Origin of the sequence: Halococcus sp. PRR34 (assembly GCF_028617175.1) — an archaeon.
Taxonomy (GTDB): domain Archaea; phylum Halobacteriota; class Halobacteria; order Halobacteriales; family Halococcaceae; genus Halococcus; species Halococcus salifodinae.
Genome location: NZ_JAQJDA010000001.1, coordinates 112698 through 167465, shown reverse-complemented (window position 1 = coordinate 167465; position 54768 = coordinate 112698). Strand labels below are relative to the sequence as shown.

Annotated in this window: 59 protein-coding genes and 1 riboswitch (2 of these 60 running past the window's edge); of the genes, 23 read left to right on the top strand and 36 right to left on the bottom strand. The window is 66.4% G+C overall.

What is annotated here, in order from left to right:
- Positions 1–1451 carry the 5' portion of a glycoside hydrolase family 15 protein gene (locus tag PHA81_RS00855; RefSeq protein ID WP_005043421.1) on the bottom strand. The gene continues 415 nt to the left of window position 1, outside the view, so the window shows 1451 of its 1866 coding nt (coding positions 1–1451); it begins with the start codon at positions 1449–1451; its stop codon lies off the left edge, out of view.
- Positions 1452–1586: 135 nt separating this feature from the next.
- Here PHA81_RS00855 and PHA81_RS00850 point away from each other — a divergent pair, with 135 nt between their 5' ends.
- The gene (locus PHA81_RS00850; RefSeq protein ID WP_005043419.1) at positions 1587–1883 is read left to right on the top strand and encodes a DUF6684 family protein; all 297 of its coding nucleotides are present in this window, start codon (positions 1587–1589) and stop codon (positions 1881–1883) included.
- A gap of 24 nt (positions 1884–1907) precedes the next feature.
- On the opposite strand, the gene PHA81_RS00845 is transcribed toward PHA81_RS00850, so the two are convergent.
- Positions 1908–2138, bottom strand: coding sequence for a hypothetical protein (locus tag PHA81_RS00845; RefSeq protein ID WP_005043418.1), 231 nt, complete (start codon positions 2136–2138; stop codon positions 1908–1910).
- 146 nt (positions 2139–2284) lie between these two features.
- On the opposite strand from PHA81_RS00845, the gene PHA81_RS00840 reads away from it, so the two are divergent.
- Complete coding sequence (locus PHA81_RS00840; protein WP_005043417.1) at positions 2285–3151, top strand: heme-copper oxidase subunit III; 867 nt, start codon at positions 2285–2287, stop codon at positions 3149–3151.
- Here the strand turns inward: PHA81_RS00840 and PHA81_RS00835 are convergent.
- Together PHA81_RS00835 and PHA81_RS00830 are read right to left on the bottom strand one after the other, a co-directional pair.
- Entirely contained in the window at positions 3135–3308 is a 174-nt protein-coding gene (locus PHA81_RS00835) for a hypothetical protein (RefSeq protein ID WP_161606953.1), read from the bottom strand. The two genes, PHA81_RS00840 and PHA81_RS00835, sit on opposite strands and share 17 nt — an antisense overlap.
- Before the next feature lies 1 nt (position 3309).
- Positions 3310–4020, bottom strand: a complete 711-nt coding sequence (locus tag PHA81_RS00830; RefSeq protein WP_049910078.1) for a helix-turn-helix domain-containing protein — start codon at positions 4018–4020, stop codon at positions 3310–3312.
- Positions 4021–4172: 152 nt separating this feature from the next.
- Here PHA81_RS00830 and PHA81_RS00825 point away from each other — a divergent pair, with 152 nt between their 5' ends.
- The 6 genes from PHA81_RS00825 to arsN2 all read left to right on the top strand — a co-directional run bounded on the left by PHA81_RS00825 (position 4173) and on the right by arsN2 (position 10974).
- A complete protein-coding gene (locus PHA81_RS00825; RefSeq protein WP_005043415.1) occupies positions 4173–5891 on the top strand; it encodes an ABC transporter substrate-binding protein in 1719 nt (572 codons plus the stop codon).
- A 1-nt stretch (position 5892) separates the two neighbouring features.
- Complete coding sequence (locus tag PHA81_RS00820) at positions 5893–6852, top strand: ABC transporter permease (RefSeq protein ID WP_273834692.1); 960 nt, start codon at positions 5893–5895, stop codon at positions 6850–6852.
- Positions 6849–7850, top strand: a complete 1002-nt coding sequence (locus tag PHA81_RS00815; RefSeq protein WP_005043414.1) for an ABC transporter permease — start codon at positions 6849–6851, stop codon at positions 7848–7850. Before PHA81_RS00820 ends, PHA81_RS00815 begins: the two co-directional genes overlap by 4 nt.
- Entirely contained in the window at positions 7847–8917 is a 1071-nt protein-coding gene (locus PHA81_RS00810) for an ABC transporter ATP-binding protein (RefSeq protein ID WP_005043413.1), read from the top strand. Before PHA81_RS00815 ends, PHA81_RS00810 begins: the two co-directional genes overlap by 4 nt.
- Positions 8914–10218, top strand: a complete 1305-nt coding sequence (locus PHA81_RS00805; RefSeq protein ID WP_005043412.1) for an oligopeptide/dipeptide ABC transporter ATP-binding protein — start codon at positions 8914–8916, stop codon at positions 10216–10218. The genes PHA81_RS00810 and PHA81_RS00805 overlap by 4 nt, the downstream gene beginning before the upstream one ends.
- A gap of 144 nt (positions 10219–10362) precedes the next feature.
- The gene (arsN2, locus tag PHA81_RS00800) at positions 10363–10974 is read left to right on the top strand and encodes an arsenic resistance N-acetyltransferase ArsN2 (protein ID WP_005043411.1); all 612 of its coding nucleotides are present in this window, start codon (positions 10363–10365) and stop codon (positions 10972–10974) included.
- Here the strand turns inward: arsN2 and PHA81_RS00795 are convergent.
- A complete protein-coding gene (locus tag PHA81_RS00795; RefSeq protein ID WP_005043410.1) occupies positions 10940–11596 on the bottom strand; it encodes a DUF1028 domain-containing protein in 657 nt (218 codons plus the stop codon). The two genes, arsN2 and PHA81_RS00795, sit on opposite strands and share 35 nt — an antisense overlap.
- Positions 11597–11683: 87 nt before the next feature.
- Between PHA81_RS00795 and PHA81_RS00790 the strand changes: the two genes are divergently transcribed.
- A complete protein-coding gene (locus PHA81_RS00790) occupies positions 11684–13363 on the top strand; it encodes a gamma-glutamyltransferase family protein (RefSeq protein ID WP_005043409.1) in 1680 nt (559 codons plus the stop codon).
- Positions 13364–13448: 85 nt separating this feature from the next.
- Here the strand turns inward: PHA81_RS00790 and coxB are convergent, their stop codons facing one another.
- Positions 13449–14270 carry a cytochrome c oxidase subunit II gene (gene coxB / locus PHA81_RS00785; protein ID WP_049910076.1) on the bottom strand — a complete coding sequence of 274 codons (822 nt, stop codon included), beginning with the start codon at positions 14268–14270 and terminating at the stop codon, positions 13449–13451.
- 113 nt (positions 14271–14383) lie between these two features.
- Here coxB and PHA81_RS00780 point away from each other — a divergent pair, with 113 nt between their 5' ends.
- Entirely contained in the window at positions 14384–14923 is a 540-nt protein-coding gene (locus tag PHA81_RS00780; RefSeq protein WP_005043407.1) for a DUF6789 family protein, read from the top strand.
- Positions 14924–14947: 24 nt separating this feature from the next.
- Here PHA81_RS00780 and PHA81_RS00775 read toward each other — a convergent pair whose 3' ends face one another.
- Genes PHA81_RS00775 through PHA81_RS00765 form a run of 3 tightly spaced genes read right to left on the bottom strand, consistent with a single transcriptional unit; the run spans position 14948 to position 17875 of the window.
- Positions 14948–15472, bottom strand: a complete 525-nt coding sequence (locus PHA81_RS00775; RefSeq protein ID WP_005043406.1) for a hypothetical protein — start codon at positions 15470–15472, stop codon at positions 14948–14950.
- A complete protein-coding gene (locus PHA81_RS00770) occupies positions 15465–16058 on the bottom strand; it encodes a FecR/PupR family sigma factor regulator (RefSeq protein WP_005043405.1) in 594 nt (197 codons plus the stop codon). Before PHA81_RS00770 ends, PHA81_RS00775 begins: the two co-directional genes overlap by 8 nt.
- Positions 16055–17875, bottom strand: coding sequence for a cbb3-type cytochrome c oxidase subunit I (locus tag PHA81_RS00765; protein ID WP_005043403.1), 1821 nt, complete (start codon positions 17873–17875; stop codon positions 16055–16057). The genes PHA81_RS00770 and PHA81_RS00765 overlap by 4 nt, the downstream gene beginning before the upstream one ends.
- A gap of 220 nt (positions 17876–18095) precedes the next feature.
- Here PHA81_RS00765 and srp19 point away from each other — a divergent pair, with 220 nt between their 5' ends.
- Together srp19 and PHA81_RS00755 are read left to right on the top strand one after the other, a co-directional pair.
- Positions 18096–18374: a signal recognition particle subunit SRP19 gene (gene srp19 / locus PHA81_RS00760; protein ID WP_005043402.1), complete on the top strand. Its 279-nt coding sequence runs from the start codon at positions 18096–18098 to the stop codon at positions 18372–18374.
- Entirely contained in the window at positions 18371–18592 is a 222-nt protein-coding gene (locus PHA81_RS00755) for a Gar1/Naf1 family protein (protein WP_005043401.1), read from the top strand. Before srp19 ends, PHA81_RS00755 begins: the two co-directional genes overlap by 4 nt.
- Before the next feature lie 59 nt (positions 18593–18651).
- Here PHA81_RS00755 and PHA81_RS00750 read toward each other — a convergent pair whose 3' ends face one another.
- Positions 18652–19518 carry a YihY/virulence factor BrkB family protein gene (locus PHA81_RS00750; protein WP_005043400.1) on the bottom strand — a complete coding sequence of 289 codons (867 nt, stop codon included), beginning with the start codon at positions 19516–19518 and terminating at the stop codon, positions 18652–18654.
- Positions 19519–19645: 127 nt separating this feature from the next.
- Here PHA81_RS00750 and PHA81_RS00745 point away from each other — a divergent pair, with 127 nt between their 5' ends.
- On the top strand, positions 19646–20695 hold the full coding sequence (locus PHA81_RS00745; RefSeq protein ID WP_005043399.1) for a presenilin family intramembrane aspartyl protease PSH: 1050 nt from the start codon (positions 19646–19648) through the stop codon (positions 20693–20695).
- Positions 20696–20722: 27 nt separating this feature from the next.
- On the opposite strand, the gene PHA81_RS00740 is transcribed toward PHA81_RS00745, so the two are convergent.
- Positions 20723–21739, bottom strand: a complete 1017-nt coding sequence (locus tag PHA81_RS00740; protein WP_005043398.1) for an ornithine cyclodeaminase family protein — start codon at positions 21737–21739, stop codon at positions 20723–20725.
- 89 nt (positions 21740–21828) lie between these two features.
- Positions 21829–22056, bottom strand: a complete 228-nt coding sequence (locus tag PHA81_RS00735) for a hypothetical protein (RefSeq protein WP_005043397.1) — start codon at positions 22054–22056, stop codon at positions 21829–21831.
- Positions 22057–22279: 223 nt separating this feature from the next.
- Between PHA81_RS00735 and PHA81_RS00730 the strand changes: the two genes are divergently transcribed.
- Complete coding sequence (locus PHA81_RS00730; RefSeq protein WP_005043396.1) at positions 22280–23692, top strand: MFS transporter; 1413 nt, start codon at positions 22280–22282, stop codon at positions 23690–23692.
- A 6-nt stretch (positions 23693–23698) separates the two neighbouring features.
- Here the strand turns inward: PHA81_RS00730 and PHA81_RS00725 are convergent, their stop codons facing one another.
- The 6 genes from PHA81_RS00725 to rpl7ae all read right to left on the bottom strand — a co-directional run bounded on the left by PHA81_RS00725 (position 23699) and on the right by rpl7ae (position 28315).
- Positions 23699–24037, bottom strand: coding sequence for a hypothetical protein (locus tag PHA81_RS00725; protein ID WP_005043394.1), 339 nt, complete (start codon positions 24035–24037; stop codon positions 23699–23701).
- Positions 24034–26415: a penicillin acylase family protein gene (locus PHA81_RS00720; RefSeq protein WP_273834678.1), complete on the bottom strand. Its 2382-nt coding sequence runs from the start codon at positions 26413–26415 to the stop codon at positions 24034–24036. Before PHA81_RS00720 ends, PHA81_RS00725 begins: the two co-directional genes overlap by 4 nt.
- Positions 26416–26720: 305 nt before the next feature.
- Positions 26721–27203: a nucleoside-diphosphate kinase gene (gene ndk, locus PHA81_RS00715; protein WP_273834677.1), complete on the bottom strand. Its 483-nt coding sequence runs from the start codon at positions 27201–27203 to the stop codon at positions 26721–26723.
- The gene (locus PHA81_RS00710; protein ID WP_005043390.1) at positions 27200–27727 is read right to left on the bottom strand and encodes a 50S ribosomal protein L24e; all 528 of its coding nucleotides are present in this window, start codon (positions 27725–27727) and stop codon (positions 27200–27202) included. The genes ndk and PHA81_RS00710 overlap by 4 nt, the downstream gene beginning before the upstream one ends.
- Positions 27727–27948, bottom strand: a complete 222-nt coding sequence (locus tag PHA81_RS00705; protein WP_005043389.1) for a 30S ribosomal protein S28e — start codon at positions 27946–27948, stop codon at positions 27727–27729. Before PHA81_RS00705 ends, PHA81_RS00710 begins: the two co-directional genes overlap by 1 nt.
- Before the next feature lie 4 nt (positions 27949–27952).
- The gene (rpl7ae, locus tag PHA81_RS00700; RefSeq protein ID WP_005043386.1) at positions 27953–28315 is read right to left on the bottom strand and encodes a 50S ribosomal protein L7Ae; all 363 of its coding nucleotides are present in this window, start codon (positions 28313–28315) and stop codon (positions 27953–27955) included.
- Positions 28316–28565: 250 nt separating this feature from the next.
- Here rpl7ae and PHA81_RS00695 point away from each other — a divergent pair, with 250 nt between their 5' ends.
- From PHA81_RS00695 to PHA81_RS00685, 3 genes are all read left to right on the top strand, one after another.
- Entirely contained in the window at positions 28566–29039 is a 474-nt protein-coding gene (locus tag PHA81_RS00695; RefSeq protein WP_005043384.1) for a hypothetical protein, read from the top strand.
- Between the two features lie 173 nt (positions 29040–29212).
- On the top strand, positions 29213–29491 hold the full coding sequence (locus PHA81_RS00690; protein WP_273834672.1) for a hypothetical protein: 279 nt from the start codon (positions 29213–29215) through the stop codon (positions 29489–29491).
- Positions 29492–29638: 147 nt separating this feature from the next.
- Complete coding sequence (locus tag PHA81_RS00685) at positions 29639–30394, top strand: CPBP family intramembrane glutamic endopeptidase (RefSeq protein WP_080510294.1); 756 nt, start codon at positions 29639–29641, stop codon at positions 30392–30394.
- 254 nt (positions 30395–30648) lie between these two features.
- Here the strand turns inward: PHA81_RS00685 and PHA81_RS00680 are convergent, their stop codons facing one another.
- Positions 30649–31005, bottom strand: a complete 357-nt coding sequence (locus PHA81_RS00680) for a hypothetical protein (protein ID WP_005043379.1) — start codon at positions 31003–31005, stop codon at positions 30649–30651.
- Between the two features lie 89 nt (positions 31006–31094).
- Here PHA81_RS00680 and tmcA point away from each other — a divergent pair, with 89 nt between their 5' ends.
- Positions 31095–33359 (top strand): tRNA(Met) cytidine acetyltransferase TmcA, encoded by a 2265-nt coding sequence (gene tmcA, locus PHA81_RS00675; RefSeq protein ID WP_005043377.1) that lies wholly within the window; start codon positions 31095–31097, stop codon positions 33357–33359.
- Between the two features lie 32 nt (positions 33360–33391).
- On the opposite strand, the gene crcB is transcribed toward tmcA, so the two are convergent.
- Together crcB and PHA81_RS00665 are read right to left on the bottom strand one after the other, a co-directional pair.
- Complete coding sequence (crcB, locus tag PHA81_RS00670; protein ID WP_005043376.1) at positions 33392–33757, bottom strand: fluoride efflux transporter CrcB; 366 nt, start codon at positions 33755–33757, stop codon at positions 33392–33394.
- Positions 33754–34146 (bottom strand): CrcB family protein, encoded by a 393-nt coding sequence (locus tag PHA81_RS00665; protein ID WP_273834660.1) that lies wholly within the window; start codon positions 34144–34146, stop codon positions 33754–33756. The genes crcB and PHA81_RS00665 overlap by 4 nt, the downstream gene beginning before the upstream one ends.
- A gap of 6 nt (positions 34147–34152) precedes the next feature.
- Positions 34153–34220: riboswitch (Fluoride riboswitch) on the bottom strand.
- A gap of 104 nt (positions 34221–34324) precedes the next feature.
- Between PHA81_RS00665 and PHA81_RS00660 the strand changes: the two genes are divergently transcribed.
- Together PHA81_RS00660 and PHA81_RS00655 are read left to right on the top strand one after the other, a co-directional pair.
- On the top strand, positions 34325–34807 hold the full coding sequence (locus PHA81_RS00660) for a DUF456 domain-containing protein (protein ID WP_005043373.1): 483 nt from the start codon (positions 34325–34327) through the stop codon (positions 34805–34807).
- A 54-nt stretch (positions 34808–34861) separates the two neighbouring features.
- Positions 34862–35026 carry a hypothetical protein gene (locus tag PHA81_RS00655; protein WP_005043371.1) on the top strand — a complete coding sequence of 55 codons (165 nt, stop codon included), beginning with the start codon at positions 34862–34864 and terminating at the stop codon, positions 35024–35026.
- Between the two features lie 33 nt (positions 35027–35059).
- On the opposite strand, the gene PHA81_RS00650 is transcribed toward PHA81_RS00655, so the two are convergent.
- The 9 genes from PHA81_RS00650 to PHA81_RS00610 all read right to left on the bottom strand — a co-directional run bounded on the left by PHA81_RS00650 (position 35060) and on the right by PHA81_RS00610 (position 45001).
- Positions 35060–35803: a helix-turn-helix domain-containing GNAT family N-acetyltransferase gene (locus PHA81_RS00650; RefSeq protein WP_005043370.1), complete on the bottom strand. Its 744-nt coding sequence runs from the start codon at positions 35801–35803 to the stop codon at positions 35060–35062.
- Between the two features lie 122 nt (positions 35804–35925).
- Positions 35926–36327: a hypothetical protein gene (locus tag PHA81_RS00645; RefSeq protein ID WP_337958922.1), complete on the bottom strand. Its 402-nt coding sequence runs from the start codon at positions 36325–36327 to the stop codon at positions 35926–35928.
- 7 nt (positions 36328–36334) lie between these two features.
- Positions 36335–38008, bottom strand: coding sequence for an FAD-dependent monooxygenase (locus tag PHA81_RS00640; protein WP_005043366.1), 1674 nt, complete (start codon positions 38006–38008; stop codon positions 36335–36337).
- The gene (locus PHA81_RS00635) at positions 38001–39944 is read right to left on the bottom strand and encodes an electron transfer flavoprotein subunit alpha/FixB family protein (RefSeq protein ID WP_005043364.1); all 1944 of its coding nucleotides are present in this window, start codon (positions 39942–39944) and stop codon (positions 38001–38003) included. The genes PHA81_RS00640 and PHA81_RS00635 overlap by 8 nt, the downstream gene beginning before the upstream one ends.
- Positions 39945–39947: 3 nt before the next feature.
- Positions 39948–40820, bottom strand: coding sequence for an electron transfer flavoprotein subunit beta/FixA family protein (locus tag PHA81_RS00630; RefSeq protein WP_005043361.1), 873 nt, complete (start codon positions 40818–40820; stop codon positions 39948–39950).
- Positions 40821–40938: 118 nt separating this feature from the next.
- Positions 40939–41268, bottom strand: a complete 330-nt coding sequence (locus PHA81_RS00625; protein ID WP_005043359.1) for a ferredoxin family protein — start codon at positions 41266–41268, stop codon at positions 40939–40941.
- 122 nt (positions 41269–41390) lie between these two features.
- Positions 41391–41822 (bottom strand): hypothetical protein, encoded by a 432-nt coding sequence (locus tag PHA81_RS00620; RefSeq protein ID WP_005043357.1) that lies wholly within the window; start codon positions 41820–41822, stop codon positions 41391–41393.
- 56 nt (positions 41823–41878) lie between these two features.
- On the bottom strand, positions 41879–43594 hold the full coding sequence (locus tag PHA81_RS00615) for a glutamate--tRNA ligase (protein ID WP_005043354.1): 1716 nt from the start codon (positions 43592–43594) through the stop codon (positions 41879–41881).
- 57 nt (positions 43595–43651) lie between these two features.
- Positions 43652–45001, bottom strand: a complete 1350-nt coding sequence (locus tag PHA81_RS00610) for a hypothetical protein (RefSeq protein WP_005043352.1) — start codon at positions 44999–45001, stop codon at positions 43652–43654.
- Positions 45002–45567: 566 nt separating this feature from the next.
- Between PHA81_RS00610 and PHA81_RS00605 the strand changes: the two genes are divergently transcribed.
- The gene (locus PHA81_RS00605; protein WP_005043350.1) at positions 45568–47166 is read left to right on the top strand and encodes a long-chain-fatty-acid--CoA ligase; all 1599 of its coding nucleotides are present in this window, start codon (positions 45568–45570) and stop codon (positions 47164–47166) included.
- A gap of 9 nt (positions 47167–47175) precedes the next feature.
- On the opposite strand, the gene PHA81_RS00600 is transcribed toward PHA81_RS00605, so the two are convergent.
- The 6 genes from PHA81_RS00600 to PHA81_RS00575 all read right to left on the bottom strand — a co-directional run bounded on the left by PHA81_RS00600 (position 47176) and on the right by PHA81_RS00575 (position 53207).
- The gene (locus tag PHA81_RS00600; RefSeq protein ID WP_005043348.1) at positions 47176–48183 is read right to left on the bottom strand and encodes a TFIIB-type zinc ribbon-containing protein; all 1008 of its coding nucleotides are present in this window, start codon (positions 48181–48183) and stop codon (positions 47176–47178) included.
- A 177-nt stretch (positions 48184–48360) separates the two neighbouring features.
- Positions 48361–48708 (bottom strand): hypothetical protein, encoded by a 348-nt coding sequence (locus PHA81_RS00595; RefSeq protein WP_005043346.1) that lies wholly within the window; start codon positions 48706–48708, stop codon positions 48361–48363.
- A 24-nt stretch (positions 48709–48732) separates the two neighbouring features.
- Positions 48733–49482, bottom strand: a complete 750-nt coding sequence (locus PHA81_RS00590; protein WP_005043344.1) for an NRDE family protein — start codon at positions 49480–49482, stop codon at positions 48733–48735.
- 256 nt (positions 49483–49738) lie between these two features.
- Positions 49739–51229, bottom strand: coding sequence for an AMP-binding protein (locus PHA81_RS00585; protein WP_005043342.1), 1491 nt, complete (start codon positions 51227–51229; stop codon positions 49739–49741).
- On the bottom strand, positions 51226–52266 hold the full coding sequence (gene menC / locus PHA81_RS00580) for an o-succinylbenzoate synthase (protein WP_005043340.1): 1041 nt from the start codon (positions 52264–52266) through the stop codon (positions 51226–51228). The genes PHA81_RS00585 and menC overlap by 4 nt, the downstream gene beginning before the upstream one ends.
- A complete protein-coding gene (locus PHA81_RS00575) occupies positions 52263–53207 on the bottom strand; it encodes a 1,4-dihydroxy-2-naphthoate polyprenyltransferase (RefSeq protein WP_049910102.1) in 945 nt (314 codons plus the stop codon). Before PHA81_RS00575 ends, menC begins: the two co-directional genes overlap by 4 nt.
- 153 nt (positions 53208–53360) lie before the next feature.
- On the opposite strand from PHA81_RS00575, the gene PHA81_RS00570 reads away from it, so the two are divergent.
- Positions 53361–54569, top strand: coding sequence for an MFS transporter (locus PHA81_RS00570; RefSeq protein ID WP_005043337.1), 1209 nt, complete (start codon positions 53361–53363; stop codon positions 54567–54569).
- Between the two features lie 60 nt (positions 54570–54629).
- Positions 54630–54768, top strand: partial view of an OFA family MFS transporter gene (locus PHA81_RS00565; protein WP_005043335.1) — the 5' portion only. It continues 1244 nt past the right edge of the window; 139 of the gene's 1383 nt are visible here — the first part of the coding sequence; its start codon is at positions 54630–54632; its stop codon lies off the right edge, out of view.

Genomic DNA, 54768 nt, shown 5'->3' with positions numbered 1-54768 from the left:
ATGCTGCCGAGTCTGAGCGCGGCCGCGTCGACGGTTTCGCCCTCGAACGTCTGCGTGAAGCAACCGAGTTCCTCGTCGAACCCCTCTTCGAGGACGGCTTCGCGGATCGCATCGCGTTCGCCCTTCCAACGGTCGGTGGGGGCGTCGAAGTCGTTGTCTTCCGCGATCTTGATCCCCCTGTCGAGCGCCGCCCAGCACAGCGCCTTCGAGTGGACGACGTGTTTCGGTTCGTTTCGGACCTCCCAGATGCCCTTGTCCTTGTTCGTCCAGACCCCGGAGACGTGATCGATCACCTCCTCGATGACCTCCCACTCGCCCGCGAAGATCTCCTCGCCGTAGTCGGTCGCGGTGTAGATCGCGGTGACGAGTTCGCCGTAGGTGTCGAGCTGTTGTTGGTCGCCGGCTGCGTTGCCGATCCGGACGGGTTTGGAGTGTCGGTACCCCGAAAGATGGTCGAGTTCCTCCTCGATCATCTCGGGTTCGTAGTGGAGGCCGTACAGCGGGTGGGCGATCTCGCCCGGATCGTCCTTGTGACACATCGTGAGACACCAGTCGAACCCGTTGCGCGCCTCGCGCTCGTGGCCGAGCTCGTTGAGTGCCTGGATGGTGTAGGAGACGTCCCGAATCCACGCGTAGCGGTAGTCCCAGTTGCGAACGCCACCGACCTCCTCGGGCAGCGAGGTGGTGGGCGCGGCCGCGATGGCGTGGGTCTGGGGGTTCATCAGGAGCCGGAGCACGAGCCCCGATCGGATCACGTCGTCGTGATAGGGACCCTCGAATGGGCAGCCTGATGCATCGAGACACTGGTGGGTCCAGTCCTGCCAGTAATCGATGGTCTCGCGCAGCAGTGCCGCGCAGTCGGCGGCATCGACCGGTTCGCGGTCGTTGTACTGGAGCACGAACCACATCGTCTCGTCGGTGCCGAGACGTTCGGTCGCCTCGGCGTGTTCTTCCTCACCCTCCGAGGACTCGAACGACGCCGGACTCCAGAGGTAGAGCTGTTCGCCGTTGCCGCGGGCGAGGACGCCCTCGTGGGTCTGCTCGACCGTGGTGCCGACGCGCTCATAGTCGAACCGTGGATCGAACTCGGCATCCAGTTCGACGGTGCCCTCGGTACAGGTCACTTTCCGGTAGATCGCGCTCGTGGTGTGGCCGAGCTCTACCCCGTCGACCACGGGCATGAAATCGGTCAGCGTCATCGTTCCCGAGTCGGTCTCGAAGGTCGTCCGAAGCACGTTCGTCCGGGTGACGTACTCCTGTGTCGACTCGAACGCCCCGCTGGGCTGAATGGCGAAGTGGCCACCGCCGTCGTCGTCGAGGATCCCGGCGAAAACGCTCGACGACTCGATGTGGGGGAAACAACACCAGTCGATCGAACCGTCGTTCCCGATCAGCGGGCAGGTTTCGAGGTTCCCGATGACGCCGTAGTCCTCGATCGGCGTGAATCCCATGCCTCGTGTGGATGGAGGGGCCACAAATAGCTCGTCCTTGCATCAGATACGACGGCCAGAACCGAGTCGGCCGACGGTCCGAGTTCGACGTGCCTCTCGGTAGCTACATACCGCTCCGGCGTCTACACCGCGTCGATGGCAGAGCGTGTCTTCGACCGCGAAACGCTGCTCGATCTCACGGTCAACTTCATCCCGCTCGGGATGTTGCTGTTTTTCATCCTCCTGTTCGCCGGGACCACCGTCGGCGGCCCGGCCCCGGTCGCGCGGCTCGTCAGTCAGGCGCTGCTCGTGGTGCCGTTCGTCGCGCTCGTGGGCATCACGTATATCACCGGCCGGATCATCGCCGAGAGCGAGCGGACGGGCCACTCCGAGACCGCCAGGGCGATCACCGCCCTCGTCACTGGCGAGGAGTCAGACGAGGACGAGGGGTGATCGAGCGAGGCGTCGCGGAGCCGTTCAGCCGGCCGAGCGCTCGCGCTGGATCAACACGCCGCCAGCGACAGCGAGCACGAGGCCCGCGGCAGGGACGGCGAGAATCGGGATTCGATACACGGCGTCGATCCCACCCCACGCGGCGAGCCCAACGCCGAGGAGAACGACGAGGTAGCCCACCGTGGCGGCGATCAGCCCGATCGCGACCCGCCACGAGGGCGACGCGACGACGGGAGTGTTCGGTGTGGACGTCATCGATGGCGTCGTTTCGAATCCGACGGCCGGGGAGATAAATCGCCCGTCCGAAGAGGGAGGAGAGCAGTGAACCACGGCTGACCGATCGCGGACAGTGGCGGGGCGCAGCCAGGGTCTTTTTGCCGGACTGCGTCCAACCCGAGTACATGGGAACGGCGACCGACACTGGCGAGGACACGGACGCCCACGAGCCACCGGTCGGGATGGATTTCCCGCTCGGGCGAAGCGAGGCGACGTGGTGGCCGATCGTCTGTGCGATCGGGGCCACCGGGCTGTATCTCGGAGCCGGGCTCTACTTTCTCGGCCACGGCGAGGTCGCGATCATTCCCGGGTTCGTCGGGCCGGTAGTGTTCGGCGGCGGCGCGCTCGTCTTCCTGGCTGGGCTGTTCGGCTGGCTGTATCAGGGGTTCATCGCGGATTTCTGGACGCGCGCGACGGACGAACGCGAGCCGGGATCGCTCCGGGGCGCGATGTACCTCTTCCTCGCGACCGACGTGTTCACGTTCGCCGGCGGGTTCATCTACTACTTCTTCATCCGGGCGGGCGGCTGGCCACCCGGCGAGATCCCCGAGTTGCTGACCACGGTGTTGGTCGTGAACACCGCACTGCTGGTGGTAAGCAGTTTCACACTGCATTTCGCCCACTCGGCGCTCGAAACGGGCAACCGGCGACGGTTCGGGTTCCTGCTCGTGACGACGTTCGTGCTCGGTCTGCTGTTCGTCGGGGGGCAGATCTACGAGTATCACGACCTCATCGTCGGCGAGGGGTTCACGATCGCGTCGGGGATCTTCGGGAGCGCCTTCTACGGTCTCACCGGGCTCCACGGTCTCCACGTCGCGCTCGGGACCGTTCTCCTGGGAATCCTCGTCGTTCGCGCGCATCTCGGCCAGTACGAGGCTGGCCGTGACACCTCGATCGCGACGGTCTCGCTGTACTGGCACTTCGTCGACATCGTCTGGGTGTTCCTCGTCGCCGTTCTCTACGTCGGCGCGTCGGTCACACCGATTTTCTGACGCGCTCGGCACCCGTCTGAACCGGCGTGCTCGACACCTGCCCGAATCGGCGCGCTCGTACCGCCGCCACGGTGTCGTACTCCTGTACGACTCGTCCGTAGCGTTGTTGGTCGTGCTTGTGGGTGTTCTCGTCGCTCGCGTCGGCGCTGGGGATCACCCTACCGATCAGAGGACGCGTGACTGACCGAGGCGAGGTGGCCTCCGATCGTGGCCATCACCTTCGATTCGGCCCGTGCGAGGTGTTCCCACGCCGTCGTGGAGGCGATGTCGACCGCGGCGGCGATGTCCTCGATGCTGGTGTCGGTCTTGTGTTGGTAGTAGCCGAGGTCGATCGCAGTGGCGAGAACCTCGGTCTGGCGGCGCGTCAGCTCGTCGACGACGGGGGAGAGTTCGAGCTGCTCGCGCTCGTTCACCTCGTCGAGTTCGACGCTCCGAACGAGGTCGGTCTCGTTGCCGGCGTGTTCGAGCGAGTCGATGATCTCGTGGAGATCGTCGCCTTCGTCGAGGTACACCGTCCAGCGCTCCCAGCCGGCGGTGATCGTCGTCCCGGTCCGGTAGTGGACACCCATGTCGGCGAGGCGCTGGGAGATGCTGTCCCACCGATAGCTGTCGTACGTGATGTCGATCAGCACCCGTGGGACGGCGAGCGGCGTCAGCGGCGACGCATCGAGCACGGCATCGGCCGCCCTGAAATCCGCGAGAAAGTCCTCGATCGATGTCTCCGACCCTGAAATTTCGATAATACGTTTTCGTTCGGCGGCACTCCCCGTCATCGACGACACCGATTTGAGGGTGAGGTCGGGATGGTCGGCGCTGACGTCGCTCTCGGGTTCGCCGTGGTGGCGCACCCGGAGGGTCACTTCTCGCATTGAACACCCTACGGTGTCCACGGAGTTGAACGTTGCTCGACGCGCTGTGAGGCGGGTTCGGATCGAATGGGACGCCATGTCACCATCGTTCCTGCTCCGACCCGGCTATATTCGGGTGTATAGCGAAGTCGATCACTCCGTACCATCGTCTCATGGGATCAGATGACACGATTACCGACGCGGATCTGAGCGGGCCGGTCGTCGACAGGCGGACGACGATCGAGCTACTCGGCGCGGCCGGCATGACAGCCCTCGCCGGCTGTACCGGCGGCGGTAGTGGCGGTGGCGGTGATTCGGGCAACGGTTCCGGCGGCAGCGGCGGTTCCGGTGGCTCCGGCAACGGCTCCGGTGACGGCGGAAACGCCAGCGGGGCGACGCCCTCGTCGAGCCAGCGTGGCGGTCGCCTCTCGGCCGCGTGGTACACCGGGAGCATCGACATCCTCGACCCGCCGTACATCACTGTCGGGCAGTACTTCCAGGTGGCTTCCAACGTGTTCAACGGTCTCGTCACGCTGAAGGAGGACCTCACCGTCCGGGGCGATCTCGCGAAGGACTGGGAGGTCACCGACGGCGGCAGTACGTTCACGTTCGACCTCCGAGAGGGTGTGACGTTCCACAACGGGGCCGAGTTCACCGCCGAGGACGTGAAGTACACCATCGACCGCACCATCTCCGAGGAGACCCCCGCCGCCCCGAAGCTGTCGACGCTGAAGCCGATCGACGACGGTGGCGTCGTGGTGCAGGACGACTACACCGTCGAGATCGGGTTCGAAGAACCGCTGGCCCCCGCGCTCATCTACCTGACCCGCGGTCCGGGCCGCGCGGCGACCATCGTGAGCAAGCAGGCCATCGAGGAGATGGGCAAGGATCAGTACCGGGTCACGCCCGTCGGCACCGGCCCGTTCGAGGTGACCGATCACCAGGTCGGCTCCGGAATCACGCTCGATGCGTACGACGACTACTTCGGGACCGACGCCGAGGGCAACTCGCTGCCGTACCTCGACGGCGTGGACATCCAGCCCATCCCGGAGCCCGCGACGCTGGTCAACGCGCTCCGGAGCGGCGACGTGGATTTCTCGAACCTCGTCCCGCTCCAGAACGTCGACAAGGTCGAGAGCGCGAGCGGCGTGAGCAAGCTCTCCGCGCCGGGCGTCAACTGGTACGGCTTCGCGATGAACGAGCGCCGCGAGCCGTTCGGGTCCAAGAAGACCCGGCTCGGGATCGCCAAGTCGATCAACAACGAGCAGTTCGTACAGACGGCGTACTTCGGCAACGCCCTCCCCGATGTCGGCCCGATCAACAAGGCGACGGAGTGGGTGTGGCGCGAGGACAAACCGAGCGCACAGGACTACGATCCGGAGCGGGGCCAGCAGCTACTCGAGGAGTCGGGGGCGATGGGAGCCTCGTTCAGCATCCTCGCCACCAAGAGCAACCTGCGCTCGGCGAAGGAGGTGCGCCGGCAGCTGAACGAGGCCGGCTTCTCGGTGAACATCGAGCAGGTCACGAGCTCGACCTACTGGTCGCGGTACGAGAAAGGCAACTACGACACGACCGTCAGCGGCAGCGTCGGCGACCCTGACCCCGACCAGTCGCTCTACCAGTTCTACCGCAAACCCGACGATGGCGGCTCGCTGAACTGGATCAACTTCGTCGACGATCGGGTCAACGAGCTACTCGCGAAACAGCGCCGGACGACCGACCGCGAGCAGCGCGCGCAGGTGCTCCACACCCTCGAAGACCGTCTCATCGAGCAAGCACCACACGCCTACCTGATGCACCAGGACGACCTCGCGGCGAAGCAGTCGAGCGTGAAGGGGTTCACCCACATCCCCTACCTGCGCAACTTCCACACCACGTGGGTCGACGAGTAGCATGCGCCGCTATATCGCGAAGCGCGTCGGCCACGCCGTCCTCGTGATGTGGATGGTCGCCACCACGGTGTTCGTCGGGCTCCGGCTGATCCCCGGCGGTCCCGTCCGGTCCATGCTCGGCCAGGAGGCGACCCCGCAGGCGGTCGCCGCGCTACGTGCCGAACTCGGCCTGAATCAGCCGCTGTACGTCCAGTACGTCGAGTGGCTGGGCGACATGGCGACGCTCCAGTTCGGTCAGAGCTTGAGCACCAGCCAGCCGGTCGCGACGCTCGTGAGCCAGGCCGCACCGCGGACGATCTCGATCGCTCTGTTCGCCATCGTCGTCGGACTCGGCATCGCCATCCCGGCCGGCATCGTGAGCGCGACCCGGAAGGGCGAGCCCGCGGACTACGTCGCGACGATCACGGCCTTCCTCGGGGTCTCGATGCCCGCCTTCTTCGTCGGCATCCTGCTCGCGCTCGTGTTCGGCGTCTGGTTCGAGCTGCTGCCGGTCGTGGGCTACACACCGCTGAACGAGGGGGTCGTGCCGTGGCTGAAGAGCATCCTGCTGCCGGGGATCGCAGTCGGGCTGCCGTACGCCGCGGTCGTGATGCGGATGATGCGATCGTCGCTGCTCGAAGTCCTGAACGAGCCGTACATGCGAACCGCGCGCGCCAAAGGCGTGAGCGACCGTACCTCTCTCTACAAGCACGCACTCCAGAACGCGCTGATCCCGGTCGTCACGGTCGCCGGCATCCAGCTCGCGCTCGTGCTCGTCGGCAGCGTCACGGTCGAGATCGTGTTCGGCATCCAGGGCCTCGGTCGGTTGCTGGTCGACTCGATGCTCGATCGCAACTACCCGGTGACCCAGGCGGTCATCCTGCTCGTCGCTGGCGTGATGGTGTTCACGAATCTCGCGGTCGACCTCGCGTACACGGTCCTCGATCCGCGTATCGGCTACGGAGGGGGTCAAGGCGCATGAGCGACGCTACCGAGTCCGGTGTCGGGCCAAACACGCCCGCCGAACCGGGGCCGACGGACGTCCCGCCGGAGTACCGCGACACCGGCGATGCAGTCGAGGAGCACCGCACCACCCGCCAGCGGATCGTCGAGGGGCTGTTGGCGGACAAGCTGGCGCTGTTCGGGGCCGTGGTCGTCGTGCTGTTCGTCGTCGTCGCGGTGTTCGCGCCGTTTCTCGCCCCGCACGATCCCGAAGCGACCTTCGGGGTGATGCAGGAGCCGAACAGCCACTCGGTCGGGAACTTCGACGACGACCCCGGCACCGAACGGGTCTGGCATCCTCTCGGAACCGATTCGGTCGGTCACGACCTGCTCTCGCGCATCATCTACGGTGCGCGCGTCTCGCTGCTCGTGGCGCTCGCTACCGTCGCGGTCGCGTTCACGATCGGGACGTCGATCGGGCTGCTCGCCGGGTTCTACGGCGGCTGGATCGACAGCGCGCTGATGCGGTACGTCGACTTCCAGTGGGCGTTTCCCGAACTCATCCTCGGGGTCGGGATCATCGCCATCTCCGGCGGACTGGGGGTGCAGAACGTCATCATCGCCATCGGGATCGCGTACATCGACGACTTCGCCCGGCTGATTCGGGGCGAGGTACTGTCGCTGCGCGAGGAGGAGTACGTCACCGCGGCGCGCGCGATCGGGATGACCGATCGGCGGATCATGACGCGAGAGATCCTGCCGAACGCGGTCGCGCCGCTGATCGTTCAGGCGACGCTGATGATCCCGCTCGCGATCCTCGCGGAGGCGGGCCTGTCCTTCCTCGGACTCGGCGTCAAGCCGACCACGCCGACGTGGGGGCTCCTGCTGTCGGACGGCCGGCAGTTCATCAGTCAGGCGTGGTGGATCAGCGTGATGCCCGGCTTCGCCATCATGTTCGTCGTGCTCGCGTTCAACACGCTCGGTGACGGGCTGCGCGACGTCTTCGACGTGAGCGAAGGGGAGGTCGAGAACCGATGAGCCTGCTCGAAGTCGACGGGCTTCACACCCGGTTCCCGACCCCGCGCGGCACCGTCGACGCCGTGAACGAGGTCGATCTCACCATCCGATCGGGCGAGATCGTGGGGCTGGTCGGCGAGTCCGGCTCCGGCAAGAGCGTGCTCGCCGACAGCATCGCGGGTATCGTCGAGGAGTCGGGCGAGATCGCGGACGGCGACGTCCGACTCCACGACGAGTCGCTGCTGGCGATGTCCGACGCCGAGCGCCGCGAGATGCGCGGCGGGGCGATCTCGATGGTGTTTCAGGATCCGATGAACAGCCTCAACCCCACCCTGACGGTGGGTGAGCAGATCGCCGAGTCGGTCCGACTCCACGGCCACGGCGGCGAGTCGACGCGCCTGTCGGCGGAGGTGAAGCGCAAGATCCTCGGCGCGGCGAAAGACAGCGAGGCGTGGCGGCGCGCGATCGAGATGCTCGAAACCGTCGAGATCCCCGAACCCGAGAGCCGGGCGGTCGACTACCCCCACGAGTTCTCCGGTGGGATGCGCCAGCGCGCGATGATCGCGATGGCGCTCGCGGCCGAGCCCGATCTCCTGATCGCCGACGAGCCCACCACTGCTCTGGACGTCACCATTCAGGCCCAGATCCTCGACGAGCTCCGGGCGCTGAAGGACGCCTTCGACACCTCGATCCTGCTCATCACGCACGACCTCTCGGTGGTCGCCGAGGTCTGTGACCGGGTGAACGTGATGTACGCCGGCGAGATCGTCGAACGCGCGGAGGCCCGCGAGCTGTTCGACAACCCACAGCATCCCTACACCCAGGGGTTGATCGCCAGCACGCCGCGACTCGACACACCGACGGAGGACCTCCAGCCGATCGAGGGGAACGTCCCCGACCTGATCGATATCCCCTACGCGTGTCACTTCGCGCCGCGGTGTCCGGAGGCGAAACGCGAGTGCTACGAGGTTCCGCCCGACTTCAGGCCGGTCGGGCGAACCCTCGACGACGGAACGATGCCCGACGACGAGTGGGGCGACCACGTGGCGGCCTGTCTCCGCCGTGGACCCGAGGAGGAGCAGCTATGAGCCTGCAAACGACCCGAACCGACGAACGCACCGACGACCCCCTGCTCGCGGTCGAGGGGTTGAAGAAACACTTCGATCAGTCGGGCGGGGTTCTCGACCGCCTGGTTGGCGACGATACGACCGTCCGTGCGGTCGACGGCGTCGACCTGGCCGTCGAGGCGGGCGAGACGCTCGCGGTCGTCGGCGAGTCCGGCTGTGGGAAGTCGACGCTCGGCCGGACGATCCTCAATCTCGACGACGCGACCGCGGGATCGGTCCACTACGACGGTGAGGAACTCACCGGACTCTCGGCCGGCGAAATGCGGCCGCACCGCCGCGACCTCCAGATGATCTTCCAGGACCCGCTAGCAGCGCTGAACCCGCGCCAGACCGTCGGCGAGATCCTGACCGCGCCGATGGAGGTCCACGACATCGGTACGGACGCCGACGACCGCACGGAGCGCGCACGCGACCTGCTCGAACGCGTCGGGCTGAAGCCCGGCCACGCCACCCGCTACCCACACCAGTTCTCCGGCGGCCAGCAACAGCGCGTCGGCATCGCGCGGGCACTCTCGCTCGAACCCGAACTCATCATCGCCGACGAGCCGGTGAGCGCGCTCGACGTCTCGGTCCAGGCCCAGATCCTGAACCTACTCGACGAGCTCCAGGCCGACCTCGGTCTCTCCCTGGTGTTCATCGCCCACGACCTGAGCGTGGTTCGCCACGTCGCCGACCGGGTAGCCGTAATGTATCTCGGCGAGATCGTCGAGACCGCACCGGTCGACGAGCTGTTCGAGAACCCCGCCCATCCCTACACGCGATCGCTGCTGTCGGCGGTCCCGCGGATCGATCCCGGCGACCGCGACGAGCGCATCATCCTCGAAGGGACGGTGCCGTCACCGATGGACCCGCCGTCCGGCTGTCGGTTCCACACCCGGTGTCCGGCCGTGATCCCGCCCGAGGAGTGGCCCGGAACCGAGGAAGCGTTCCGCGACGCGTTCTCGTTCCGGAACCACGTACTCTCGGCGGAGCTCGACCGCGAGGCCGCGAAGGACCGCCTCCGCTCGGAAGATCGGGGAACCGACGAGGGGAGCGTCGCCGGGTACTTCGTCGAACAGCTGCTGTCCCGAGAGCCCGCCGATCTGCCGTCGGCAGCAGCCGACGCCATCCGCGAGGCCGCCGACGAGCTCGCGGCCGGCAACCGCGACCGCGCGGAGACGATCGTCGCCGAGGCGTTCCCCTCGCCCTGTGAACGCGAGGTCCCGCAAAGCCGGGAGGCGAGTCCGGGCCACACCGCGGCCTGCCACCGGGTCGAGGAGTGAACGTGGCCGATCGAGAGCATCGCCGACGGTGCTCTCACGGACGTCCGGGGGCTCTGGACGTCCGAGTGGCTGCACATCGTGGGCGGGGAGACCTGTCCCGACGCCGCCGAAAGCATATTTGCCCCACGATCGCGTTCATCCGGCATGAGCGGTGAAACGATCACGATCCAGCAAGCCGACGACAGCCACTGTTCGTACATCGAGGCCTTGTTGGAGCGCAACGATCTCCCGTCCCGGAACATCCGGTCGAAGCCCGACTGTTTCTATCTCGGATATGAAGGGGGTGATCCAGTCGGTATCGCCGGCATCGAAGGGGACGAAGCGGAGCAGCTTCTGCGATCGGTCGTCGTCGAACGATCGGCCCGCGGCAACGGGTTCGGAACAGCGCTGTGCGACGCACTAGAGGAGCGTGCTTCGGCCGATGGCGTGGAGGCGCTGTTTCTCCTTACGACGACGGCGGCTGACTTCTTCGCCGACCGTGGCTACGCCGAAATCGAGCGATCCGCTGCTCCGCCGACGATTCAGGCGACGACCGAGTTTGGCGAGCTTTGTCCTGCCACAGCCACCTGTATGCGGAAGTTCCTGCAAGAACCTCCTGAGAAGGGGAGCTTCCGTCTCCCCGTGTTACGAACTGAGGAAATGATGTTTCAAGGACGCTTCGGCGTGTCGCTTTTCGTGCAAAAAGGAGGGCTGGCGGCCTCGGCCGCATCACGGAGCGTCGTCAGTCGAAAATTCGGTCTTTCGAGGACTCGCTGAACCCGTCGCTGGCCGCCTTTGTCGTTTCGTACACCCGCCGGAGCTCCGCGATCGGTTCGTCGTGGGCGTCGACCCGGAGATCGTGATACGCCGTGGTTTCGGGGGCCTTCACCGCGACCGCGGCGGAGGTGTGGCCACGCTTGTCCCCGCCGGCTGCCTTGCCCGCCGCGAGCGCGTCGATCAGCCGATCGACCACGTCATCGTCGGAATCCCGCTCGGTGAACGTCTCGACGAGCGCGTCGAGGGTGTCCCCGCCGACGAGCATGTTTCCGGCGACGGTGACGCCGCGTTTGGCGTGGATCTGGTGGCCAAACCATCCCTCACATCCCTCACCGGAGACGGCGTGGGCGTTGCCGTGTGCGTCGAGGCCGTGGACCTGGCGAAGGTCGGCGTGATCGTCGCGGGCCAACAGGCCGTCGAGCGCGTCGTCGACAGCGAGATCGGGCAGCAGCGCGACGCCGCGCCGGCCCAGCCGGACGTTGACGAAGCTCTGTGTTGCGATGACGCCGTCGTGGCTGACGCAAGGTGCCAGCGCGCCGACCGCCGGTGCGTCGGTCGCAACCCCGACTCCGAAGGTGGTTCCCGCGTCGGTCGTCTCGCGGACGCAGATCGAGAACGTCATGCCCGGTTCGACGATGTGGTAGCCGATAACGCCTTCCCCGGATGAGTTCGGTGGGCCCTTTAGGCCGGTGTCAACACAAGTCATTGTATGTCCGAACCCGACCTCGATCGATTCACGTCGCGCCGATCGACCGTCTACGCCGATCGCGGCGTCGTCGCCACCAGCCAGCCGCTCGCCGCCGAAGCCGGCGTCGAGATCCTCCGTGATGGCGGCAACGCGTTCGACGCCGCCGTCGCCACCGCCGCCGCGCTCAACGTGGTCGAGCCGACGAGCACCGGGTTGGGCGGCGACGCGTTCGCGCTCTACCGAACCGCCGACGGCGAGACCGGCGCGATGCGGGCCTGTGGCGGCGCGCCCGCCGACGCGACGATCGAGAACGTCCGCGCCTCGGTCCGCGAACACGACGCCGCCGACGACTGGTACCCCAGCGAGCGCGGCTACGCGGTCGACGGCAGCCACGCTACCGACGAGATCGAAATGCCGTTTCTCGGTCCTCATGCCGTCACCGTCCCTGGCACCGCGCGGGGATGGGAGGCGACCGTCGAGCGCCACGGCCGCCGCTCGCTCGGTGAGGCCCTCCAGCCCGCGATCCGGTACGCGATCGAAGGCTACCCCGTCTCGGAGGTCATCGCCAGCCACTGGCAGGCGGCCGAAGAGCTGTTCACCGACGCGAACGCCGCCGACGCCTACCTGAAGGACGGCGAGGCTCCTGGCGTCGGCGAACGGATACACCTGCCCCGCCTCGGCGAGAGCCTCCGGAAGATCGCCGAGCAGGGTGCTGACGTGGTGTACGACGGCGCAATCGGCGAGCAAATCGTGAACGAAGTCCAGTCGAAGGGTGGCTTTCTCACCGTCGACGATCTCGTGACCTTCGAACCCGAGTTCCCCGATCCCGTCTCGACACGGTACAACGGGGCCGAGGTGTACGAACTCCCCCCGAACAACCAGGGGCTGATCGCGCTCGAAGCGCTCACCGTCGCCGCCGAAGTCGGTGCGGACGAGTACCCCCTCGACTCGCCAGAGCGCGTCCACTACTTCGCTGAGGCCACCAAACGGGCGTTCCACGACGGCCACCGCTATATCACCGATCCCGCCTACGAGGACGTGCCGCCGCTCGCCTCCCGAGAGTGGGCGCGGCGGCGCGCGTCGGACATCGATGGAGCCGCGAGCGACGTGAGCTTCGGTGTTCCCGACGCGCGCGCCGAGGACGCGGATACCGTCCTCCTTTGCGTCGCCGACGACGCGGGCAACGTGGTCTCGTTCATCAACTCCCGATTTGCGGGGTTCGGTTCCGGTCTCGTGGCAGGTGACACCGGGATCGCACTCCAGAACCGCGGCGCGTCGTTCTCGCTCGATCCCGACCACCCGAACAGCCTCGAACCCAAAAAGCGGCCGTTCCACACGCTGATCCCCGGCATTGTCGATCTCGCGCCCGACGAACAGGAAGACGACTGGGCGGCCTTCGGCGTGATGGGCGGGTACATGCAGCCACAGGGCCACGTCCAGGTCATCTCGAACCTTGTCGATAACGACCTCCCGCTCCAGGCCGCCCTCGACCGCTCACGGTGGCGCTACCGCGAGGACGGCTCGCTCGCGGTCGAGGGGCGGATCGACGGCGCTCTCGCGACGAAGCTCACCCGGATGGGCCACGACGTCCGGGTGCTCGCGCCATCGCTGTTCGGCGGCGCGCAGATCGCCAGAAATCACGACGGAGTGCTCTCGGGCGCGACCGAACCCCGAAAGGACGGGACTGTGGCCGGGTTCTGACGGTGGCGGCAGGTCGCGTCATGGTCCCGCCGTTGTCGAGGACCTCGTTATCGCGTCATGGTGGAAGACCGACCGTCGTTCCGACTCAGGCCGGTGCGCGCCGGGCTGCGGAGCCGTTCGTCGACGAAGCATTCGTCATGTTGGTCGATCCGGTGGCGTTCCCGGCTCGCTGCTCGTCGAGCCAATCCTGATACCGGTCCTGGCTCACGACCGTGAGGTTCGCGTACATCCGGGAGTGGCCCGCACCGCAGAACTCCGAGCAGTAGACCCGGTACTCGCCGGTCTCGCCGACGCTCGTCCGGATGGTGTTGTACTCACCCGGGATCGCGTCCTGTTTCAGCCCGAGTTCGGGTGCGTGGAACGCGTGGATCACCTCACGAGCGGTGAGATGGTAGTAGATGTCGGTGTTCGCCGGCACGACCGTAGTGTTATCGGTGGTGACGTTCGCCTCGGGATAGACGAACTCCCAGCCCCAGCGGTACGCGACCACTTCGACCTCGACCGCATCCGGATCGTCCGGCACGGCCGCTCCCTGGAGGGCTTGTTCGGAGGCGTTCGTCTGGATCTCGGCGTCGCCGAGGGTCGGCGAGATGTACGGGCTCAACAGGACGTTGTACGACGCGAACCCGACGAACAGCAGGATGATCGCGGTCGCGATGGTCCACGTGATCTCGAGCGATCGGTTCTCTCTGGTCGGCGAGGGGTCCCGGTTGTTGCGATGTTTCCAGACCGCATAGAAGAGGATGGTCTCGACCAGGATCGCGATCGGCGCGGCGACGTACAGCAGCTGTCGATTCAGGTTCTGGATCAGCGCCCGGTTGATCGACTGGGCCGCGGCCGGTTCGACGGCGACCACGAACAGTGCAGCGGCGAGCACGCCCCCTACTTTCGCGCGCCTCCGTCCCATTGTTCGATACTCGCCGGGCACGCACAAGTATCTACTGTCAGCGGCTGCCGGTACCGAGAACGCAGGACGACCGTGGTGGGTGTCTTTTTGCGCCTGGGGGTCGAACGAGCGGTATGGTCAACGCTGGGCCCCTCATCGAACGGGTGACGGGCCAACCCGAATCCGCAGCGCTCGCGGACCTCAGACGGATCGTCGTCGGCGGAATGGTCGGCGGAATCGCCGGCGGTCTCGGCACGCTCGCGTTCTCGGTCGTTCTCTATCTCGCGATCGTCCTCGGCGCGTTCGAGCCCGCCCAGTTCGGCGAGCTCGCGGGACTCGCCGGGATCGGCGACCCGATCGTGGGCGAGGGCAACCCACTGGTTGGCTATCTCATCTTCGTCGGCGGCGGGATGACGACGTGGCCGTTTCTGTTCGCTGCGCTCCATCACTACCTTCCTGGCTGGCGGATGGCGGTCAGCGGGATCACCTTCGCGGCCATCGGCTGGGCCGGCTTTTCGATCGCGTTCTATTCGGGCCAGACCGGCATCGATCTCCTCCTCTTCGTCGTGCTCACGTTCGTCGGCCAGTGTCTCTACGGACTCGTGCTCGGGCTGGTTTTCGAGTACGCCGATCCCCGCGTCGACGTCGCCTTCGTCGGAACGACGTTCCAGTGAAGCGGCCCTGGCGCTCGCGAGATCTCACTCGCGAAACCACTCGATGGCGATCGATACCACGGTGAGAAAGACGAGACCGACGGCAGCACGCGCCGCGGACGGTGTCACGCGACCGACACCGAAAACCCCGCTGTCGTCGGTCGATTCGAGCGTGGGCGTGATCGCCTCGGACCCTGGCTTGGACTGCCGCCACGAGGCAGCGGGCAGCGTGACGTCGTCGAACCCCTCGAACTGCTCGTGGCCGATCTCGTCGATCAACGCCTCGGCGTCCGCCCTGGTCTCGGCGTCGAGATCCGGAATCCCCTCGACACCGTACGGCCCGCGCTTTGCGGCCCAGAGCGCGTTGTAGCTGAGCTCGCCCCGTTCGGTGACCACCGGCAGCGCGAGGTCGTCGAAGGAGTCGGGATCGTCGAACCCCGATTTCGAGAGGAGGAACCGATCGGCGACCGCCGGGAGATCGTCGGTGTCGACGCCCGCTTCCGACGGGAACTCCCAGTTGTTCCGTGTCGTGGCCGAAAACCGCGGCCGGTGGAGTTCGTACTCACTCATCGACGGCCTCCTCGGCCCCGTTTCCGCGGAGCCGCCACACGCCCGGCGCGATCACCAGTCCCGATCCCACCACCAGCCCTGCGATCGACAGCGGGAGGTTGAACGAGTCCGTGACACAGTCGTTGCGCGACCCGATCACCGCGTAGTGGTTTTCTCCCTGATAGGTGACGAGCGCCCCGTCGCGGAACGCCGAGCGATGCTCGACATCTCCCTCGATCGGCTTCACGCCGTTCGCGGAGGCGAGCGCCGCCCGGAAGGCACGCTGTTCGGCGGTCGATAGCTCGTCGTAATCGAGGCGGACGAACTCGGGAACGTCGTTGCCAGCCGTGAGTTCGGCGGTGTCGTCCGCCGACGAGACTTCGAGATCGGGATCGCTACACAGCCCGTAGTCCTCCTGAACGGTGGCGTACGCACCGACGACGGCGGGACCGATGCTCGCAGAGAGGATCACGATCCCGACGAACGAGACCGCGTAGACCTGGATCGTCCGGCTCGTGACCGTTCGTCGAATGCTCCGTGCGACCGGCGCGAAATGCTCACGAAAGTCCTGCTCGTCGCTGCCCTCCAGTTCGTCGTCGCCGTTCATTCGTCTCCCCTACTACCGTCGGGCATGGCCCGACGACGCTCGCGCTCACCGGAGCCATCCGCCGCGTAGCGCTCGCGGAGCTGTTCCTCGAAGTGCTGCCACTCGCGGGTGAACTGGCCGACTTCCTTCAGATCCCAGACGTCGGCGTCGGTGATCCGCGAACCCCAGAAGTACGACTTGAGCATGTTCCACAGCCACAGCAGGACGCTGATCCCGATGACGTACGCCCCGATCGTCGTGATCTCCATCAGCGGCGCGAACTCCGCGGGGTAGCTCGCGTACCGCCGCGGCAGTCCAAGCGCGCCGGTGATCAACATCGCGCCGAAGGTCACGATCACGCCGACCACCATCAACACGGCCTGGAAGCGGGCGAGCGGCTGGTCGTACATCCGTTCGGTGAGGATCGGGAACCAGTAGTAGCTCGCCGCCATCATCATGAACGGGATGATCCCCATCAGGATCATGTGGAAGTGACCCACGACGTAGTAGGTGTCGTGGTACAGCAGATCCACCGGTATGGAAGCGAGGAACACGCCCGTGATGCCGCCGATCACGAACGTGCTCAGCCCGCCGATACAGAAGATCATCGGCGCAGTCAGCCTGACCCGCCCCTTCCAGATCGTGGTGATCCAGTTGAACTCCTTGATCGCGCTCGGGATCGCGATCGCGAGCGAGACCGCCATGAAGCTCGCTCTGATCCGTGGGTCGATCCCGGTCGAGAACATGTGGTGAGCCCACACGCCGAACGAAAGCACGCCGATCGCGAACGTCGAGTAGATCACGTACTTCCGGCCGAACAGCGTCCGTCCCGCGAACTTCGGCAGTATCGTGCTCATCAGCCCGAACCCCGGAAGAACGATGATATACACCTCCGGGTGGCCCCAGAACCAGAAGATATGCTGCCAGAGGATCGGACCACCGCCTTCGAGCGCGAAAAACGTCGTCCCGAAGTTCCGATCGAGCAACAGCATCACGAGCGCGGCCCCGAGCAGCGAGAACGCGAGCAGCGCGATCCCGGCGGTCGTGACCAGCGTCCACGTGAACAGGTCGACATCGGCCCACGAGACCTCCTCGTCGCGCTCGGCGAACACGGTGATGATGAAGTTGATCGAGGCGAGGACGGTCGAGATCCCACTCAAATGGAGCCCGAGCAGGAGGAAGTCGACCTGTGGGTTGCCCGACTGGAGCGACAGCGGCGCGTACATGTACCACCCGATCTCGGGAGGTTTGATCTCGAAGAGAAAGTCGATCGCATCGACCGGCACCCAGACGCCGAGGAACTTCGCGAAGAGGTTCACCACGAGCCCGCCGCGGATGAGGAGCAACGCCGGCGGGAGGAGCCAGAAGCTCAGTGCGTTGAGCCGGGGGAAGGAGAGGTCGTCGGCCCCGATCAGGATGGGCAGGAAGTAGTTCGCCATCCCGAAGAACACGGGTGTGACGAACAGGATCAACATCGTGAGCCCGTGAGTGGTGAAGAGAGCGTTGTACGTGCCCTCGGTCCAGAGGTCGGCCGCGGGCGTCAGGAGTTCAGTCCGGATCATCATCGCGTCGGTGCCTCCCCACAGCCCCGCGATCGCCCCGAACACGATGTACATGATCCCGATGTCCTTGTGATCCACAGTGGTCAACCAGCGCGTGATACCCGCCGACTTGGCCTCGGTCTCTGCGCCGGTCTCGGTGGTCGGGTTTTCGGGGAGATACCCGCCGTCGGGCTGTGGCGGCTCGGGCGGCGCTGTTTTGCGGTTCGCGTGGATCCGCCACGCGAGTACGGCAAGGACGAGCCCGACCGCAGCGACGCCGACGATCACCTCAGACATGGCTGATGGCGTCGGTGGTGGTGCAGAGCGAGGGCGGGACTGTTTCGCCTGCTACCGCAAGCATCGCCGCGGCGAGGCTCCCGATGGACGCGGCACTGTTCATACACGGACATCGGAGGCGATCGACAAATAATCAGCGGACGGCCCGACCGCTTTCCGGGAGTCACCACGCCGCACGCCGGACCGAAGACGTTACGCCGCGCCCGAAGAAGGCGGCTGTATGGTCGAGAACGTCATCTGGCCCGCCTACCTGGATCGGGAGTTGAGCCGGAGCGAGGGGCGACGGGTGTCCCGATCGGCGGCCGTCCCGGAGCCGACCGTCGACGAGATCGCGCGCGCCGCCGGCCAGGTCGGGTACGACGTGGTGATCGAACGCGAGAAGACCTACCCGCGCGAGTACGAGCCGCGCGGGCGGGTCGTGATCGAGAACGCCGACGACGCCGGCAAGTCCGACCTCCTCCAGGCGGTCGCGGCGTACGTCGCCGTCCTCCGGGAATGAAACGCGCGGGTGAGGTCGTGCGGGTCGCCCAGGGACTCGCGATCGTCCGCTGTCCCGACGAGGCACATCCCGACATCGGGACCGAACTCAGCGATCAAGAGCTCTCGACGGTGGGTCGGGTGGTCGACGTGTTCGGCCCGGTCGAACGGCCGTATCTCGCGGTCGACCCGCGGAACGAACCGACACTACTGCTCGGCAGCCGGCTCTACGCCGAGTAACGGCGACGAGCGATCGAATTCTGTCTCACTTCGTTCGCGCTCGCTTCGCTTCGCTTCTCTTACCACCGCCACCGCCCGCCGTCCGGAGTGGTGTCGGCGGAGCGAGAGTCATCGAGCGGCGCACGCTCGTCGCCGAGGTGGGTGGAGCGACCAGCGAAAACGACGTTCACGACGGCCCCCAGCAGGAGTACGAGGGCGCTGTAGTAGAGCCAGATCAGCACGAGAAGGACGCCACCGATCACGCCGTAGGCGGCGTACTGGCCGGCGTAGGCGACGTAGAACTGGAAGGCGAACTCGGTGACGGTCCAGCCGAGCGCGGCGAGCACCGTTCCCGGCAGCACTTCGACCATCGAGACGTCGACGTCCGGCAGGAAGTAATACAGCGGCAGAAAGGTCAGCGAGAGCCCGACGACGAGGAGCAGCGGATGGAAATCCTCGACGTACGGGATCGTGGGAAAGAGCGCGAACGCCGCGCCGGTGACAACGATCACACCGACCGCGAGCCCCACCCCGAGGAGAACGATCGCGCCGTCCCGGAGCTGAGCGAGCAACGATTTCGGCCGCCGCACGCCGTAGACCGCGTCGAACGCGATGTCGAGCCCGCGGAACAGCTTTAATCCACTCCACAGTAGCGTCACGAGCCCGATCGCGGACGCGCCGGTCTGTCCCGACGAGTCGGTCAGCACGTCCGCAAGGAGATCGCGCGCACTCTCGGTCAGCGTCGATTCGAGCAGGTCGGTGATCCGGGTCGCGAACGCCTCGCCGCCGACGACCGACGCCGCGACGAACGCCAGCACGAACAGCGGCACCAGCGAAACGAACGCGTAGAACGCGAGGCTGCCCGCCATGAAGGTGAGGTGGTTCTCGCGGACCTCGGCGATCGTCGCCCGAGCGAGCCGCGCCGGCCGGGACGAGCGGACGTTCACGGATTCGATCCTCTCGGAAACGAACGGTGTGTGAAACCCTAACTCTTCGTATTGTCGCGGTTTTCACGCTTCGGTAGCCACGAGACAGCAGCGAAACCCCAAAGGGTACGCCGGCAGAGACACAGTCATGCACCAGCGCAGGCGGGTCGTCGTAGCCGGCGCGGCCACGGTCGCGATCTTTCTGGCGGTTCAAATGGGTGCGCTCGCGCTCGTCGGCCCGTTCGAATCGGCGGGCTACCGGGCGGTCGAGAACCCCTCGAACCCGGCGAACAGCGTGATCTACATCGGTGCGATCCTCGTCGCCACCGCGGCGATGCTCGGAACGATCAAAGTCGGCGCGGACTGGGTGCTCCGGGGGTTCGTGGTCCTCGCAAGCGGGTTCGTTTCGCTGTACGTCTTCTCGGTGCTGCTGCCCGCGCCCCTCGGCTGGTCGATCGCCGGGATCGCGACCTCGCCGCTCGCGCTCGCCGCGGCTGGCCTGCTCGTGATCGCCCTCCTCGTCCATCCGGAGTGGTACGTCATCGACGCCGCCGGGATCGTGATGGGGGCGGGCGCGGCAGCGCTCTTCGGGATCAGTTTCGGTCTCCTCCCCGCGATCGTGCTCCTCGTCGCGCTCGCGGTCTACGACGCCATCTCGGTGTACGGCACCGAGCACATGCTCGCGCTCGCCGACGGCGTGATGGATCTCAAACTCCCGGTCGTGCTGGTGATCCCGCTCACGCTCTCGTACTCGTTTCTCAACGACAGTCCCTCGACTTCGGAGGGGCCGGACCAACCGGCTGTCGAAGCGGACGGGGGCGACGACGCAGCCGCCGACGAGCCAGCCGATGCCGACAGCGACGGTGACGACGCGGCCGACCGGCCCGGTTTCGACGAGCGCGACGCCCTCTTCGTCGGGCTCGGCGACGCGGTGATGCCGGGCGTGATGGTGGCGAGCGCTGCGGTGTTCGCCCCCGCATCGCCGCTCGTCGCCGGGTTCGCGCTCACCCTCCCTGCGCTCACGGCGATGATCGGGACGCTCTGCGGGCTGGTGGCGCTGCTCTGGTTCGTCATGAAGGGTCGCGCACACGCCGGTCTTCCACTTCTCAATGGCGGCGCGGTCGGTGGCTACCTGCTCGGCGCGCTCGCAGCCGGGATTCCGCTGGTGCGCGCGCTCGGTCTCGGGCCGTACGTCTGAGCGGTTTTGGCGGTCGTCGTCACTCCATCATTCGCCAGTCAGCGCCTGGCTCGCCGGCGCGAACTCGATCGGGGAGCCGAGTCCCTTCTCGCGCGCGGTCTCGTAGAGCAGGTGGGCGGCGGCGACGGTCTCGATGCCCGTCCCACCCGAATCGAACACCGTGATCTCTTCGTCGGTCTCCCGGCCCGGAGCCTCGCCAGCGACCACCTCGCCGAGTTCCGCGTGAATCGCGTCCTCGGTCACGACACCCTCCTCGACCGCGTGGATGAACGAGCCCGCGTCCTGAGTGACGCGCTCGCGGAGGTCGGGGACGTACGTCGCGCGCTCGATGGTCGTCGCATCGAGTTCGTGTCTCTCGGGGTGGTACTGGCCCATCGCGGTGACGTGCGCGCCGGCTTCGAGGAGGTCGCCATCGAAAACCGGCTCTGAACTGTTCGTCGCAGTGATGACCACGTCGGCGTCCTCGACTGCGGCGGCGCTGGAGGCGACCGCAGCCACCGCAGGATCGAGGCGTTCGTTCATCGTCGCGGCGAAGGACTCGCGGTGGTCGGCAGTCGGCGAGTAGACGTTCACGGTGTCGAACGCTCTGACTGTGGCCGCCGCCCGGAGCTGACCGCGGGCCTGCGCGCCGCTGCCGATCACCGCGAGCGTCGTCGCGTCCTCGCGCGCGAGCGCGTCGATCCCCACCGCACCCGCCGCCCCGGTTTTGAAGGGGTTGAGGCTCGCGCCGTCGAGCAGCGCGAGCGGCGCGCCCGAGTCGGCATCGAACAGCGGCAGCATGAACCGGGCGTCGTGATCGCCGAACCCGGCGGCATAGGTGTACCCGCCCATCGCACCCGTCTCGGGCAGGATGGCGGAGTAGCCCGTCAGCATCCCCGGCGGATCGTCGTTTCTGAGCGTCGTCCGCGGAGCTGCTGGCGCACCGTGGCCCCGCTGGCGGTAGCCCTCGCGGACCGCCGCGACGTACTCCGCAGGCGTCGCAAGCCCCGCACACTCCTCGCTCGTGAGAAACAGCGCCTCGTCGGGTTCAGTGGCCGGCGTCATTGTGTGTTCTTCGGCGGAGCGACGGCTTATGGCTGGTGGCTCGGATGGACGAGAGAACGGTAAAAGAACGAAAACGAGAAGAGAACGCTTCAGTCGGCGGACTCGAACGAAGGGGCGTTGGGCCGTGGCGCGGGTGCGGGAGCCGGCTCGGCACCCGGGGCCCGGACGAACATCCCGTGGCCGATCAGCGCGACCGCGACAGTTGCTGCGAGCGGGACGGCGACCGTGATCGAGACGCCGACAGCGGCGAGTAGCGCGGTGATACCGCCGAGTGCGAGCGGGATGAGACCGAGAACGTAATCGTAGTACTGAGCCATTGTATATCATCGTATGGGCGTGAGACACATAAGTGTTCTCCATAGGTGGGCGGTTGGTCCTCTGTAGGAGCAGCGCGTTCTACAAAGAAGTTTTTCATAAGTTATAGGGCAGCGTTCCGGGATCGGTTCCGTCATCGTCACCGATGGGACAGGGTAGAGCAAGCGTGAGGTCACGAGTTGCCCCGACCGACGGGTTGAAATCGATCGTCGGGGCAGTAGGGGTGTGAACGGGAACGACCGTGCGATCGTCGGCCTCGTGATGGGTGCGCACGCGATGGTCCACACCTACGAGCTCTCGATCCCGATCCTCGTGTCGGTCTGGCTCGTGGAGTTCGACACCATCTCAGTGCTTTCCGCGACGTTCCCGGTCAACGCGGCCACGCTCGGCGTCGTGGTGTCGGTGGGCTACGCGCTGTTCGGGCTCGGCGCGCTGCTGGCGGGGGTGCTCGCCGACACGTACGGCTCGCGGCCCCTGATCGCGCTCTGTCTGTTCGGGATGGGAGGCTCCTTTCTCCTCCTCGGGCTCGCGCCCGGCGTCGTCGTGATCGCGCTCGCGCTGGTCTGCTGGGGCGCGGCGGCGAGCGTCTATCATCCCTCGGGGCTCGCGCTGATCAGCAAGGGCGTCCACGAGCGTGGGAGCGCGTTCGCCTACCACGGGATGGCCGGCAACCTCGGGATCGCGCTCGGGCCGCTTGCCACCACGATCGCGCTGCTGGCGTTCGGCTGGCGGACCGTAGCCGGCCTGCTCGCAATCCCCGCTCTGATCGCGGGACTGTTCGCCCTCCGGGCCGATATCGACGAGACCGCGGCGGTCGGTGCGACCGAAGACGGTGTCGAGAACGCGGCTGCTGACGGCGGTGAGCGCGAGCGAAGCGAGCGCGAATCTCGTCGGAGCGCGGAGCGATCCGACAGTGGTGAGAGAAGCGAAGCTTCTCGATCCTCGTCGGCCGAGCGAAGCGAGTCCGACAGCGGTGAGCGCGAGCGGACTGGCGGGGTCAGGTCGTTCGGGGAGTTCGTCGCCAGCTCGAAAGCACTCTTCGCGGGCGTGTTCGTCCTCGTCTTCGGGGTGGCGATGCTCTCCGGGCTCTACTACCGCGGCGTGCTCACCTTCCTGCCCGAGATCCTCTCGTCGTTCCCCGAGTTCGAACCCGTGGCGGTCGCCGGTACCGAACTCCAGCCGGAACGGTACTTCTACGCCGGCCTGCTGATGGTGGGCGTGCTCGGCCAGTACGTCGGCGGACGACTCACCGATCACATACGTCCTGCGGCGGGGATCGCCGGCGGCTACGGCGTGCTCGCTGTGCTCGCCGTCCTCTTCCTGCCGGTAGCCCGGGCTGGGATCGTTCCGCTCTTGATCGTCGGGGCCGCGCTCGGGTTTTTCCTGTTTTTCGTCCAGCCGCTGTACCAGGCCGCGATCGCGGAGTTCAGCCCGCCCGAGGCGCGTGGAATCTCCTACGGCTACACCTACCTCGGCGTGTTCGGCGTCGGCGCGCTCGGCGGGACCATCGCCGGCGCGATCCTGACCGCGCTCTCGCCGGCAGCGTTGTTCGCGGTGCTCGCCGGGTTCGGCGCGCTCGCGGCACTGCTGGGCGTGGCAGTGCTCGTCCGCACCGAGGGGTCACTCACGACGGCCTGATCGACGCTACACCAACCACCGCGAGAGCGCCGCGAACGCCGCCGCCACGGGTGGGAGGGCGAGGCTGATCGCAACGATCTGGCCCATCGCGAGGTACTGCGTCAGGTCGCCGCCGACGAACAGCGTCACCACGAAGATCGACACGACGAGCACCCCGAACCCGAACCCGGCGAGTAGCGCACGGCCACGCGTGGCCGACGCGAGCCCCACGAGCGCGCCGCCGAGGAACAGCCCGAGCCAATGAAACCACGCCGCGACGAGCCCCACACCGATGGCGGCGACCATCGTCGCCCACCGCCAGCCCTCAACCGACCGGAACGCCTGCCACCGATTTGCGAGGCTCACTGCTCGTCCTCCGGTTCGAAGGTGAGCGTCGACTCGCCTCGGAGCTCCCGACTCATTGACTTGTACTCGGTGTCGGCCCACAGTTCGAGCTGGTCGTCGTAGTGGTCAGAGAAGTACGAGCTCGAATTGCCCCCAGGAATCACGGCCGACGACGGGCCGTCCATCGAACAGACCATCCGCCAGCTGCTCCCCGTGGGGTTCTCGACGGCGTAGTTGTTCACCGTCGCGCGCGAGCCGTCCGTGGGAAGGTCGGGATAGCCGAGGAACGCGAGCCCGAGCGGATGGGTCATCGCGTCGGTGGTGTTGTACCCGCCGTAGGTGTCGTACTCGGCGTTCTCGATGTCCTCGATCGCCGCGTCGAGCCCGTCGAGCATGACTTCGGCGCGCGAGCGTCCCTCGAACCACCGGCTGTTGGGACCGAGATGCTGGAGCACCCAATCGTTGGGGTAGTACGACGCGTCGAGGTCGTGCTCGTCGAAAACGGGACCGAAAACCCGCTCACGATACTCGTCGAACCACCGCACGAACACCAGCGCCGCGAGCGAGTCGCGTTCCATCCGGTGATCCCACTCGTCGAGCGCGTCGACGTACCGTCTGATTTCGGTCGTGTCGTCCGCTGTGCGCGCCACCTCGACGAGCAACGGCACGAGCGCCTCGGCGCGCAGATCGAGCGTATCATGCTGGAGATCCTTCATGAACTGGGGGTCGATCGGGTCGTCCGATTGCGCCCGCCGGTCGAGCCGGTCGTAGATCCGAATGCCACGGTACGGATCGGAGTACGCCTCGGCGATGTAATGCTCGGGATCGTTCACCACTCGCTGGTTCGCCGTGCCGAGGTAGTCGGGGTTCGTCACGTGTGGCTTCTCCTCGAAGGGAACGAACCCCTCCCACGAGGAGGTGCCGAACGGCGTGAACCCTTCCCATTCGCCTTCACCGGCGGAGCCATCGAAGATCCGATCTCCGGAAACTTCCTCGCCGTCGATGGTGCGGATCGGGATCTTCCCGGTGACATAGTAGAGCGTGTTGCCGTCGTGGTCGGCGTACACGAGGTTCTGGGTCGGCACGTCGAAGTTCTCCGTGGCGTCCACGATGTCGTCGACCCCCTCGCTCCGGCTGAACTCGTAGATCGCCTGGGGGGTCGACTCCGCGGTGTGGCCGGTCCACGCGACCCCGACGCGCGCTCCCTCACGCTCGATCACCGGGCCGTGGACGGTTTTTCTCACAGTAACGTTCCTGTCCTCGCCGCCGTCGACCTCGATCGTCCGCTGGTCGGTCTCGAACTCGCGCCACTCGCCCTCGTATCGGTACTCGCCCTCGCGCGTGTCGTACCGGTAGAAGTCGATCACGTCCGCGCCGGTGTTGGTAAAGCCCCACGCGCCGGCGTCGTTCTCCCCGATGACCACGAACGGCACCCCCGGAAAAGTCACGCCGCGAACGTTCGTCCCTGGGGGACTGAGGTTCATCTCGTACCATACTGGAGGACTCATCAGACTCAAATGGGGATCGTTCGCCACGATCGGCGCGCCGCTCGCGGTGTGCTCGCCCGAGACGACCCAGCTGTTCGAGCCGATCCCCGATGGGGACTCGAACTGACTCAACCAATCGGCGAGCGCTGGGTCGACGGAGTGCGTCGACGACTCGTGCTTCGCACCCGACCGCTGCTGGCTCGCCTGGTCGGTCCCCCCATCGCGGATGATCGGCGAGTCGTGGTCAAGCCGCGATGGGTAGAGTTCCTCGGCGATCTCCTCACCGAGCCGGTCGGCCACGAGCGCCGTCCGGAGCGTCCGGAAGCTCCCTGTGAGCGTCCACGCGATCTGCTTTTGCATCAGAATCGTGTCGACCGGGGTCCACGGGTCGGGCTCGTACTCCAGTAAGGAAAATTCGAGTGCTGACGGATCGTTCGCCATGATCTCGTTGACGCCCGCCGCGTAGGCTTCGGTGAGCGCACCGGTCCGGGAGTCCGCGAGCGAGTCCCACGTTACCTGCGCTGCGCTCGCGAAATCCATCTTCGTGCGGAACTCGTCGGAGTCGAGGGTCTGCTCGCCGACGACTGCCGACAGTTCGCCGCGCATCTGTCGGCGCTGGAGATCCAGCTGGAAGGCCCGATCGCGAGCCTGAGCGTAGCCGACCGCGTAGTAGAGCGCTTCCTCGCTCTCGCCCGTGACGTTCGGCACGCCGTACTCGTCGTAGCGCACCTCGGCCGCGCCGTAGGGACTCTCGATCGTGCGGGAGTCCGGCTGATCGGTCGCGTCCCACGCCGATCCCGAGAGCGGCGCGAACCGTTCGAGATACCCTCTGACCGGCGAGAACGTGCTCGCCCCGACGCCGCCCGCGAGGATCGCCCCCACGAGCGCACGCCGCGTGAGATCGCTGTCCATGCGTGTCACTACATGACGTGTGCCATAAACCTGCGAAAACGGAAATGAACCGGCCGGTGGTTTGATTCAGGCGCTAATGGTTGAACGTCGCTCTTCGACTGCGGTGGCGCGCGGGAGCGCGTCGAAGACGCGCGACTCGTGCGAGGGATGACTGAGCGGAGTGAGCGAAGCGAACGCAGCGAAGGAATCGGTTGGGGAGGGTGTGGCTTGCGGTTTCGAGTGTAGCGTGACTTATCTCGAACAAATCGGTTGTAGTCGTCAGCGACACCGAGAAAGCCGATCGGCCGTGCTGCTCGGCAGTACCGTCAGTGGTCGGCGGCGTCCTCGTAGACCCAGGTCGCAGTGTCGTGCTCCCAGTCGACGAGTTCGCTTTCGTCGAAGAACAGCTCGATCTCGCGCTCGTTGGCCCCTTCGTCCTCGTGATCGGAGCCGTGGATCAGGTTGTGACCCAGATCGTTGCCGAGATCGCCACGGATCGTTCCGGGCTGGGATTCCTGAGCGTCGGTCGCGCCCATCAGTCGACGGACCTGGCGCGTGGCGTCAGCGCCCTCCCAGACCATCGCGAACACGGGACCGGAGGTGATGAAATCGACGAGACCCTCGAAGAACGGCTTGCCCTCGTGCTCGCCGTAATGCTCGTGGGCGAGCTCCTCGTCGATCTGCATGAACTTCCCGCCGACCATCGTGAGCCCTTTCCCTTCGAGCCGGGAAACGATCTCGCCGATCTGCCCACGCTGGACGGCGTCGGGTTTCGCCATCACGAACGTCCGCTCGTCGTGATGACTCATTCGTCCGTTTCCTCGTCGCTGTCGTCGGTATCGCGCACCGTCTCCTCGTTATCGACGGTCGCTTCGGCCTCGTCGGCGTCGGCTGCGGGGGACGTCTTGTCCTCGTCCTCGCGACCGCCGGCCGGCCGGCCCTCGATCTCGTCGAGTTCCTCGGTATCGGCTCCGCCGGCGTCGCCCGCCGACTCGCTTGATCGCGAGCCAGCGTCGCCCGTCGCCGCCGCGACCGCTTCGGCCTCGGTCTCGCCCGGGACCGTGTCGACCTCGTCGGCAACGGTGTCGGTCTCGTCTTCGTCCGGCTCGGCTGCGACCTGCTCGACCTCGTCGGCCGTGCCGGCCTCGTTGCCCGCCATCCGCTGGCCCTCGGCGGTCCATTCGAGATCGCGTGCGGCTCGGCCGAGGTCGGCGTTGTTCTCACACTTCGACGAGCAGTAGTGCACGACGCGCCCGTCGACGTGGACGAACATCGTCCCAGTGCCGGGCTCGATGTCCGTACCGCAGTAATCACACGAACGCGTGCGAACCATCAGCGACCCCCGATGGCGTCGGCCTCGCGGGCGGTCTCCCTGAGCTGGAGCACGTCGCCCTCGCGGACGGGGCCGAGACAGTTCCGTGTGATGATTCGTCCCCGGTTCTCGCCGCCCTGAATGCGGCATTTGACCTGCATCGCCTCGCCGTGCATCCCGGTCTTGCCGACGACCTCGATGACTTCGGCGGGCGTGGAGTCGGACTCCTCTTCTGCGCTCATCGTCCTATCGGAGGTCCTCGACCTTGCTCGTGATGTCCTCTACCTGCTCGTCGGCGTCGCCCGCGTCGACGATCGCCGCCGCGGCGCTGCCGACCTCGAGACCCGCTGCGTGGCCGACGTCGTCCTGGGTCTCGACGAACACGAAGGGAATCTCCTTCTCGTCGGCGAGCTCTGGCAGATGCATCACGATCTCTTCGGGACTCACGTCCTCGGCGATGTAGACGAGTGCGGCGCTGTCGCGCTCGACAGCCTTGGTCGTCTCGTTGGTCCCTTTCTTTACCGTGCCGGTGTCCCGGGCGACTTCGAGCGCCTCGATGGCGTCGTCCTCGAGATCCGCCGGGACGTCATAGGTGACGTATACTGACATTGGTTGGTTCCTCCCGTGCGTAGGCTCTTCGTCCCCCGCCCTCGCCGAGATCACGTCGATCCCGACTGGCCGCCCCGCCGGCGGCCTGAGAGTCCTGTGAGGCTGGGAGCGTCATCAACCCCGCACGGGTTGTAGCGCGGGGTAGCGGAGGCCTGCATAAAAACGCTTTCAACCGCTCACGGCGTGCGAGCCGAGCGCACGGGGACGCTGGTGGCCAGAATTTTATATTCTGAAACCATCATGAGCGGCTATGGATCGGTTTGCCAACGGGCTTCCGGAGCTACCGATCGAAACACGACTCAAACGGGACGGGATGTTCGCCGTCCTCTGGGTCGTTGTGATGGGATTGACTGTTCACGAGTACGTTCCCAACACCGTCACGTATCTGACGTTTGCTGTGGCGGGCGTTCTCGGCGGGTCGTTCGCAATCGGTGTCACGTACTGGCTTCGGCGAACCGAACGCGGCCGAGCCGTCGGAGCGGCGTATCGGAATTCGGCGTTCATCCGACGTCTCCTCGTTGCACTCGTCGTCGCGATCGCGGGAGTGGGAGCAGGATTCGCGCTCCTGGCTGTTATCGGTGTCTCATCGGTACTCGCTCAATCGGCCTTTCTGGGCGGGCTGTTCGCCTACCGCTTCACCGACACGGCGCTACTGTACGCTCGGTCACGCAACGGGTCACGGAGAAACCCAATAGAGCACGAAACCGATAGCTATCGAGAGTAGCCGAAGTCCTCGTACTTTCTACTGCCACGGATTGGCTACCTGTTGAAACCGGCGTGCAAGATTTAGAACAGGAGTCCAGCACTGGTCAGCGATCACATCCGATCCGCATCTTCTGCAACGCTCGGTGCTACCGAGTAGGAAGCTTGAGGGTGACGACAGGAGAGTAGAGACTCATGAGTGTGACCGTCCACGAGGTGCGGAACGCGATTCGAGCGGCGACGGGTCGCTTCGAACGGGAGTTCGAGGCGTCGTTCACGAAGGAGGAGCTACAGGCGATCTGTGTGGCGCTCGAGGTCGACGAGTCGGGGCGACCGTCGACGACGCGGATGCGCCGACTCATCCGGGCACAGATCGGCGTCGCGGAGTCGCTGGAGGCGGCAGACGACTCCACGTTCAGAAAGGCCGACCTCCAGGCGATCTCTGACGCGGTCGGGGCGTCCTCCGAGTCGTAGCCGGCAGTCGCCGGATCGGCGCGCGGAACGAGTTCTGTACTCATGGGAGAGGTACTTCTGCTCTTCCGATATTTGTGGCAGTCGCGGAATTTTGATTTTTGGTTTTGCTAGAAAGGTATAAGCTGTTACGGAACTATTCTACTACCCATGTCTATAACTACTAAGCAACGCCGAAGTTCCTTCGGCTTTGAAGGCGTCGGTCGAGCACTCGTGGTCGTAGCCGGATTGGCTGCGCTCGCCTTACTTCTTGGAACTGTGCTGTTCCTCGTTGGAATAGAACTACTCGCCGTCGTTGGCGTCGAACTTTCGTTCAACAGCGGTTTGACCGTCGGACTGTTCCTGTTCTCAACGCTGACGACGCAGGGAGCGATGGCGCTCACCGCCTACTGGTACGTTCGTCGCTACGGCTTCCAAGTCTCGGCCCACACGCTGACGGCGGCCAACTACAGGCAGATCGTCATCGGTACCGTCCTTGCACTTGTGCTCGCGCTCGGTGGAAACGTCGTGATCGGTGCCCTGTTCCCCACTGAGGCTAGTGGTGCGTTCGGGGGAGTCACCGCACTTGGGCTGCCGACGGTGCTGGCGTTCGGGCTTATCACCATCTTCATCGTTGCGCCGGCCGAGGAGTTTCTGTTCCGTGGTGTCATTCAGGGACGGCTCCGTGAGACGGTGGGTGCCGTGCCGTCGATTGTCGGTGCAAGCCTGCTTTTCGGGGGAGTACATGTTCTCAACTATACCGGGTCGGCAACGTCTATCGTTGCACACGTCGGACTGCTCATCGTCGTCTCGTTCGTGTTTGCCTACGCCTACGAACGGACTGGTAATCTCACGGTTCCGATACTTATTCACGGTATTTACGACTCGACTCTGTTTCTTCTCGCGTATGTTGGATCTGTGATGTGAGTGTGGAACTCTACCGGTAGTGCGTGGTGGAGAAGTCCTTGGCCCGAACTCGTCCATCGAACACCTGATTCGGTCGATTGTGATGGTAGTGATGCATGAACCGTCGCGGCTAGAAACTACGGTATAACTTCACGAGGGGCTGGAAGTCTGGCGGAATACGCATGTGGGTGATGTGTGCAGAAGCCGGTCTCCCAACTGCTGGGGAGGATTCACGCAAAACCATGGATCGCCCCGATATTCCCTGTCGTAGATCGCTACACGTTCCGCATCCCGAGTCCGACGACGACCACACAGATCACGACTGCGAGCAGCGTGACACCGACGAGGACTGGCCAGAGGGTGTCGAGCAGTGCGGGGCCGCTCTCCTGTGCAAGATTCGCCGTCCGATCGATCGTGGTCGAGGCGAAGCTCACGATCGCGCCACCGAACGCCGCACCCACCACGAAGAGCATCTGGAGCACTGCCGCGTACCGCTGCCACGCCGACTCCTCTGACGAGTCGTCATCGTCGGTGGAGCCGTTGGAGTCACCGAACCGGCTCCGAAGTCGATCGAGCGGTGTCGTGGTGGAGCCGTCGCGGTCGTCCATCCTGTCACCGCGTTCGTGACCCATGACATAAATTCTGTCGGTGGTCGAGGGTTCGTGGCGTCCATCGCGGCCGAAATCGACGTTCCCATACCGTCCCGTCGCCGTAATCCGTCATGATCGCCGACCTCGCGGGCCGGCTCCGCGACGAGGCCCGCCGCGCGAACGAGCGACGGCTGCTCGTGCTCGCGGGCGAGCGCGAGGCGTGCTATACGGCGGCGACCGACGCTCTCGACGGCGCGAGGATTCCTCAGTCGGAGACAACAGTGGTCGCGACGGAGAGCGCATTCAGCGGGGATTTCCGTGACTACGAGCGGATCACGCCGAAACGCGCCGACGCGCTTCTCGGAACAACTCGAACGGCGGTCGTGCTCGACTGTCACGACGAGTGCCGGCCGAACGCGCTCGGACGCACGGTCGGCGCGGTCGACGGCAGCGGGCTGGTCGTGCTCTGTACGCCGCCGCTCGATGCGTGGCCCGCTCGCCGAGACGGCTTCGACGAGACGCTCGCCGTCCCGCCGTTCGACGTCAAGGCTGTCGGCGGACGGTTCCGGACTCGACTGGTCGAGACGCTCCGCGCTCACCCTGGGATCGCTATCGTTGACGTCGATTCCGGAACCGTCGAGCGTGACGGCCGTACCGATCCATCGATGGCGACGGCACAGCGGCCGCCAGCGCGACCGGACGACCACACGTTCCCACAGGCGGCCTACGATTCCTGCCTCACGGCCGACCAGGCCGACGCTCTCCGCGCCTTCGAACGGCTGCGCGAGCCGGAACAGGCACTCGTCGTCGAGGCCGACCGCGGCCGCGGGAAGTCGAGTGCCGCCGGCCTCGCCGCGGGCGCGCTGGCTGTCGAGGGCAAGGACGTGCTCGTGACCGCGCCAGGCTACCGGAGCGCCGCCGCGGTGTTCGCCCGGGCGCGCGAACTCCTCGCGACGCTCGACGTGCTTGCCGACGCGGACCGCGACGAGAACCCCCACCGACTCGATGCCGCTGGCGGCGGACGGGTGCGGTTCGCGGAGCCGGCGGCCGCGGTCGAAGACGAAGCGCTCGCTGCGTCGGACGTCGCCATCGTCGACGAGGCCGCCGCGCTGCCCGTCGACCGACTCGCGGCGTTTCTCGACGCCTCGGCAATCGCGTTCGTCACGACCGTCCACGGCTACGAGGGAGCGGGTCGCGGGTTTGCGGTCCGGTTTCGGGACCGACTCGCCGAAAGTGCGTTCGACGTGACCGAGCAGCGCCTCGACGACCCGATCCGGTACGCCGCCGGCGATCCGATCGAGGTCTGGCTCTTTCGCGCAATCTTGCTCGATGCACGCCCGCCCGTCGCACCGCTGGTCACCGACGCCACGCCCGAGACCGTGACTCACGAACGCCTCTCGGCCGACGAGTTGCTCGCGGACGAGGTGCGACTTCGGGAGGCGTTCGGACTCCTCGTCGCGGCACACTACCGAACGGAGCCGAACGACCTCGCGCGGCTGCTCGACGCGCCGAACGTCACCATCCACGTGCTGTGTCACGATGGCCACGTGGTGTCGGTCGCGCTACTCGCCCGTGAGGGCGATCTCCCAGCCGATCTCCGGCGATCGGTGTACGAGGGAAATCGGATCGAGGGCCACCTCCTCCCGGACGTGCTCACGAGCCAGTGCCGAGACCCCGAAGCGGGCGTCACGATCGGCGAGCGCGTGCTCCGGATCGCCACCCATCCCGCCGCGCGATCCCGGGGACTGGGCTCGCGACTGCTCGATGAAATCCACGCAGCGAACGAAAGCGGAGAAATCGACTGGCTCGGGGTCGGGTACGGCGCGACGCCCGACCTCGTTCGATTCTGGGATCGCAACGGGTTCGATCCCGCCCATCTCGCGATCACCCGCAACGACCGCAGCGGTGAACACTCCGCACTGATGCTCGCGCCGCTCTCGGAGCCTGGCCGCGATCTTCGCGACCGCCACACTCGGTGGTTCGTCGAACGCATCGGCGGCCTGCTGACCGACTCACTCGCCGATCTCGATCCCGATGTCGTCCGCACAGTAATGGATGCCAGCCCGGTCGTCGCGCCGCTCGATCTCTCAGCCCACGAGTGGCGCACGATCGCGGCCGCGGCCTGCGGTCCGGGGCTCGCCGCCATCGATCCCGACGCCTTCCGCCAGCTCGCGATCGTCCATCTCACCGATCCCAAGAGCGACCAGCTCTCAGCTCGTGAAGAACGCCTGCTCGTCGCCCGAATTCTCCAGGGCCGCTCGGTCGAACCCGTGGCGGACGACCTCGACTACGTCTCGACCCGCGAGTGCCTCCGTGCGCTCGGTGACGCCTATCGGCCGCTCGTCGATCGGTACGGCGGCGACGCGGCCCACGAGGAGCGCGATCGCTACGACTGATACTCCGGCTCGTCGGTCCACCGCTCTGAGGGTTACCCGAGGACGACTCGCACCGCGAGCCACGCGACGCCGATCGCTGCCAGCGAACCGGCGAGATTCACGGCACCGTTCGCCGCCGCCGCGGCCGACTCACCCTGTTCCACGAGCCGAACCGTCTCGAACGAGAACGACGAAAAGGTCGTGAACGACCCGCACGCGCCAGTTCCAAGAAAGAGGAGGATCTCCTCGCTCGCGCCGGCGAACGTCACGAGGCCGAGTACGAAACTCCCGAGAACGTTGACCGCGAGCGTTCCGAAAGGGTAGGTCTCGCTGTCGACGCGCTGGCTCACGTAGGTCCGACAGAGCGCCCCGAGCGCTCCGCCGGTGCCGACGAGGTAGGCTGGATCGAGTGGGATCACTCGCCAGTCCCTCCGTCGACGCGCCGGGCGAGGCTGCGGCCCGCGAGCACTCCGGCGAATCCGAGCGTGTAGGTGACGAGCACGTTCGCAATCATCCACATCGGCTCGGCGAGCAGCGTGGTCTGGAGTGCGAACGTGCTGTAGGTCGTCAGCGAGGAGAGAAAGCCGGTGGCGACGACGACACGCGTCCGCTCGGCGAGCACGCCGGCGTAGACTGCCTCGTAGAGCACGAACCCGAGCACGAAGCTCCCGACGACGTTGACGGCGAGCGTTCCACCGGGTCCGGGGATCACGCGCGCGACGAGATACCGGAGGTTCGAGCCCGCAAACCCGCCGATGCCGACCAGTACGATCAATTCGAGCGTTCGAAGCGGATGGGTTCCCGACATGGCTGTCTCCGAAAAGGAGTCATCAGCTGGGCAACCAGCGGTTGGGGCAGGCGGACTCCATCGCCCGATACCATCCTCTCTGGGGCGACGGTATATCGACGCTGCGAAATCGTTCGCACCACGGTCGATGCCGAGTCGACACCGGTGTGACTAACCTGCACGCCATCCACGATCCCGCATGGTCGAACTCCTCGCGATCGTCGCGCTCGCGCTCCTCGTTGTCGGTGTCGCTGGCAGCGTCGTCCCGCTACTCCCGGGGGCGTTGCTGTCGATCGCCGGCGTGCTGCTCTACTGGTGGCAGTCCGGGTACGCCGAACCAGGCCCGATCCTGCTCGTCGTCTTGGTGCTCGTGGGTCTCGTCGGTGTGATCGCCGACTACTTCGCCGGCGCGGTCTCGGCCGCGGCGGGCGGCGCGTCGACGGTCACGACGCTCCTCGCGGCGATCGTCGGCGTCGTCCTCTTCTTCGTCGTCGGCCCGCTCGGCGTCATCGTCGGCGTCATGGGAACGGTGTTCGCCGTCGAGTTCTACCGCCATCAAGATCCCGAACAGAGCCTCCGAACCGCGATCTATGCCGCCGTCGGGATGCTCGCTTCGACGGTGGTCCAAGCGCTCCTGACCGTGACGATGCTCGTGACGATGTTGCTCGTCCACTTCCTCTGAGTCGATGGGCGGACACGGCACAACGGTTGTAACGACGCACCGCGTACGTCGCCCATGACGACGTGCGCCGAGGCGGAGTGCGAGGAACCGGCGGCGGTGCGGCTTCACGTCCCGTGGGACGCGAATCGAGAGGTCTGTACGGCCCACGCCCGCGCGCTGGTCCAGCAGGAGGGCGTCGTCGCGGAGCCGCTTGAGGGCGCGGTCGAGGAGTGGCGCTGACGGTCCTTTCTCTCGATCGATTCGGATGGCCGACTACGGCCGTAGCGCCAGCATCACCTCGTCGATGTACTCCTCGCCGATCTTGTAGTGGTCCTCGCGGGTGGCCTCGACCTCGCCGCCGTGAGCCTCGAAGAACGCGATCGCGTCCTCGTTGGTCGAGGGGATCGAGTTGTAGATCTTCTCGTAGCTGTTTTGCTCCGCCCAGCCGAGACCGCGATCGAGCAACCGGCCGCCGATTCCGTGGTCTTGGTACTCCTCCAACACGCCGAGCGTGAGTTCGGCGGTATGCGAGAGCTTTTCGAGTTCGGGAGCGTCGAGGTGGATCCATCCCACCACCTCGTCGCCCACCGTAGCGACGAAGAACATCCGCGAGCGGACCTCGTTCTCCCGGACGAGGGCCTCCTCGTGGTCGACGACATCCGCGACGCTCTCCGCGACGGTGTAGGTCTTCTCGCCGGCGACCTGGCGGATCACACCTACGAGTCCCGACCGATCGGTCTCGATCGCGGGTCGGATGGTGTACTCCACGCCCTCCTGATCGAACGTCTCCTCGTCGGCCGCGTCGCTGCCCTCGAACGCCGCCTCGACCATCCCGGCGAACTCGTGGACGAGCCCGTCGCGTTTCAGGATCGCGACGTGGTGTCTGAACCCGCTGGGATCGAGCCCGAGCGCGTCCCGGACCTCGGTGGCCTCGACCGGATCGTCGGCATCCTCGATGTACTGGTAGATGCTCTTTCGATCCTCGTGGGTGAACTCGAACGCCTCCGACACTTGCATGCGAATCGATACCACTACACGCTACTTAACTATTTGTGTCGGTTTTCGATGCGGATCGTCGTCGGTGTCGGTGTGTCGTCGGAGTCAGCGGAGTCAGCGGAGTCGGGGTCGTCTTCGGGCCGTCAGCGCGACGGAATCCGTGTCAGCAACTGGGCAGTGTCCCGGATGTTGTCGGTGTCGAGAAGCAGTTCGGCCGCGCGCCGAACCGTGACATCGGGCTCCATCTCGACGCCGTAACACTGTGCATAGAGCGCGAGCCAGGCGTTCGTCGCCCGGTGGAACTGTTCGAGTTCCGCGGCCGAGAATTCGACGTCCCACTCGGCGGTTCTTGCTTCGAGATACAGTGCCACGAGTGGGCCGAGTCCTTCCCGGAGAAACGTCATCGCGAGCTCCTCGTCCGGCGGGTCCGACGGGGGGTCGAACTCCCGACGATCGCGTTCTGCCTGCTCGACGAACCCCGCGATCCGGTCGGCGTAGCCCGACGTCATCGGTGGCGAGTATCGGCCCGCGCCAGTGCCGAGCACCGTCCCATCAGCCTTCCCTGAACTCGACACCCTTGCCGCCACGGGGGTGTTCCCACTGGGTGTCGGCGACGATGGCGCAGGTCCCGCACTCGACGCAGGGCTGGGTATCGAGGCTCACGACGCGTTTCTCGTCGCCATTGGCTTGGACCGTCTCGTCGCGGTAACATCCGCCGCCGTAGTCCATCGCGCTCACCGGGCAGGCCGTGACGGCCGCACCGCTGGCCTCGAAGGAGTTGTCCTCGACCACGATGTGGGGGTTGCCCACGTCGGTGTCGTAGGTCAGGTCGCCGATGCGTTCTTCGAGGCTCGGCAGCTCGACGGTGGACTCGGCTTCGACCTTCGCGCCGAGTTCCTCGCCGATGATGGTAGGCAGCGTGACGTAGGGCGTCTTCGTGTCGGGCATCATCGTTGCGAGATACGGCGAGCTGTACGCCTTTTCGAGCAGCCCGGCACGATCGGCCATTCGGACGCCGAGCCGGCCGACCGACGAGTCGAGCGCGCGTTCGGCGAGTTCAGTCGCAGTGTCGTTCTCGCCGAGCGCGCTCGCCACCTCGTATCTGGTGGGCCGGAGCTTCGCCATCACGCCCTCGTCGTGGAGCCGGCGCTCGTAACGCTCGCCCGCCGAGTCGGGCTTTCCTCGGGAACGTGCTTCTACGAACGCCTCCGCCGCCAGCGCGCCCGCAGTCACGGCGTGGTTCATCCCCTTGATGATCGGCCCCTGGGCCTGCATCTGGCCACCCGCGTCGCCGACGAGCACCAGCCGGCCCTTGTGGGGCGAGGGGTTCGCGGCCTTCTTCGAGTCGGGGACGAGCTTCGCTGAATACTCCCGCTCGTCGTAGTCGTCGCCGAGCCACTGTGCGAGCACCGGATGGGTGAGAAGTGCGTCGAGCAGGTCCTGAACCTCGGCTTCCTCCTCCACGATGCTGTCGAGGTGGAACACGTTTCCGATGCACAGCGAGTCCTGATTCGTGTAGAGGAACCCGCCGCCCCGAACGCCGTCGTAGAGATCGCCCGAGAACAGGTGGGCCTCGCCCTCGTCCTCGGCGATCCCGAACCGCTCGTTGATCGCGTCGCCGGGCATGTCGACCACCGCTTTCACGCCCTGGAACCACTCCTCGGGCTCCTCCCAGTCCATCAGCCCCGCCTCGCGCGCGAGTTCGGAGTTCACGCCGTCCGCAGCGACGACGAAATCGGCTTTGATGGGGTCGAGCTCCTCGCACGTCACCCCGACGATCTCACCGTCCTCTCGAAGGAGGCCGTCGACCTTCACCTCCGTCAGGAGCCCGCCGCCGGCCTCGCGGGTGATCTCGTGGACCTGCTCGGCCATCCACGAGTCCATTTTTCGGCGGAGCACGGCGTCGGCCCACTCGGTGTCCTGTTCGTGTCCATCCGTGATGTCGAAGGTTCGAACCTGCTCGCCAGCGATGTTGTGGATGTAGTAGTCCGTTACTGGTCGTTCGGTCGCGTGCTCGCGGAAGCCCGGGAAGATCCCGTCGATCGTGTACGGAGCGGATTCCTCGGCGTAGATCAACCCTCCAGTCACGTTCTTCGAGCCGGCGTCGACGCCGCGTTCCAGTACTACTGTTTCGACGCCGTTGCGCGCGAGCGTCGCGGCCGCCGCCGCGCCGCCTGGTCCTGCGCCCACCACCACCGCCTCGTAGTGCTCGTAGTCCTCAGTCATCGGTTTCCCCTCCGTCCGCCGCAATCGCTCCGATATCTAGTTCGCCCGATTCGAGCGCCGCCGTGAGTTCGGGCAGCACCTCGAAGAGGTCGCCCTCGACGAAGAAATCCGAGAAGTCCCGGATGCGCGCGTCGGGATCGGTGTTCACCGCGATAATCGTCTCGGACTCATCCATTCCGACCTTGTGCTGCACTGCTCCGGAGATTCCGGCGGCGATGTAGAGGTCGGGTTCGACGACCTGGCCGGTCTCGCCGATCTGGCGTTCTTCGGCGGTGTAGCGCTCGACGTGGCCCGCGAACTCGTACGAGCCCGTCACGATCCCACGTGAGACGCCGAGTCCGGCATCTCCGAACGCGTCGGCGAGGTCGATCCCGATCTCCATGCCTTTCGTGGGGTCGTCGCCGATCCCCCGACCCATTGCCACCACCACATCGTGGCCGGTGAGGTCCACGCCCTCGTCTAACTGATCGTGGTCGGTGACCGAGACCCGGAGCCAGTCCTCCTCCAGATCGAGGTCGTGGTCGACCACTTCGCCCTCGCGGTCGTGGTCGGGTTCAGGGAGATCGAAGCTCCCGGGGATCACTGACGCGCCCTGGGGATGGAACTCCCGAGTGGGGTTGTCGAGACAGAGGATGGTCGAGTACTCGAACCCGGAGAAGTCGGGGCGCTTCATGTGCAACACCCGCTCGAACTCCTTTTTCGTGCCCGGTCGCCCGGTCTTCACGGGGTTCGAGATCATCGACTCCTCGATGTAGAGGTCTGAGCAGTCCGAGGCGAGTCCCGAGTCGAGTTCACCCTGGACCAGTGCCGAGAGATCCCGTCCGTTGTTAGTCGCCGGGAACACCGTGTAGCGTGGTTCGTCGTACTCGCGCCAGTCCGCTTCTTCCGGCCCTTTCTCGGCAGTCGGATCGCCGCCCCACCGCGCCATGTCACAGAACAGCTCGGTGTAGGGCTTGTGCTGGAACCGTTCCAGCCGCTTGTCCTCGTGGTGGACCACCACGTCAGCGCCGTAGGCGATCACGTCTTCGACGTGTTTCTCGACATCGCTGCCGATCAGCACCGCCACGACCCGTTCGTCGGTTTCGTAGTCGTCGTTGTAGGTGTCCATCAGCTCGCGGGCTTTCCCGAGCATCTCCTTCGAGACGTCGATCAGTTCGCCCGCCTGGGTCTCACAGTAGACCCACATGTCGCGATAGTCACCGTCCTCGATGGCCTTGACGTACTGCTTGTCCGCCGTCGGGTGATCGAGATCGGGGTGTTTCTCCTCGGGCGGCACGACCTCGATCTCCTCGGGCGCTTCCTCCTCTTGGACCGAGTCGATCCGGTTCTGGATGAGGTTCGTCGCCGCGCTCCGATTCTCGCCGGCCTGCTCGGCATCGAGGACCTCCCGCAGGCGCTCCTCGTCGTCGATCCCCTGAAGCGCGTTGCCGAGCTCCGCGGTCGAAAGGTCGCTCGGGTCGATGTCACCCTCCGCCTCTTCGGCGTCCTCGGTGACTTTGTCGATCCGGCTCTCGATCAGCGTCTTCAGGTTGTCGCGGTCCCCGCCGCTCTCCTCGGCCGCGAGGATGGCTTCGAGCTCGTCGGGATCCTCGACGCCCTTGATCGCGGGGCCGAACTCCGCGATGTCGTACTCCGCGGGGTCGAGCGCGAGATTATCGGCGTTACCCGTCTCGCCGTCCGCTTCGGTGTCACCCTCGACCTCGTCGGCGGACTCGCGATACTCGCCTTCGGTCTCGGTGCCGTCCTCCACGGCATCGCCCTCGGCGGGCCCGACCTCGCGCATCCGCGCGCGGATCGCTTCTTGGGCGGTCTTTCGCTGCTGGCCGTCCTTCTCGGCGTCGAGCATCCCTTCGAGTTCGCGGGGGCTGTCGATTGCGGCCAGTTCGTCCTGAAGCTGTTCGACCGTGTGCTCACCGGGGTCGGTAGTCTCACTCATGAATCAGTCACCCGCCGCCTCCGATCGCCCGTCGGCGAACGGTTCCATCGCCTCAAGCACCTCGCTCATTCCCTCTCCGTCGTCGGGATCGACCATCGTGGCCTCGCGTTCTGCTGGCGCTTTCGGGATCGGGTCCACGGACGAAACGATAGTTGGCGACCCGTCGAGGCCGATGTAGTCCGGGTCGAGATTCAGGTCCGCGTGATCCCACGTCGTCAGGTGCTCCTCGTGGTCTTCCGCACGCGCTTCGGTCTCCGCCTGGAGGTCCTTGAGCGTGAGTCGATGCGAGGCCTTGCGGTAGGTGGGCTCGAACTCGGGATCGGCGACGATGAACGCGGGCATCGGGGCCTCGACGGTTTCGATCTCTTCGATGTCGCCCTCGACGAGACGTTTCGCTCGAACAGTATTGTCGTCCTCGTCGACATCGAGCGCGACGACGTGCGTGATGATCGGCCAGTCGAGACACCAGCACGCTTGCGGGCCGGTGTGGCCGGTCTCGCCGTCGGCGGTTTTGAACCCCGCGAACACCAGATCGGGCTGCTCGTCGAGTTTCTGCAACCCGGTCGCGAGCGTGATCGCGGTCGCCCACGTGTCAGAGGCGGCGAGCTCGCGGTCCGAGAGGAGGTAGAGGTCGTCGGCATAGACCATTTCCATCGCCTCCCGGAGCACGTCGCCGTAGCCAGGCGGCCCCATGCTCATCACGCTGAGTTGGCCCCCGTGACGGACCTTGGTCTGGAGGGCGGTCCGCAGCGCGTGCTTGTCGTTGGGGTTCATCACTGTCGGAGTGTTTCCACGTTCGAGATGTCCGTCCTCGTCGAACGCGACCTGTCCCTCGCGGAAATCCGGTACGCCTTTCGTCAGAACGACTGAGTGCATTGGTATGGATACTCCCGGGTGGCTCTCTCTGGCATAGCCTCTCGCCGACTATTACCGTGTTGGTCTGTCGTAGATTCTTGCCGGTACTCGTCGTCGGTCCGCCGGGAACGATTGCCCCTTAGGTACGGCCTGCCCGACCCGCGTCGACGTCGATCGCGTCGACGGGACAGACGTCGACACAGAGCATACAGTCGATGCACTGGGCTTCTTCTGCTGGGTCGGCCTTGATCTCGCTCTCGGGGTGGTCGGGTGAGTCGACCCACTCGAAGACGTCCACGGGGCAGTCCTCCAGACACGCCCCGTCGGCGATGCAGAGGTCGAAGTCGACCGCGACGTGGGTGCCGTGGATCCCCAGCTCGTCGGGTTCCTCGACCGGCCCCCAGACGTCGTGGCCCTCGTGTTCGTCGACGATCTCGCGGTTCTGTTCGAATTCGGGATCGATGGCCATCGGTACCGAAGGTCACGACAGGAGTCTACTTAAGCTTTGGACCGAGCGATCGCCCGTCGACGGGATCGACGTGCGGGTGACGATCGATCACCGTCCGCGATTCCGGGTCGGCTTGGAACTCGCTACGAACGGGGGAAGCAAAACAGCGTCGACACCCGCGCGTTTTCCTTGAGTCGGATACCACCCGTCGGAACCGACAGCGGAGCGCGTTCGAGCTCCCGGACGAACAGCGTGGGGTGGAACGCGCCCCGATCCCGGACCGCCTCGCGCGTCTGGCACACGAGCGGTTCGTTGGCGTCCACCCATTCGTTGAATCGGACGAGGTACTGGCCCGCGTCGAGCTCCCACCACTCGTAGTCGTCGTCGGGATTTCGCTGCGTGGTTTCGTGTGGTGTGGTCGTCGCGGCTTCGAGTTCACCGCCGCCGAAGTCTACACGGCCCGGTTTCTCGACGACCTGAATCCCCGCAACCGTCAGGTCGAGTCCGTGTTCGCCGACCTGGGTGTCCTCGTGAACGATACCCTCGACGTACTCCGTGAGTTCTGCTCCAGTCATGATCGCCGGTCGTAGGGGCCGCAGGCGGCAAAAGCGTTGGGCCAACGAATCGAACTCTACGGATGCGCGAAGTACGCGACCGTCCGACCGTCGGCGTGGGCGTCGATCCGTGCGAAGCCGATTCGTTCGAACTGGACCATCTCGCCGGACGCGTAGTCGTCGATCCCGGGTTCTGCATGTCCTTCGACATCGCCGTCGGGCGTCCGCAGGCGGAGCGGGCGGTTGTCCTCGGCCGGGACCCAGTGAACCACCGGAACGTCCTCCTCTCGGACGATCTCGATCCCCTCGCCGGTGAACTCGAAGGCATCGCGGGTGTGGCGCACGGGGCCGTAGCCTTTGAGCCAGACCCGCTTTCCGTTCGGCGGCACGTCGTCGGGCTCGACGAGTACCCCACCCTCGGCCGGAATCTCGCGGACGCCACGGTCCTCGTGGTTCGGATGCACAGGGGGAGTGCCGGTTTCGGGACCGCCGATGACGGTCTTTGCGACGCCGTCCCGGACGAGAAAGGCACGGTCGGTTTCGTCGTCGATGCGGTCGCGGTTCGCAGCGTAGATCGAACTCATCGCGAGGTCCACATTGGACGTCGAGGTTCCGAGTTCGCTCATCGCGTCGGTGATGGCTCCGCCGCGAATCCCGCGTCGTCGGAGGCTCGCGATGGTTGGTGCGCGCGGGTCGTCCCAGCCGTCGAGATCGCCCGCCTCGATGTGCTCCTTGATCGTCGAGGTACTCATTTTGATGTCGTAGGCGTCGAGCTGGACGTGACCCCAGTGGGTGACTTCAGGATACTCCCAGTCGAAGTAGTCGTAGAGGAATCCTTGGCGCTTCGCCGAATCCTGAAGGTCGATCCCGCGGATGACGTGGGTGATTCCGAACAGGTGGTCGTCGATCCCCGACTGGAAGTCCAGCAGGGGCCAGCACCGGTACTCGCTGGCTTCCTCGCGGGGGTGGGGTGTGTCGATCATCCGGAAGGCGACCCAGTCCCGGAGTGCGGGGTTCTTGTGCTCGATGTCGGTCCGGACACGGAGCACCATCTCGCCCGCCGAGTATTCGCCGTCGACCATCGCTTCGAACTCTTCGCGGGTCGTCTCGGGATCTTTGTCGCGGTGCGGACACGCCTCGCCGTCGTTCTTCAGGTCGGAGAACTCCTCGGCGGGACACGAGCAGGTGTACGCGCCGCCGTGGTCGATCAGCGCGCGCGCGTGTTCGTAGTACGTCTCCATCCGGTCGGAGGCGCGCACCACCTCGTCGGGCTCGAATCCCAGATACTCGATCGCGTCGAGGATCGCGTCGTAGGCTTCGAGATCGGGGCGCTTGGTCTCGGGATCGGTGTCGTCGAACCGGCAGAGCATCCAGCCGTCGTAGCGTTCCTTGTACCGACCGACGACGGCGGGCATGCGCGCGTGGCCGATGTGCCACGGGCCGTTGGGGTTGGGTGCGAGGCGCATCCGAACGTCCATGTCCTCGTCGACGTTCGGCAGGTCCGGTAGTGCGTGGTCGTCGGCCTCGTCCTCGCTTTCGAGTTCGGCGAGCAGATCCGGGGCGACGACGTCGAGGCGCTTCTCGCGGCCCTCGGTGTCGAGTTCGTTCACCCGTTCGACGACCGGGGCGACGACGCCCGGTACCTCGTCACCGTGTTCCCTGAACTCCGGATTCTCGCCCATTAGGGGCCCGACGACCGCCCCGACATCGGCTTCGCTCCCGTGTTTGACCGCATTGAGCAGGGCGTGCTTCTCGGCTTCGTGTTCGATCCGCTCGCGGAGTTCGTCGTTCATTACCGGGGCCACGGCGGCGCTCGGTGAAAACTACCCGGATCGGGATCGGTCACCAACTCAGGCCGGCGACTGCCAGATCCGTACGCCATCGGCGTGACCGACGCCGACCGCGACGCCGACCGCGACGCCGCCGTCGGCGATCCTGGTCCCCGTGACGTTGGTCGTGAGCGTGCCGCCGATCGGCAGTTCCCATTCCTCTCGCGCGCCGTCCTCGGTCCGCCGGACGGCTCCGAGGTGGGTCCGCGAGTCGTCCGGGACGAGCAGCTCGGGCCGGCCGTCACTATCGAAATCACCGGCGACCGCCCCGTCGAGAACGCGCGAGCCGATGGTGTGCGAGGCGTAGCCCGACACGGAGCCGACGACTCGCAGTGCCTCGCCCTCCCGCCGGTAGAACCTGACTGTGCCGCCGACGTGGGGCGTCTCGACGGCCGCGAGTTCGGGGACGCCGTCGACCGCGAACGGTGCGACCGCGAGCTGGTGCCGCCAGTGATAGCCGCTGTCGAACGCCTGGCCGGCGGCAAGTCGCGATCCATCGGTATCGAACGCGACGACTCGCGCGCCGCGTTCGGCGTCGCCAACGGTGACGATCACCTCGCTGTCGTCGTCCCCGGTGAGTGAGGCGAGTATCGGCGCGGTACCCTCGACGACGCCAGCGGGTTCGATCCGCTCCGTGATCGCGAGGTCATCTGGATCGAGGAGGACGCACCGCTCGGCTTCGATCCCGTCGCCGAGCACCCCGTGGTCGTACCGGGTGGTTCGGCCGGCGAGCACCGCGACGCGCCCGCCCGCGCGGACGGGGCGGGCGTCGGGGAGCGCGTCGATCGTCACGCGCGCCCGTTCGGTTCCCGACTTCCCGGTGAGCACGACGTCGCCGTTCTGGAGGACGGAGAGTCGCCGTCCGTCGTCGAGTACGAGCGGCTGGCTCAGATTCGAGGCGTTCTGTGGACCGGTGACGAGACGCGCGTTCCCCTCGATGACAGTCAATAGCGGCGGTGTCTCCGGCGGAAGGCGTTCGGGTGTGATCGGCGTCGGTGTGGCGTTGCCGTCGCGGACGACGAACGCCTCCGCCTGGCCGCGCTCTCCCACGACGGCCCAGAGGCTTCCGGTGGCGAGCGGGAGAGCGACGAGCCACTGTGGCGTCTCGCCGAGGCCGATCTCCACCGGCTCGGTGTCGGGGAGGGCTCCCCGTCCAGCGACGAATCGATTGCCGCTGGGGCGGACGTACGTGTAGCCGAACGCTCGATCACCGGCCGTTTCGAGCGGACGAGCGGTCCGTGTTCGCCTTCGCTGTGTTGCGTTCGACGTCATCCGATCGGTCGTCGCGGTCGATTCGGACTGGCTGCCACAGCCGGCGAGCACCGACCCCGTGGCGATGGCCGCGAGCGCGCGCCGTCTGGTGTGATCCATTGGCGAAACCAACGGCCAGTGTCGACAAAAACCCCGGCTGGTGGGAAGCGTGTGCCGTTGACGGGCCGTAGTCTGGAAGCGGTGTGGTGGCGGTGCGGGCCTGGTGTCTCGATGAGCGCAGCGAATCGAGGCTCAGGAGAGCAACGCTCTCCTGGCGTCTCGTGTGAGTGAAACGAGCACGAGGCTTGTCGGAGATCTCTCTGACAGCGGATGAAGGGCGAGCGTCGGGCGGTGCGAACGGAGTGAGCACCGCCGAACGCGCGAACGGGGAGGAACGACCCGTGAGCGAGTGAAACGAGCGAGGGCTTCGGCGGTGCTGTGCGGTTTGCAGTCGCGGTAAGCGTCGTATCCGCGCGAGCGGCGCGAGGTGCGAACGGAGTGAGCACCTCGATGCGAACGACGAGGTACGAGCCGTGAGCAAAGCGAGCGCGGTTCGCCGCTCACTCGGCAGAACAGGTTTTCGAGAGGGACCTCAGTCGCTCGCTTCGCTTGCTCCTTCCGGCCCTCTCGAAAAAGTGGGGGGTCCGAAAGGGCTTAGTCCCGGCCCCCGAAACCACCGATCGTTCATGAAGGTGGAGATGCTGACCACCGATTTCCTCGACCGCGCCGTTGAGTGCTACGACGACGTCGTTGGCGTCGTCGCCCACGACGGAACCGAATATACGTACGCCGAGTTCGCCGATCGGGTGAACCAGGTCTCGAACGCCCTTCTGGAGATGGGTGTCGAACAGGGCGACCGTGTGGCGCTGCTCTCGCCGAACACCCACTACTTCCTCGAAACCCTCTACGGCGTGAACCAGATCGGCGGCGTGTTCGTGCCGATGAACTACCTCCTCACGCCCGACGATTTCGAGTACATCCTCAACGACTCCGAGGCAGGGGTCGTGATCGCGGACTACGACTACGCCGAGAACGTCGAAGCGGTCCGCGACTCGGTGCCGGCCGAGGCGTTCGTGGGCTACGAGGCCGACGACATCGAGGGCGACTGGACCGATTACGAGGCGTGGCTCGCCGGGGCCTCGACCGACACGCCGGAGCGACCCGACATCGCGGAGGATGACGACGCCTCGGTGAACTACACATCGGGCACGACCGGCGATCCGAAGGGCGTCGTCAGGACCCACCGGACCGAGCACTGGCACGCGCTCGTGTTGAACCAGCACATGGAGGTCGCGGACGACGACACCTATCTCTGGACGCTGCCGATGTTCCACTGCAACGGGTGGGGGCACACCTACGCCATCACGGGGATGGGCGGCACGCACGTCTGCCAGCGGACGTTCGAACCCGAGGGAACGCTCCGGCGAGTCCGCGAGCACGACGTGTCGTATCTCTCCGGCGCGCCCACGGTGTTGAACCGGCTCATCGCCCACTACGAGGACAACCCCGACATCGTGACGATGGGTGATCGTGACGTTCGGATTTCGACCGCCGGCAGCGCGCCCGCGACCGCGACCCTCCAGACTGTGGAGGACGAGATCGGGTGGCGGATCATCCACCTCTACGGACTGACCGAGACCGCGCCGATGATCACCACGTCGAACTCGCCGCGGCGCCTCGCCGAGCGCGGCCGGGATCTCAAGATCAACCAGGGTGCGGAGATGATCGCCACCGACGTTCGCGTGGTCGACGACGACGGCAACGACGTCCCGGACGACGGCGACACCCTCGGCGAGATCGTGGTCGCGGGCAACCAGGTGATGGATCGCTACCTCAACAAACCCGAGATCACCGAGGAGGCGTTCAACGCCAAGCTCACAGGTTATTTCCACACTGGCGACCTCGCCACGATCGACGAGGACGGGATGGTGTCGATTCAGGACCGAGAGAAAGACATCATCATCTCCGGGGGCGAGAACGTCTCGTCGATCGCGGTCGAGGACGTGCTCTACGACCATCCCGACATTTCCAAGGCTGCCGTGATCCCGACGCCGAGCGACGAGTGGGGCGAGGCGGTGACCGCGCTCGTCGTCCAGAAGGCGGACGCGGATCTGACGAGCGACGCTGTCCGAGAGTTCGCTGGCGACCATCTTGCCCGATTCAAAGTCCCGAAAAAGGTCGAGTTCGTCGAGGATCTCCCCGAGACTGCGACGGGAAAAGTCCAGAAGTACCAGCTCCGCCAGGACTTCTGGGAAGACGAGGATCGGCTCGTCGGCCAGGGCTGAGCCGCCCGTTTAGGCGGTCGCCGTGGACGGACTCGCGGCGTCGGTATCGCTCTCGATTTCGAGGAGTTCGTGGTACCGGTTCCGGATCGTCACGTTGCTCACCCCAGCGACTTCGCTGACCTCGTTCTGGGTGAGCTCTCGGTTGGTGAGGAGTCCGGCGGCGTAGAGCGCAGCGCCAGCGAGCCCGACGGGACTCTTGCCGCTGTGGGCGGCCTGTTCCTGGGCCGTCCGCAGCAGATCACGGGCGCGTCGCTCGGTTTCGTCGTTCACATCGAGATCGGAGGCGAACCGCGAAACGTACTGCTGGGGGTCCGGCGGACCGATTTCGAGGCCGAGCTCCTGATTGATGTAGCGGTAGGCGCGCTTGAACTCCATCTCGTCGACGCGCGTGACCGCAGCGACGTCCTCGACGCTCCGGGGGAGCCCCATCTGGCGGATCGCGGCGTAGAGCGCCGCAGTCGAGACGCCCTCGATCGAGCGGCCAGGCAGGAGGTCCTCCGCGAGCGCGCGGCGGTAGATGACGCTCGCGGTCTCACGGACGTCCTTCGGGACGCCGAGTGCGCTCCCCATGCGCTCGATCTCGCCGAGCGCCTGTTTGAGGTTGCGCTCCTTCGAGTTCCGGGTCCGAAAGCGCTCGTCCCACGTGCGCAGGCGCTGCATCCGCTGGCGCTTGCGCGCACTCAGCGCGTTGCCGTTGGCGTCCCTGTTCTGCCAGCCGATCTGGCTCGACAGGCCCTCGTCGTGCATCAGCTTCGTCGTGGGCGCGCCGGTGCGCTTTTTCCTGTCGCGCTCGGCCGAGTCGAAGGCGCGCCACTCGGGGCCGTGATCGATCTCGTTCTCGTCGACGACGAGACCACACTCGGCGCAGGTGGTCTCGCCGTGTTCGGCGTCGTTCACGAGTCGACCGCCACACTCGGGACAGACTCGTTCGGTCTCGTCCGCGGTGCGTTCGCGCGATTGCTCGTCGGTGTGTTCGTTCGGTTCGTGCGTGCGGGTTCGGGTTGTGTTTCCTTCCAAGATGACTACGGGTGAGCGGGTGCTCGAATGGGTGATTACAGCGGCTATGCAGGGATTGCTACACCAGTAAGTAGGGTCCGAAGCCGTTTAAACCCTCGGCCAAGATCCGCGGGAGGATCGGTGTTTCAGGCCCTGAATCGGCTGAAAACGGCCACCAGTGCGGTAGAGTCAGGTGTGTCAGCCCTCGTACGCGAGCTGCATGATCCACTGGGAGAAGGCGTCGCTCTCGGGTTCGACGTCCTCCTCCCCGACCAGCGGCGAGAGGTTGTTGCCCGCCATCAGCAGGGAGAAATCGAGGTCGCGCGCGGCGGGAGCGATGTAGTAGGTGTTGTGGCCCTCGTAGACGGTGTCCTCGCGCTGGACGAGACCGCGTTCCTCCAGTGATTCGGCGATCCGGCTCCCCTTGCGCGAACTCACGTCGAGTTCTTTCCAGAACTCGCTCTGATGGATGCCCCCGGTCGTGCGGACGAGTTCGAGACCGGCGCGTTCGTCCTCCGAGAGGTCGCCTTCGGCTGCCGTGCTCATGGTCTCTCAACGAACGGGGGTGGGTTAAAGTTGGCTTTCGACCGGCTCGAACTCCGTTCGGCACGGCGGCCCGTCGGCGTACTGGTACTCTCCGGTGCCGTCGGCATCGATCGTGAGCAGCGACGACGACCGGGTGCCGAAGTCGAACTCCTCGTGGTGGACGCACACCCCATAGTCGTGATCGCCGAGCACGTCGGCGGCCCGGTCGCGCCACTCCCGAGCACCCTCGCCTGGTTCGGGCTGGAGCGTCTCGCGGACCTGCCGTCCGTTCGCAGCCTGCTGTTCGCCGCGTTCGGGCCACGACGCCGGGATCGTGACGCGCCCGATCGCGCCGACGTTCATCACGACGTGGACGCCCGGATCGAGGGTCGTCGTCCGAAGCCCGCCGTCCCATTCGAGGAGCACGGCGGCGTTCGCGTCCGCGACGAGGAGATTGAACCCCTCGTACTCGTCGTCCTCGACGGCGCGTTCGGCGAGTCGGGCGGCGTCCTCGGCGGACTCACAGTCGAGCACGTCACGAACCAGTAGGCCGCGCGAGCGCTCGCCAGCGAGGTCGGCGTCGGTCCAGCGGTTGGTGATCGCGACGAAGATTCCATGTTCGTTGTACCCGATCCACGTCCCGCCGGCGTCGGCGTCGCGTGGCGCGATCACACCCGGACCCTCGCCGATCACCGCGGGCGGTTCGGAGGGCCGATCGAGCGCCTCGTCGCGGTTGGCCGCCACGACCACGGGGTGGTCGGCGAAGACCTGCCAGGCGACGACGAGCGTACACATGGACTCCCATTGGCGATGGGGAACCTAAACGCCGCTGGTGCGACGGCGTGCCGTGTTGCTGCGGATGACGGTGCGGGTGGCGCGCGAGAGCGCGCCATCGGCGCGCGACTCGTGCGAGGGATGACTGAGCGAGCGCGAAGCGCGAGTGAAGGAATCGGTTGGGGAGGTGTGTGGTGTAGTGCGGTTATTTGTGACCCGTGGTCCGCGGAGCTCGCCGACGGTATCCCATTTCTCCGTTCCGTTCGCGTTTCGTCGGTCAATCGCCCCGTTCACGGAGGATTTCCCGAACTGCATCGCGCTCGACGGTACCGGAGGCCGTCCGGGGGAGCGAATCGACGAACCCGATCGTGCGTGGAATCTCGAAACCAGCGAGGCGCTCTCGGCAGTGAGTCCGTAGCGTCGCGGCGTCGAGGTCCTTCTCCCTGACGACGAGCGCACCGACGCGCTCACCCCACTCGGGATCGTCGAGACCCACGACTGCTGCGCTGTCCACGGCTGGATGGGCGCGAAGCGCGCTTGCGACCGCTTCGGGATCGACGTTCTCCCCGCCGGTGACGATCCGTTCGTCGAGTCGGCCCGTGACCCACAGCCGGCCCTCGGCGTCGCGGTGGCCGACGTCGCCGGTGTGGAAGCCGTGCTCGGAAAACGCCGCCGCGGTGGCGTCGGGATCGTCGTAGTAGCCCGCGAACACCGTCGGCCCCGAGACGACGAATTCGCCCGTCTCGCCGCGATCGACGCGCTCTCCCGCAGCATCGATCACGGTGAGGTCGGTCCCGACGAGCGCCTGGCCGACAGTACCCGAGTGGGCGAACGCCGTCTCGGGACGAGCGGTGGCGACCTGGGAGGCCGTCTCGGTCATGCCGTAGGTCGGATGCACAGGAACCGTTCGGCGCGCACATCGCTCGATGAGATCCGTCGACGCTGGCGCACCGCCGAGGAGGACAAATCGGAACGAGTCGGGGAGGTCGCCGGCGTCGAGCAGCCGTCGGAGCATGGTCGGGACGAGCGACACGCCCGTGCAGTCGTACTCGACGAGCGCGTGGCGAGCCCTCGCGGCGTCGAACCCCGTTCCGTCATCGTCGACGAGCACGACTGCAGTTCCGTAGAGCGCGGAGCGCACGATCGGCGCGAGCCCCCCCATGTGGTAGACCGATAGCGGGCTCAGCCACCGATCGCCGGGGAGGACGCCGAGCCGGAACGCCGAGGCGACCGCGCTCGCGATCAGGTTCCCGATCGTGAGCACGACGAGCTTCGGCCGGCCGGTGGTGCCGGAGGTGGCGAGCATGAGACACGGATCGTCGCGGGACCACGTCGCCGGCTCGAACTCGACCGTCTCGACATCGGCGAGCGCTGTGACGGCCGCGTGTTCCGTGGCATCGACGGAGGCGACCGGAACCTCGCTCACCCCGACCGCACTCGCTTCGGTGTCGGCCCCACAGATCAGGGCTGCGAGATCGGCCCGTTCGATTCGGTCTTCAAGCTCGTTCGGAGCCAGCCGGGTGTTCAACGGGACGAGCACGCAGCCGAGCCGCAGCGCGGCGTGGAGCAGCCGGACGGCGGCGGGGTGGGTGTCGAGGAGGCAGCCGAGGTGGTCGCCCGGCTCGATCCCCAGTCCCACGAGGTGGCCCGCAGTCCGATCGACCGCCGCATCGAGCTCCGCGTAACTCCACTCCTGTCTGCTGCCAGCGTCGATCAGCGCGGTCGCGTCGGGCGTCGCGCGGGTGCGATGGGCGAGAACGTCGTTCATCGTTCTTCCGAGAGATCAGGGTCCGGAGCGTTTCCAGGGGCCTGCGGGACACACACCTCGCCGCCCGCGATCGGCGCGGGGTCGGGAACCAGATCCTCGGCGAGCCGGTCGGCGGTCGCGAGGCCACAAGCGGGCGGGTTGGAAAGACTCGCGGCGACGTGGACCGCCCCCGTCCGCGCGAGCGCGCCATCGATCGTGGTCGTGACCACCGCGTCGAGGCCGGCCTCGCGAGCGCGCAGTGCGGCCTCCCTCGCGCGATCCGGCCCGCCAAGCACCATCGGTTTCACGACGAGCACGTCCGCCGCATCCGCAGCCAGGACCGTTTCGACGGCGTGCTCAGCGAGCGCCTCGTCGAGCGCGATCCCGACCGACCCACCACGGAGCGCGGCGTGGCCCGCGAGATCGTCCGCGGCGAGCGGCTGTTCGACGAACGCGACATCGAGATCGACGAACGCGTCGAGCGCGGTCCGGGCTTCTTCGCGACTCCACGCGCCGTTCGCGTCGGCGCGGAGCGTGACATTGTCGCCGACCGCGTTCCGAACGGCGTCGATACGGGCGATGTCTGCGGCGACCTCGCGCGCACCGACCTTGATCTTGAGCGTCGAGAACCCCTGTTCGATCGCTTCGGTGGCCTCAACGACGGTCTCCTCGACCCCGCCGTCGCCGATGGTCGCGTTCGCGGGAACTCGTTTCGTGTGTTCGCCACCGAAATGGCGGTACAGCGGGACATCGGCCGCCCGTGAGCGCGCATCGCAGAGCGCGAGCGCGAGACCATGGCGGGCCGCCGGCTCGTCGGCGTTGGTGAGTGTCGTGAACGCCGCGTCCCAACCGTCGGTCTCGGCCGCTCGCCCAGCGCGATCGAGTGCGTCCCGGCAAGCTTCGAGCGATTCCGTCCAGCCTGGCAACGGGGTCGCTTCGCCGATCCCGCGGGTGCCGTCCACGTCGACGAACACCAGAAACCCCTCGCGAGAGTCGATGGTGCCGTGGGCGGTCGTGAGCGGCGTGGCGAGCGCGAGCGAGAACTGCTCGATCCTCATGCGAGCACTCCCGGGATCGCGAGGCCGAGGGCGAACAGGGCGGAGTGGGCCGCGAGCAGCTTCCCCACGCGTTCGAGCGCGGGGTTGAGCGCCGTGCCCTCGGCTCTGGTCAAGACAGTACGAGCGATCCGCGCGGCGTAGGGAAGCGTGAGTAGCGGGGCGAGCGCCAGGGGACTGTCCTCGGCGAGCCAGAAGACGATCGGGACGGCGTATGCCATCCCCGTCAAAAGGAGGAACTCGACCCGGCTCCACCGGTAGCCGATCAGGACCGCGAGCGAGCGCTTGCCGGCTGCCCGGTCGGTTTCGAGATCACGGACGTTGTTGACGACGAGGATGTTCGTCGAGAGCGCCGCGGCCGGGAGGCTGGCGACGACGGCTGCGACCGGCAGCGTTCCGAGTGGGGGACGGAGCGGGAAAGGCGGGGCCGTGGCGGCTGCCTGGACGTAGTAGGTGCCAGTGACGGCAACCAGACCGAAGAAGACGAACACGAACAGGTCGCCCAGTCCATAGGAACCGAGCGGGTAGGGGCCGCCAGCGTAGAGGATTCCGGCGGCGACGCTTGCGAGACCGATCACGACGATCGGGAGGCCGCCGACCCACACGAGGTAGGTGCCGACGAGGATCGAGAGCGCGAAGGTGCCGATCATCGCCCACCGGACCTCAGCGGGGGCGATGAGGCCGGACTGAGTAACCCTGGTAAACCCCTCGCGGTCGTCGGAGTCGACGCCCGATTTGGCGTCGTAGTAGTCGTTGGCGAAGTTCGTCCCGATCTGGATGAGGAGCGCGCCGATCAGCGCCGCGAGCGCGGGCAGCGGGGCGAACGCACCCGTCCCGACGGCGAGTCCGGTGCCGACGACCACCGGCGCGGCGGCCGCCGGCAGCGTCTGTGGACGAGCGGCCATCACCCACGCTTGCCGCCGTGAAACCTCCTGCGTACTCATTGTCGGAAAATCGGCCTCCCGTCGCATAGTGACTGCGGTTTCACGGGGTAGCCCGGATCGTCGACACGGAGTGAGTGGAAGGATCGACACGGGGCGGAGGATAGTAACGACACGAAGACGAAGAGGTTTGTAGCCACCCCGGGAACCACCGGCGTGAGCTACGCAGAGGCTTCTGATCGCCGGTCGCGATACGAGACGGTCGGGCTCGTCGTCGGTTTCTTCCTGCTCTCGACCGCCGCGGCAGCCTACGAGATCGCACCCGCGAGCGTCCTGCCGCTGGTTCGATCGTCGATGGGGATCGACGCGAGCGCGGCTGGCTGGCTGATGAGCGTGATGTACGCGACCGCTGTCGTCGCCAGCGTTCCGGTCGGGATCGCGCTCGATCGGGTTTCGGTGCGCCGGGCGATGACGGTCGGTGGGATCGCACTGCTCGTGGCGGGCGTCTGGGGCTGGTTCGCGGCGGCGGCCGGCGCGTACTGGTGGCTGCTCGTCTCGCGCGTGCTCGGCGGGATCGCGTACGTCCTCTTCTGGAACGCTGGCGCGAACACCGTCGGTCGCGCCGTTGATCCCGAAATCCGCGCGACTGCGGTCGGGATCTTCACCGCGAGCGCACCGGTCGGGTTCGCGCTCGGCCAGTTCGGGAGCCCGCTGCTCGCGCGGCCGTTCGGCTGGCCCGCAATCTTGCCCGCGTTCGCGGCGATCGCCGTCGTCGGCCTCGGCGTCTTCCTGCTGGCGACCCGCGGGCGATCGATCGATGTCGAGACGGACAGCCCCGACCGCGACGGTTTCGTTCGCCTGTTCACCGATACCGCTGTGTGGACGCTCTGTGCCTGCTGTTTTCTCGCGTACTCGCTGTACCTCTTTCTCAACACGTGGCTGCCGAGCTTCATGGTCGAGCAGTTCGGGGTTCCGCTAGCGGTGGGTGGGGTGCTGACCGCGCTCTTCCCGGCGATCGGGGTCGTCTCGCGATCGAGCAGTGGAGCGCTCTCGGATCGGGTGTTCGACCGTCGTCGCCGCCCCGTGGCCGTGGCCGCTTTCGTCGTCGCGACTCCCGCCGTCGTCGCGTTCGCCGTGGTGTCGCGGGTCGCGGTGCTCGTCGTGGTGCTGGTCGTCAGCGGCTTTGCGGTCCAGCTTGCCATCGGTCTGCTGTTCTCGTACGTGGCCGAGGTCGTCGCCGCCGAGGTGCGGACCACGGCGGTCTCGCTGCTGACGAGCGTCGGGCTGTTCGGCGCGTTCGTCGCCCCGATCGCCGCCGGCCGGATTATCGACAGGGTGGGCTACCAACCGGCGTTCCTGCTCGCGGGTGTCGTTTCGGTGCTCGGGATCGTCCTCGCGTGGCGTGCGCCCGAACCGAGTGAGTGAGTCACTAACCCACCCACCGGATCGATTCGGCATCTCTTTTTTGCCCCGGGTCACCGACGGATGCACGATGGGTACGAGCCGAGTCCGGTGGTCGGTAGATCGATGAGCACCCACGCCGAGCGCGCACGCGAGATCCTCGGGTTCTCACGATGGTGGCAGATCGCCGCCGCGGTGGTGATGATGGCGCTCGTGAGCCCCT

Excerpts from the sequence above, each read along its gene's own strand:
- PHA81_RS00850 (WP_005043419.1), top strand. The coding sequence starts at position 1,587 with ATGGCAGAGCGTGTCTTCGACCGCGAAACGCTGCTCGATCTCACGGTC.
- PHA81_RS00845 (WP_005043418.1), bottom strand. The coding sequence starts at position 2,138 with ATGACGTCCACACCGAACACTCCCGTCGTCGCGTCGCCCTCGTGGCGG.
- PHA81_RS00840 (WP_005043417.1), top strand. The coding sequence starts at position 2,285 with ATGGGAACGGCGACCGACACTGGCGAGGACACGGACGCCCACGAGCCA.
- PHA81_RS00830 (WP_049910078.1), bottom strand. The coding sequence starts at position 4,020 with ATGCGAGAAGTGACCCTCCGGGTGCGCCACCACGGCGAACCCGAGAGC.
- PHA81_RS00825 (WP_005043415.1), top strand. The coding sequence starts at position 4,173 with ATGGGATCAGATGACACGATTACCGACGCGGATCTGAGCGGGCCGGTC.
- PHA81_RS00820 (WP_273834692.1), top strand. The coding sequence starts at position 5,893 with ATGCGCCGCTATATCGCGAAGCGCGTCGGCCACGCCGTCCTCGTGATG.
- PHA81_RS00815 (WP_005043414.1), top strand. The coding sequence starts at position 6,849 with ATGAGCGACGCTACCGAGTCCGGTGTCGGGCCAAACACGCCCGCCGAA.
- PHA81_RS00810 (WP_005043413.1), top strand. The coding sequence starts at position 7,847 with ATGAGCCTGCTCGAAGTCGACGGGCTTCACACCCGGTTCCCGACCCCG.
- PHA81_RS00805 (WP_005043412.1), top strand. The coding sequence starts at position 8,914 with ATGAGCCTGCAAACGACCCGAACCGACGAACGCACCGACGACCCCCTG.
- arsN2 (WP_005043411.1), top strand. The coding sequence starts at position 10,363 with ATGAGCGGTGAAACGATCACGATCCAGCAAGCCGACGACAGCCACTGT.
- PHA81_RS00795 (WP_005043410.1), bottom strand. The coding sequence starts at position 11,596 with ATGACGTTCTCGATCTGCGTCCGCGAGACGACCGACGCGGGAACCACC.
- PHA81_RS00790 (WP_005043409.1), top strand. The coding sequence starts at position 11,684 with ATGTCCGAACCCGACCTCGATCGATTCACGTCGCGCCGATCGACCGTC.
- coxB (WP_049910076.1), bottom strand. The coding sequence starts at position 14,270 with ATGGGACGGAGGCGCGCGAAAGTAGGGGGCGTGCTCGCCGCTGCACTG.
- PHA81_RS00780 (WP_005043407.1), top strand. The coding sequence starts at position 14,384 with ATGGTCAACGCTGGGCCCCTCATCGAACGGGTGACGGGCCAACCCGAA.
- PHA81_RS00775 (WP_005043406.1), bottom strand. The coding sequence starts at position 15,472 with ATGAGTGAGTACGAACTCCACCGGCCGCGGTTTTCGGCCACGACACGG.
- PHA81_RS00770 (WP_005043405.1), bottom strand. The coding sequence starts at position 16,058 with ATGAACGGCGACGACGAACTGGAGGGCAGCGACGAGCAGGACTTTCGT.
- PHA81_RS00765 (WP_005043403.1), bottom strand. The coding sequence starts at position 17,875 with ATGTCTGAGGTGATCGTCGGCGTCGCTGCGGTCGGGCTCGTCCTTGCC.
- srp19 (WP_005043402.1), top strand. The coding sequence starts at position 18,096 with ATGGTCGAGAACGTCATCTGGCCCGCCTACCTGGATCGGGAGTTGAGC.
- PHA81_RS00755 (WP_005043401.1), top strand. The coding sequence starts at position 18,371 with ATGAAACGCGCGGGTGAGGTCGTGCGGGTCGCCCAGGGACTCGCGATC.
- PHA81_RS00745 (WP_005043399.1), top strand. The coding sequence starts at position 19,646 with ATGCACCAGCGCAGGCGGGTCGTCGTAGCCGGCGCGGCCACGGTCGCG.
- PHA81_RS00740 (WP_005043398.1), bottom strand. The coding sequence starts at position 21,739 with ATGACGCCGGCCACTGAACCCGACGAGGCGCTGTTTCTCACGAGCGAG.
- PHA81_RS00735 (WP_005043397.1), bottom strand. The coding sequence starts at position 22,056 with ATGGCTCAGTACTACGATTACGTTCTCGGTCTCATCCCGCTCGCACTC.
- PHA81_RS00720 (WP_273834678.1), bottom strand. The coding sequence starts at position 26,415 with ATGGACAGCGATCTCACGCGGCGTGCGCTCGTGGGGGCGATCCTCGCG.
- ndk (WP_273834677.1), bottom strand. The coding sequence starts at position 27,203 with ATGAGTCATCACGACGAGCGGACGTTCGTGATGGCGAAACCCGACGCC.
- PHA81_RS00710 (WP_005043390.1), bottom strand. The coding sequence starts at position 27,727 with ATGGTTCGCACGCGTTCGTGTGATTACTGCGGTACGGACATCGAGCCC.
- PHA81_RS00705 (WP_005043389.1), bottom strand. The coding sequence starts at position 27,948 with ATGAGCGCAGAAGAGGAGTCCGACTCCACGCCCGCCGAAGTCATCGAG.
- rpl7ae (WP_005043386.1), bottom strand. The coding sequence starts at position 28,315 with ATGTCAGTATACGTCACCTATGACGTCCCGGCGGATCTCGAGGACGAC.
- PHA81_RS00695 (WP_005043384.1), top strand. The coding sequence starts at position 28,566 with ATGGATCGGTTTGCCAACGGGCTTCCGGAGCTACCGATCGAAACACGA.
- PHA81_RS00690 (WP_273834672.1), top strand. The coding sequence starts at position 29,213 with ATGAGTGTGACCGTCCACGAGGTGCGGAACGCGATTCGAGCGGCGACG.
- PHA81_RS00685 (WP_080510294.1), top strand. The coding sequence starts at position 29,639 with ATGTCTATAACTACTAAGCAACGCCGAAGTTCCTTCGGCTTTGAAGGC.
- PHA81_RS00680 (WP_005043379.1), bottom strand. The coding sequence starts at position 31,005 with ATGGGTCACGAACGCGGTGACAGGATGGACGACCGCGACGGCTCCACC.
- tmcA (WP_005043377.1), top strand. The coding sequence starts at position 31,095 with ATGATCGCCGACCTCGCGGGCCGGCTCCGCGACGAGGCCCGCCGCGCG.
- PHA81_RS00665 (WP_273834660.1), bottom strand. The coding sequence starts at position 34,146 with ATGTCGGGAACCCATCCGCTTCGAACGCTCGAATTGATCGTACTGGTC.
- PHA81_RS00660 (WP_005043373.1), top strand. The coding sequence starts at position 34,325 with ATGGTCGAACTCCTCGCGATCGTCGCGCTCGCGCTCCTCGTTGTCGGT.
- PHA81_RS00655 (WP_005043371.1), top strand. The coding sequence starts at position 34,862 with ATGACGACGTGCGCCGAGGCGGAGTGCGAGGAACCGGCGGCGGTGCGG.
- PHA81_RS00650 (WP_005043370.1), bottom strand. The coding sequence starts at position 35,803 with ATGCAAGTGTCGGAGGCGTTCGAGTTCACCCACGAGGATCGAAAGAGC.
- PHA81_RS00640 (WP_005043366.1), bottom strand. The coding sequence starts at position 38,008 with ATGACTGAGGACTACGAGCACTACGAGGCGGTGGTGGTGGGCGCAGGA.
- PHA81_RS00635 (WP_005043364.1), bottom strand. The coding sequence starts at position 39,944 with ATGAGTGAGACTACCGACCCCGGTGAGCACACGGTCGAACAGCTTCAG.
- PHA81_RS00630 (WP_005043361.1), bottom strand. The coding sequence starts at position 40,820 with ATGCACTCAGTCGTTCTGACGAAAGGCGTACCGGATTTCCGCGAGGGA.
- PHA81_RS00625 (WP_005043359.1), bottom strand. The coding sequence starts at position 41,268 with ATGGCCATCGATCCCGAATTCGAACAGAACCGCGAGATCGTCGACGAA.
- PHA81_RS00620 (WP_005043357.1), bottom strand. The coding sequence starts at position 41,822 with ATGACTGGAGCAGAACTCACGGAGTACGTCGAGGGTATCGTTCACGAG.
- PHA81_RS00615 (WP_005043354.1), bottom strand. The coding sequence starts at position 43,594 with ATGAACGACGAACTCCGCGAGCGGATCGAACACGAAGCCGAGAAGCAC.
- PHA81_RS00610 (WP_005043352.1), bottom strand. The coding sequence starts at position 45,001 with ATGGATCACACCAGACGGCGCGCGCTCGCGGCCATCGCCACGGGGTCG.
- PHA81_RS00605 (WP_005043350.1), top strand. The coding sequence starts at position 45,568 with ATGAAGGTGGAGATGCTGACCACCGATTTCCTCGACCGCGCCGTTGAG.
- PHA81_RS00595 (WP_005043346.1), bottom strand. The coding sequence starts at position 48,708 with ATGAGCACGGCAGCCGAAGGCGACCTCTCGGAGGACGAACGCGCCGGT.
- PHA81_RS00590 (WP_005043344.1), bottom strand. The coding sequence starts at position 49,482 with ATGTGTACGCTCGTCGTCGCCTGGCAGGTCTTCGCCGACCACCCCGTG.
- PHA81_RS00585 (WP_005043342.1), bottom strand. The coding sequence starts at position 51,229 with ATGAACGACGTTCTCGCCCATCGCACCCGCGCGACGCCCGACGCGACC.
- menC (WP_005043340.1), bottom strand. The coding sequence starts at position 52,266 with ATGAGGATCGAGCAGTTCTCGCTCGCGCTCGCCACGCCGCTCACGACC.
- PHA81_RS00575 (WP_049910102.1), bottom strand. The coding sequence starts at position 53,207 with ATGAGTACGCAGGAGGTTTCACGGCGGCAAGCGTGGGTGATGGCCGCT.